The following is a 57671-nucleotide window of genomic DNA, read 5'->3' as shown; positions in this document are numbered from 1 at the left end:
GATGAGGCTTTGGAGTTATGTCAAAAGTATATTACTAAAGTAACAACACACGCTTATAGGCGGGAGAATGACCCAGCTCGAAAACGGGAAATGACGAAGGCATACATAAACGAATTTGTCGACGCACAGAAACCTTCGGTCGAGGGATATTATGATCTAGCAGAATTAAAAAATGCCCTAACGAATGAAATTACGCATTATGGACCTATCACCAAAGCCATGGAGGATCCCAGCATTGATGAAATTAGAGCCAATGGCCCTGATCAAATCTTTGTGGAGAGCGGCGGAAGAAGTCTGCAGTGGGATCAACAGTTCACAGACCGTGATCATATGGAACGAATTATATCTAAGCTCATAGGTGTCTCCAAGGTACGACTGATTCCTAAGATCCCAATGGTAAATGCCAGAACAATTGAAGGGTATCGAGTGAATGCCACACATGCGGAGATTTCACCGTATGATCAACCGGCTTTTGTAATTCGGAAGTTTAGTAAGAAAAGTATTGTTCCAAAAATGCTGATCGAGAATAAATCCTTCTCATCCAATATGTATAAGCTGTTGTCGTTGATCCCGAAATCAGATTTGTCTTGGATTACTGTGGGACCGACAGGAAGCGGAAAGACTACGTTAAATGAAATTCTTGTGAAGGAGATCAATCCTTTATCTAGGATAATTACCATCGAGAATCCTTCGGAGATGAGATTGGTCCAAAGAGAAGATAATAGCGAACACGGCAGAGTGATGAATGATGTTCTGCAATATGAATCGGTCCCTGATGATGATGACTCCAGCCCAGCAACGATGGAAAATTTGCTGATTAATGCAATGAGACAGTCGCCTCACTGGATTGGACCAGGGGAGCTTCGAACACCCGGTGAATTTGCCACAGCGCTCCGAGCCGCACAGACGGGACATTATTTCTTTTCCACACTTCATGCGGAGGGAGATAAGGAAGCAATCTTCAGATTTCTTACGGCTTATCTAATGGCCTCTAATGAGCCAGCGGAGCTTGCACTTCGGAATATTTGCAGTGCTGTGAAGTTCGTGATTTTTCAAGAGAAACTGGCAGATGGCACTCGTAAAGTGACTTCTATTTCAGAAATTTTGGGCTCGGATGGCTTGAATCCACTGATTAATCAAATTTACCGATTTGATTGTGATGACGTTATTGAAGAGATGATCGACGGTAAGAAGACGCTTAGAATTGTCGGCAGACATTTACGTGTAGGTAAGATCTCTGAGAAGGTACAACAGCTTATGCTAAAGGCTGGAATTAAGAGGAGCAGATTTGAGTTCTTTACCAAGGATCCTTTGGAGAGCGAAACAGAGGTGTACGAATTCGATGAATACAACTTTAATCATTAGTCTACTTCTAGGTACGGCTGCATTTGTACTATTTAACGCCATTTTTGAGGTCAAGTTTTTTCAAGGGGCTATAAGATATGTTCTCGACGTTATGGATACCCTCGCAGAGTACCTAGGCAAGTATAATACGAAGCGTTATGTCGACCGTATCAAGAAGGAACGAATCGTCAGGCAGAAGGAAAATATTTATGCGAAATACAATCGAATGGTAGAGGGCCTGATTTTGGATTTTAATATGCCATTTACCCTAGAGAGTTTTACCTCGATGTTGTGCATTTGTTTCGCAATTATAGCTTTGTTAGTAGTGCTGCTCATGAATAGTGTTACGCTTTCTGTTGTAATCACCATTTCAATCTTTGTATGCTTGTTCACCTTTTTTGTAATGCAGTCTAGAGCCATTCAGACGGAACGGCTGGAGAACATTATGGATGCCGAAGATGTAATTTGCCCACTGGCCCGTGAAGGTGTACTTGTTGCGATTAAAAAGGTGATGGAGAGCGAGGAATATATCAGTCCTAACCTTAGGCCATATTTCCAGCAGTTTATAGATAATTGCGATAACAACGGCTATTCCTTTAAGCAAGCCATTACGCTATTAAATAGACAGCTTGGCCCTAAATTCGATAATTTCACGAAAAAAGCGGTTGTCTTCGAATATAACGAGAGAAAAGGAATGGCAGACATTTTTCTCGATATTGTAGATGAAAATGCCGTGCTGCGCGAGATTAACTCCAAGAAGGAACGGATTTTCAGAAAGATGAATCGTGATTTTATGTTTAAGACAGGAATCATTGTGCTGTTTTTCTTATATGCATTGACAGTAAAGGATTTCAGACAATTTATGTTAGTAAGTAATGTGGGGAAATTGATTAACACTGTTCTGATTAGTGTCATTTGTTTAAGCTTTGCACGGAGCCAGGTGCTCCAAGGAAACGTCGGTACGGGTGGTGAGCGCAGATGATATTCCTGGTAAAGCTTATTGCTATGCTCTCTATCCTGTATTTGATCAAGATTCTGTTGTATCCCTTTTTCAAACCGGTGAGCCGAAAACAGAAAAAGCGTGCACGTCATTATATGAAGCAGCGTAAAAATGCGGCGTTCCAAGAGAGGTTCAGCCAATATAAACGTAGGATTGCCAAGAAATATATTAAAGGGCTTTTAGGCAGTGCGGAAAGACTCAGATTCAAGAAAATCATTGATCGGCTGGATCTTCAGAAGACCCCGGAGGAAATACGCACTGAACAATTGATGTACACGTTAGTTGCTATTGTGATCATGCTGCTGTTATGGAAGGTCAACATCCTGCTTGGCTGTGTCTCCGCCATTTTCATCATGCTGGGCTGGCTCTACCCTGTAGTGGAGCTGGAGAAGATTATTGATAAGAAGAACAAAAATATATCACTGGATTTCCCAGCCTTTTATAGTATGGTCTACTACCAATATACAAAGTCGGTCAATATTCATTTCTCGGATGTCCTAAAGGATTACATTCCAAGTGCCAATCCGGATATTGCGGAGGAGCTTGGTGTGATGCTCGACAATATTGATTACGGAGAGGAATTTGCTTTTAAGCAGCTGAAGAAACGAATTCCAATGCATTATGTGATCAAGTTCTGCGACATTATGGAGACTAGGCTTAAAGGGTACGATAATGTGTCTCAGATGGCGTATCTCAAGAATGAACTGGATGGCTTCAGAATCAGGGCATTGGAAGAAGAGCTGGAGACTAGGCAGCGAAGCAGTGCAAGAATCCAATTTCTACTTATTATAGTATTGGCTATTTATATCGTTATGTACTATCTATTTACCATTCTGAGTTCAATGAAGATGTTTCAATAAGTCAAATTTATTTATAGGGGGATACACGAATGAAAACAGATCTAAAGGGATTGCTAGTGGAGGAAAAAGGAGAAGTAGGCATCAAGCAAATCGCGATTACGGTCGGCGTTATCATTGTAATTGGCGTGGTAGTTACTTATTTGAAAGACGGCGCGCTAGTCGGATGGATAGATGATATCTGGACATTTTTATTTGAAGATTTGATTAAAAAGATGGTTAGCTAATTTGGGGTGAAAGCATAATGCAAGGGATAGCAAAGGCAGTACTACTTACCATCCTGACATCGGTTACGATTTTGCTGTTTGTGAATTTGGCTTTCTTTTTTCCATGGTATTTAACGCTAGTGACGGAGACCTATAGTGTCTCACAGATTGTAGCAGGAGATAACTACCTGAAGGAATCGTATTATGAGGATGCTATGGAGAGATTACAGGAGCGCCCTATTTACCGGGATAAGGCTGATGATATTTCCATTACAGTCACTAATGTGGATCAAGATGATGCAATTGGAAATGATGATGAAACCTCCTATTACGAATGGAATGAAATGAACAAACCGTATCGGCAAAGAGGTGAACCGCTTACAGTCGAGATTAAGGCTGTTTATCCCTTTTCTATTACTTTATGGGGAAAGAAGCTCGAGCGTGAAATCCCGGTCCAATTCTCTATGTCAACAACGGGGCTGAAGCATTATAAGGATCTGGACTACTATATGGATTGATAGGAATGACTTTGAATGAGAAATCTTGCAATAGGGATATTAGCGATCATTCTGGTTTCGATTGCTGTAGAGCCTTTGGTAGAGATGGGGATTGTATTTCGAGAAAAGGTAGTGTTGAGCACTGCGATCTCTAATGCTTGCCGTGCAGCCAAGGATCGGAGCTTGGAGTATGAACTGCTTCGTGGACTAGATGCAAAAATTAACGAGGAGAGGTTCAAGGAATACTTCTCTGATGCTTTCGAGAGTGCGCTCAATGTATCGGAGCAAAGCCGTGATGATAATACACTCACATTTACATCTAATGATGGAAGATACAATGATTTTACCGTAAGTTTAGATTTTTCTGATGAAGAAAATATGGAGACCGGACAACAGGTATCCGAAGTAGATGTAAAGGCGCAAGCGACCTATAAGTTTAAGACTAGATATTTAAAGCTCGCTGAAGAAGCAGAAAGAGATGTGGGTTATCAATTAATTAGTGAAAGAAATTATATTCTCTCCGTTAAGAATTGATGAAAGGAACTATCGGCATGGACTATATCATGGTGACTCTTCAAACGGATACTGCTCAACGAATTGATCTGAAAGTTCCAGGGTTTGTAGTGATAGAAGATTTGCTAGATATGCTAACAGATTCCCTGAATTTAAAGAAGAGCAATGACCTCAAGCTTCAAGCTGAGCCGCTAGGCAGAATATTAAATAATAATAAAACCTTGGATCAAGAAGGTGTAGCCCATGGCGCACTCCTCACACTTATCTGAGAAGGGGTGATGAAATGAATGGTAACCTGCAAAATGGCGGATTAATTGTGAAAGCTGGAGAAGCGATCTTTATTACGGATATTAAGAATTATTCAGGAACTTATTCCTTGGACAGAGAGAATGCTCAAGCGGAGCCGATTCATTACGAGGGTTTGTTCTGGTTCATGAATGAGGCTGGCCACTCTCTATATTACAGTGATCAGTTAAAGGGTGATGTGCTCTGCAAGCTAGATATTGTAAAGCAGCAGGTAGAGGTCTTGTTAGATAAGCCCTGTTATCAGCTTCGGCGATGTGAAGATTGGATCTACTATATTCACGAAGAGGACCATCGATTGTATCGCTGTGCTACTAATGGGAAACGCGATATGAAGTTGATCGATGAGTATGTAGAGAGCTTTCTCTTGTATGAAGGGCAAATCTACTATGCTACGTCAAGTGGGATTAAGCGGAGCACAAAATCCGGTGAGGATAGAGAAAGGATTAGTGAATTGACTACAAGTTCACTGGTCCGAATAGGAAATAAGCTATGTTTTCCAGATCCTAAGAATAGACATTGCTTGACGCTGCTTGATGTGGAGAGTCAAAAGGTAACTATTGTAGACAACATGGATGTCCTTAGTATGAGCACGGATGGCAGATATCTTTATTGTGCTAACCGGTTAAACGGTAACAGTATTTATCGAGTAGACCCATTGCATGGGGGCAGTATTCGGATATGTGGAGAGAACGCTGATTTCTTGCATGTTCTGGACAATGACCTTTATTTTTGCAGTGGTCGTGAATGGCATCGAATCTCTCTATTTGGTGGAGAGGCGGAGACAATAACCTTTACAGAAAGGTAGATCTAATGAGCTATGAATTCAGTCGTCAGCCCCGTTTCCTACCAGATATGCCCCGGGGAGAAATGGATGTTCCTAATCCACCCATGATCAATGAGAAACCAGAAATCTCTTGGTTCGGAATATTACTTCCACCAATCGTGATGTTGATTATTACCGTATTAATTGCGATGACTTCACAGTCCATTTACTTATTGATCTCGGTTGCAACTACAGTGATGACCTTAATCGGTTCTCTTACAGGAGCGACAACGCAGATTAGAAAATATAAACGGAAAAAGAAGGAGCGAGAAGAGAAGTATCTCCAATTTATAACCGATGTGCGCAGTGAATTATCCATTGCTCGCGAACAACAGATTAAGGCTATGAATGAAATGAGTCCGGAGCCAGCGGAATGTGTGCAGAGGATTATGCGGAGAGATAACAAGCTATGGGAAAAAACGCCTTCCCATAATGATTTTTTGGCTCTGCGGATCGGAGTGGGCAGTGCACCGCTGGAACTGCATATCAATTACACTAAGCAGGCTATCATCCTTGAAACGGACCCGCTTTTGATGGAGCCGCAGAGATTGGCTATGGAATTCGAAAAGGTCTCGAATGTTCCCATAACGGTTAATCTGGTAACCTCCGAAATATGCGGAATTGCCGGTGAAAGCGATAAGACAGCCGAACTTATAAAGCTGATGCTGCTTCAGCTTGTGACTCATCATGGTTATGACGATGTTAGAGTTATTGTTCTTGCCACGGAGGATGAGCTGGAGAAATGGGATTGGCTTAAATTTGTACCCCATCTATGGGATGACGGCTTCAATATCAGATTTCTCTTATGTGGTAAGGCCATTGCCCATCAGACCTTGTCCGAGATTTATGGCGCTTTGAAGGAGAGAGAGATGAAGTCTTTGGTTGGCGGGGTATTGCCGCATTATCTCTTTATTGTAGAAGATACTTCTTTGCTTGAGAATGAGCTGATCAGTAAATATTTGTACAACGGCAGTGCACAAATTGGGGTATCTACCCTTTTTATCGCCAAGAATTCTGCCTATTTGCCCATGAACTGTAAAATAGTTATTCATTTGAACGGAAAAAGCGGTGAAATGGCCAATCGATTAACCGGAGAGAAGATCGTGTTTACTCCGGACCAGACAGAAATAAAGGACTTGGACCTGGTGGCGAGAAAGCTTGCGCCGCTTCGTATCAAAAATTCAAGTGCTAATTTCTCGCTTCCATCCTCCATCACGCTGATGGAAATGCTGCAGAACGAAAAGGTATCTGAAGTAAATGTAATGCTGAACTGGACCCGTAACAAAACCTATATGGGTATGAGCGTTCCTATAGGAGTGAGGGCTGGTGGAGAAGCTTTACATCTGGATATGCATGAGACGGGGTTTGGACCCCATGGTCTTGTAGCTGGGACGACGGGTTCCGGGAAAAGTGAACTGCTGCAGAGCATTATCGTCTCTCAAGCCATTCATTATCACCCCCATGATATTGCCTTTGTGCTCATCGATTATAAAGGGGGAGGCATGGCAGATGTATTCAAGGGAATGCCTCATCTGGTCGGTACCATTACGAACTTGGATGGGAATCAAACGACGAGAGCCCTCCTATCTATTAAAAGTGAGCTCATGCGGCGTCAACGTGTTTTCTCGGAATATGGCGTGAATAATATTGATAAATACCAGAAATTATTTTATAGCAACAATATCAAAGGTGATATGCCGGCGATTCCCCATCTGATTATGATTGCGGATGAGTTCGCGGAGCTGAAGCAGGATCAACCTGATTTCATGAAAGAGTTGGTGAGCACAGCGCGTGTTGGCCGAAGTCTTGGTGTTCATTTAATTCTTGCCACCCAGAAGCCTGCTGGTGTAGTGGATGACCAGATATGGAGCAACTCGAAATTCAAAATATGTCTGAAGGTACAGGATGAAGCGGATAGTAAGGATGTTATTAAACGTCCAGATGCCGCCATGATTAAGGAGCCGGGACGAGCGTATATACAGGTCGGAAATGATGAGATCTTTGAGTTATTCCAGTCTGCTTATTCCGGTGCTGATTATGATCCCAAGGGTGAACAGCAGAGACAGGAGAACAAGCCCAAACGAATCTACAAAGTGGCCCTGAATGGTAGAAGCGAGCAGATCTTTCCGCTGGAGGAAGAGAAAATCGCCAAAAACGATTCTACTTCCCAACTGCATGCCATGGTTGAATACATTACGGAGACCGCCAAGCAATATGGGATTTCTCCAATAAAAGGACCTTGGTTGCCGCCGTTGCCTGAACTAGTCTACCTTGATTCATTACTGACGAATAGCTTTGCAAATAATAGCTGGCCTCAGCAGCAGAAGCTGCTCAGTGTGCCAGTAGGAATTATGGATGATCCAAGAAAACAGAAACAGGAAACGGTGGAGATTGATTTTGCATCTGAAGGGAATCTGTTTGTCTATGGAACGCCGGGTACAGGTAAAACTGTGTTCCTCAAAACATTATGTATATCGCTGGCTCTGATGTATCCACCGGATGACGTCAACATCTACATTATGGATTTTGGCGGTAGCTCTCTCAAAGCTATGGAGAAGCTTCCTCATGTCGGTGGGGTTATGACACTGGAGCAAGAAGAAAAGATTGACCAGTGTATGCGTTTTGTGTTCAGGGTCATGGAGGAACGAAGAACGTTATTTGAAGCTACCGGTAGTGAGGGATTCAGTGATTATCGTAAAAGTGGACGAAAACTGCCAGCATTGGTAATTATGGTCGACAACTACTTCGCATTATCAGAGACTTACGAAGACTTTGACGCACAAATGGTGCTGCTGGCCCGTGAAGGCTTTAAGTACGGTATCTATATGGTAGCTACAGCTACCAATAGTGCTCTGGTCAGATATAAATTTTCGGTCAACTTTAAGATGGCGGTTAGCTTCCAAATGACGGAGAAAAGTGAATATGAAGGCATTGTAGGAAGAACAGAAGGCTTGGAACCGGTAAAGGTTGCAGGCAGAGGATTAGTACGGGGCAAGCCGCCTTTAGAATTCCAGACTTCGCTTCCTGAATATGAACATACCGCCACGGAGCTCTTATTGGAGAGAATGGAAGCTTTGAATCTTAGCGGAGCAGCTCCAATTCCGATGATGCCTTCTACCATTGACCTGAGAGCACTCAATAAGGATACAGAGATACTAGCAATAGGCTTGGCCAACAATGATTTACAGCCCGTGTTTGTAGACCTTCTCGCAACACCAGTGCTGATGGTAACGGGAGAGGCTATGTCAGGCAAGAGCACTTTACTTGTATCGTGGATGAAGCTGCTGAGTGATAAACAGGATCTTGAGGTATATGCGCTGGATTCATCCGCTATGGGCATTTATGAACTGATGAAGCAGCCTTTCGTAACGGATATAGCGAACGTGGATGATCTGGATGATTTCATTGATGGGATCAAGGATAAATTGGAATCTAGACGCAACGAGCTTTTCTCTTGCAGGATGTCCGGCGGTGATGTTGGTGCGCTGATGAAACAGTGGAAGCAAATGATCTTTGTCATTGATCGCCTAAGTGAATTTACGAGTGGAGACATGTACATGCTGCATGAGCTGATTGAGCGGATTGTGAAGCAAGAACGCGGCATGAAGGTAGCTGTTCTAGCGGCAGACAATACAAGTGATCTTACCGCTAATTGGGATTCTTTGGGCAAGACCATAAGAGAAGAGCAGACCGGGATCTTGCTGGGTAGAATGAAAGAACAAAATCTGTACAATGTGTCTTTACCTTATGGAACCCAGGAGAAGAGTGGGGAGCAAGGCGATGGCTATCTCATTGTAAAGAACAAATACACGGGACTAAGATGCGCTGTGTTGAGCAAGGACAACTGAGTTGCTGCGGGGATGTGAGTTTAAGATGGAGGTGCAGAGATGTCAGTTAGTCCATCAGAAATTAGGGGAAAGGCTTCACAGATCCATAGACTAGCCAATGAAGTGAATAGTACTTCAAAAAAACTGCAAAGCGAGTACACACAATCGTCTAGTTACTGGACTGGCACAGCTTCTAAAGCGTTTCAAAGTGAATACGATGCGCTGGACCACGAGATAAAGGCCCTGCTTAGAACGCTAGATAGGCTCGGAAGTGGAGTTCAAAGAGTGGCTTCAGAAGTGAGCCGTGCCGAACAGGAAAGAGAAGAGAAGCGAAGACTGGCAGAGAAAGCAGCACAAGAGGTACTGAAACAAAAACAATTGGAAAACAAAAGCAAAGCCAAAAGTAATGACGAAAACAAAGATTAATGCTTTGAAAGGAGGTGAATAAAATGGCGGGAAACAATCTTACATTTAATCCGGATCAGGCTCTAGGAGTAGCTAAGTCCATTAAGACTAAAGCAAGTAATGCGGATACACTTATCAAACAATTGCAGACTGAAATTCATGCGGTTAGCGGTTGGTGGCAAGGGGAATCACAAACAGCGTTTGTACAACAATTCGACGGACTTATGCCTAGTTTTAAAGAGCTTGTTCTCTGTGTAGAGAATATCAGTAAGAACCTAACGCAAATCGCTAACATCAAGCAACAAGCCGAGCAAGAAATGGCAAGTAAACTGCGCGGAAAATAATGCAGGTATACATAACAAGGCAGATCTTAAACTGTCTGCCTTGTTAGTAGATTTTAATTGGAATGAAATGATTTTTCTTGGGGGGATCTGTAAGTGAAGCTGACTGAACAACAATACATAAAGCTGGTATCCGTTGTAGAAGTAGCAGATGGGCTTGAGCTAACGGATAGTCTAGCCTTTGCTGGTGCAGCAGCCTATGCCTATAAAAATGAGCATGACGATAGATTAATTATCTTTACATATAAAGGCGAAGATTGGCTCGCTGATCTGCAGTCTCTGCTAAGCGGCCAAAGCAGCATGCCGGAGGAAGCCTCAAAATTTGCAATGAAGAACAAAGGAAAGGGAGACTGCCTAGTTACTGGTTATTCCATCGGTGGAGCGTTAGCTCTTTATGCAGCATCGGTTAATGAGGGGATTGGTGGTGTAGTATTCGACGCACCGGGGATCGCAAACATTCTGTCCGCTAAGCAAAATGAAAAGCTTCAGGTTAAAAATATTGTGGCCTACAACAGTCTAGTATCCGCCTTAGGCAAACATAACGAAGAGATTGTATTTGCTAAATCGGGTCTAGAAGGAACAGAATTCATGATCCCTGATTCCCTTTGGCAGCGCTATACCTTTGATTCCAAGGGGAATGTGATTACAGGTGAAAAAGGGAATACCTATGCCTTGTTGTCCAAGATTAATACGCTAACAGAAGATCATACGCCTGTTTTTGATGCTGTGATGAGCGGATTTGGAGATACAGTCGGACTAACCGAACGTGCATCTGATCATTTGGGGTATGTGATATTTACCTTAATGGATCAGCTGGATGTAGGGAAAGTGCGGGGTGCAATGATAGAAATCGCCCACAAATATGATCGAATGTTGGATGCAAAGTTCAGTGAGTGGAGAACTGAAATGAATCATATTCCGGAATCCTTCTTATTTGATGATATTCGTGCGAAGTACGAACATTTATCCGAAGCAGCCATGCTAGAGGCGGCGAAAACGGCAGAGGAGCTAAATGAAATCACACAAGCTGTCTTATCCATCCTTCTGATTTGCAGTCCGGTGGGGGATCAGCTGATGGACCACGTAGAGGAATGGTTGGATAAGCTGACAAATGCCCTCATGGAGCGTATGGAAAAACTAACCAGCCAAATGACGGCGCACCTTGATAAGGTGGTTGAAACGTACATGAATCAAATGTTCAAATATCCAGAATTGAAGCTGGATTTTGAATTCTAAGTGAGTTAATAGGATGTCATCATAAAGGAGTGAAGCCGGCATGAAAATTTTTTTTACAAGGAAGGTGTGGACTCTGATGTTGATATTATCAATGTTCAGCTTTATGGGCTGTGCCTCTAAAGATGAGAAAGCGGAAACGAAAATCTTAAGTTCTTTGCAGGAAAAGTATGGTGAGGAATTTGTTCTTGATGGTATAGGCGGCAGCTGGGGAACGATGAACAACAATACTTTGAAGGCGATTGTTCGACCGAAGCATGACGCGACCCTAAAAGTTCCTGTTGAAATCACTAAGGATCTGAAAAAGGTATATGACAAATATCTAAATCAGGCAGTAGCCAAAAATGCAGAACAGCCGATTCAAGAACTAGCAAAAAGAATTTGGCCAGACAGTAAGCTGATCATAGCTAACGATACAGGGTTAACCTACCCTGAACATTCAGATACTGGAATGTCATACAAGGAGTTTTTGGATCATTATCCGATGAACACACAACTAGTTAAAGTTTATTTGAATGCAGATGATTATATGGACGCTAAGGGAAACATGAATTCGCAAGCTGAATCCGAACATTATCTCAGCTTTGCTAATCAGCTTGCGGATAATCAATACATTAATTCTCTAATTTCGATTATTTATCTCACACCAGAGGCTTACGAGAAATTTGAGGAAGCTAAAAAATCAAAAGATACCGTAGATAATTTTTATAGTGACGAAGAGAAAAAGTCAGGCGTTCTAAGTGTGGTGACCAGAGTTGGATACACCCTTGGAATGGATGGTGAAGTTGAAGAGTCCCCCGAGAAAATTCTGGGTTTTATTGAGACCTGGAAAGAAAAAAGAGTGAAGAGCTTGGAGCAGAGAGGAGGACTATAATGGCCGATACTCTTACAGAAGTAGAACTGAAGCAAATTTCGCAGCTCGTTTATTTAGATTTATTGGATTCGCAGGGAGTAGATACCAAGCTTTCTGATCAATACAAAAATAATGGCGATAAAATTGCACTCAGCGATGTAATCAAATACTATTCTTCACCCGAGGGTATGCAGAAATTAAAAGAACGTTATCCCAGTGATCTTAACGGAGAAAAAGAATACGAGCAATGGAGTCATCTGCTGCAGCAGATGAATACACCCAAATATCAGAATTGGGAAATCTCCAATGTGGTCTCCAATAATAAGCAAGAGGAATCAGGCTTTGTTGCTTTCACTGTCGATACCCAAACAGGGGAAAAAGTTGCAGCTTTTCGGGGTAGTGAACCCATAGATAACCCACTTTACCGCAATGACTGGAAAAATAACGGCACTACGGCATATTCCACCGAAGCTATTCAGCAAGCGGAAGCCAGAGAATACATGGAAAGCTTTAAGACCGACGGCAGTTATGATTTATATTTGACCGGGCATTCGCTCGGCGGCAACCTGGCCTTATATTCTTCCTTTATTTTGCCGGAGGATCTGCGTAAATATCTCGTTTCGGCTTCAACCTTCAATGCTCCGGGATTTAATGGAGATGTGCTAAATAAGTTCAAATCGAATATCGATGAAATGAATGAAAACGGACAAATCAAAGAGTTCAGAAATAAAAATGACATTGTTCCGGCCTTATTTAAAAATCCCTCATCGGGTATTTATATTGATACCAAATCAGAAGGGGAGGCCGGTCTGGCTCATCACTCTCTATTCTCACTGAAGATCGATGAGAACAATGAAACCTTTCAACGTTCTGAATCTCAGACCCGGGCCTTGGTCCCTAACCTCGTGCATAATATTACGGTTGGTTTGGAGGTCGTCCCTGATGTTCTGAAGGTGAGTATGGTTGAAGGGGTATTCAAAGTATTAGATGGAGAAGTGGATCTTTGGCCCTTAGCGTTAGCGGGAATAGCAGTAGTAGGGTTATTAATGGTAACTGTAGGGCCTGTTGCCGTTGTCACGGCAGCCGTAACTGCAGCATTAGCCGTGTTAGTCAGCACTATAAAAGCACTAGTTGCGCTCTATGTGATCGGTTTTGTCATGGACAGTGTGATTCCCTGGATAGAGCAAAAAGTAGAGGACATTAAGGAGAGAGTGGTTTCCTTCTATAATCAAAGTGTTGAATTTGTAACGAACATGGTTACAGAAGCTGTTCGAGTGACTAATTTGATTGGTGATAAAATTGTGGAATTTGCACAAAAAGTGAGACATGCAGTATCCGACTTTATGACCAAATTAAAAGATGGTTTCAATCGGTTTGTGGATAACACCATTCAATATGTAAAAGCTCAAAAGGAATATTGGATTAGTGTAAAAGACAAAGCCATGAAGAAAATGGGCGATATATTCCAAAGTGTAAAATCTAAAATCAAGAAAACCAAGGATGAATTTATCGCTGGCGTCCGCACGATTAAAGATTCAGCGATCAGCAAAATCAAATCAACCATAACAAAAACCATTATGAAGATTGCAGTTGCATCTGCTAGTGTTATTCAAGGCGCCAGGATCTTGGCGAATATGGATAAACTGGAGAGTCTGCAGAAAAGTCTGGGGCGTAAGGAAGAAAACATTGCTGAAGCTGTCGAGAGGATATTGTCCCTAGCTTCTGGAGTAAGTTCCAACGTGGGCGGAGCATACAGTGAATCTTATGTTCAAGCCCAATTAAGAGAAGTTCAGCGTTTAAGCAATGAAGTCCGAATACAGAAAAGTCGTGTAACAACAGCGATAAACAGCAAAACCGCAGGCCTAAGATACACCGTAACAAAATATCGGGAAATCGAATCCAAGATTGTTGCAGCAGCCCGTGCAAGTACTAACACTATGTACCTGAACTAAGAGATGACGTAGTGAGAGGGTGAAGCGATGAGAGCATTGCCGCTTAAATGGTTTGAGGCAAAGGACTGTAACAATGTTGTTAACTCTCAGGCTATGGGTGAGGTTTGAATTGGATTCCTAAAGTTAAAGGTTACTAAATGGAGAGGAGCAGTTAAATGAAAAAATTAATGAGTTCGCTGGTAGTTTTGCTAATGGTAACCCTGTTTTCTTCGAGTTTTATTAGTCTCGCAGCAAGTCTTCCATTGAGGGTAGTAGTAAATGGAGAAAAAGTTATTTTTCCAGATGCACAGCCTTTTATCGATGCTCAGCAAAGAGTCCAGCTTCCGGTTCGCTTTATAAGTGAAGCACTTGGAGCTAAGGTCTTATGGGACAGTAAGGCTAAAAAAGCCACAATCTCGCTTGAAGGCAAAACAATGGGTGTCTATATCGGGAAAAAAAGTTATGAGCTAAATGGAAAAACGAAACAAATGGATACGGCTGCACTATTTAAACAATCAAGAACGTTTGTCCCGCTGAGATTTGTATATGAAGGACTCGGCGTAAACGTGAAATGGGATGATGCCGTGAAGACGGTTTACATCACTACTCCGGGGAATGAGCCTCCTCCAAGCAGCAGCAAGCCTTCAACAGAGCCTAAAGAGGCGACTGTCCATGGATTTAAGATTCCGTATACAGAAATGGGACCGAATAGTGATCCAGCTTATGTATCAGCATCGAAAATGGTAGTTTATGAGACAGTGGACCCAGAACCCGACCAAATCATTATGCAATTTAGCATTAGTTTTACAAAGGTAGGCACAGATCCAGTTCAAGCTATGAATGAAGCAGAAGCTATTCTTCGCCAAAAAATTGAGGGCAATGTCGTTGATTCCATCATGAATTATGTCCGAACCAAAAAGCAAAGAAGTGATGCATTGCCGCTTAAGTGGTTTGAGGCAAAGGAGTTTAAGATTTTTGTTAATTCTCAGGCTATGGGCGAGATTGGAATTGGATTGCAAAAAAAGTAAAGTAAACGATAATCAGATCATTTATGGAATAGGTGACTAAATGAAAAAATCATTATGGTTTAGCTTTATCATTATAATCATTCAAACGCTTGTTACTTCTGTTGTCTCAGCAGAGGCGGGTGATAATATTCCAACAACAACAGCAGAAGTTATTAAACATATCAATGAGGATATGGAAAATTTATATGGTGAGGCTAATTATTATCCTATCCAATCGGGATTCGGTGCGTTAAGAACAGACTTGTTGCAAAAAAACATGGATTCAAAAACATTTAATTTTGATATGGTTTATGGACAAAGCCATGGACCGGTGTTGACCTATAAAAACAATATGTATGCCTATTCTGGATATACAGTTACTGGGGATTCCGTATCTACAGAAGGAGCCCCTTGGTATGCCGGGTGGAGTGGTACCCAAATTCAGAATTTCAACATGATTAAGGAACCATGGTTAAAAGCTGCTTTACTAGGAATTCAAAGAAATGATTTTGATAGATATACCAATACGAACAACGAATATCTACTGAAATCCAAAGGCACTTTTGAACAATCTATTATTACGGGATTAAATGAGAATTATGCAGGGAAATTGTATGAGAAATTTATGTACAACAATCAAAACAGCAATTTCAAAGACAAACCTGTGTATACAAGGGATGCAACCCCGTCTAAAGGTGGACAATGGATAGATTATGTTCACGTCCTACAGCCCCCTACATATCTTTCGTGGGGATCAGGCAGGATTTACATTCAAGGATCGGATGGAAATATTACTTACTTAGGTATTCCTATCGCTCCGTTTATTTTGCAGGCAAATGACCTATCCCCTCATTTCGAAACCATGCCGACCGGCGCAGTAGCGGGACAAGAGGTAACCGTCGGGATCAGACTGAGATCTAGCTTCGCTATCGAGAAAACGACAGATTACGCATGGAAGATCACGAGTAACGGAAAGGAAATCCCTGTAAGATACCACGGTCATGCGTCAACATTAGCAGGTGAAATTACGCTTGCGGCTAATACGGCGGACAAAATTCTTTACGCGACATTTACAATGCCTGAGGAAGATATATACATCCAGTTTAATCTGAATAGGCAGAAGTCACCTAAGGAAGTCATGTACGGAAATAATGAGCTTTACGGATGGATTAAGAAGGTCAACGCGATGCCAACAACCAAAGGCTCCTTTGATCTGGATTACAATGTGTTATCGAGAAAAGTGAAATTCGGGTTAGCAGATGGCGCAGCAATTAAGGCTGTTTTACAGCCGCCATATGCTGATTTCACTTGGAGTGGAAATGCTACCGGTGCTTTGGAAGTAACCAATAATTCGGATGCTATCTATCGCTATTTCCAAGTGAAGAACAATCCGGTGGTTGACGAGGCTGCCAGTACAATCATTAGACAACCCGACATTATAGCTAGTTTGCAGCGCCCTGATTTTGGCGATGATCCGGTTAACGGCAAATGGTATAGTAATCCGGCTCCGTACTCTCCTAATCAAAAGTCGGGCAATATCAGTTTCCAGGGTACCGTGAGCAGAAATTATACGCGTGATTATCAGGTTTGCAGCACCAGTAAGAACGCAGAAGGCCAAGATGTTGAATCTTGTCAAACGTATACGGAGAGTGGAACCACTTCGGCTCCATTTACACCTGGGCAAGATGTCAAAACCATTCGTACTTATATTTATAACGGTCTCGAACAAATCGCACCGAAGCTATACAAGAATTCAATAGACAAGAATAAGGCAGATTCTTTAATCAGAGAGCTCCTCTGGACAAGTGAGCCTTCCCCTTATAATGTAATCCGCTGGATGGCTCATGAAGATGAGAATAAGGTCCTGAAGGAATGGACGAAGGTAAGGGGGAAATTCGAGCGGATCTTTACACAGCAGGCCAGTGCAGACATTGGCTGGAAGGTTGAGAATAGCATGGCTAAAGCTTATAAGAAAGCCAGAGATACCGCTAAAAAAATGCTGAATAACAAATCTGATTACGATAATGCCGTGTTTGCAACCGATAAACAGCTGCAAGGATATGATTATCCGATTAAATCGGGATATTATTTTAACCCTGTTGGAACCTATTCCTTTACACTGGAGACGGTTACGTTTAAGGACACAGATAAAGACACGAAGGACCATAAGGAGCTTGTTGAGGACCTTACGAATTCTTTCCGCTATGAAACGGATCTTATGTATATCAATAACGATAAGGTTGCGGTTAATCTCCGGAATGAACCCCTGAGCAAAAGCGGCAATAACTTTGCAAGAAAGCCAGCAGCTTTATCTGTCGAGGATAACACGGGCGTTAATAACGCGAAATTACTTACGGTTGAGGATAGCTTTACTAAAGAGGTGGAAGAAATTCCATATTCCCAGAATAGAGAAGAGGATGAAGGCACCCATGAATTCTGGAAGAATATACTAGAGGGTTATTCACAATCTAGTACACTGGGAAGCTTCAGCAATTTCAAATACCGTGAATATGTGGGCTTGAATCAGCATATGTACAAGATCACAGAGAAGTCTACGGTGACCATTACGATCAACAAAGACAAACTTCCTGTCTATACTACAGCTGAAATGCCAGACGGCAAGTATTATGTCAAGGCTTGGCTGGCGGATGTGGAGCTGTCTAAGAGTAGCAATGCTTACAAATCTTTAGGCAAGCTGGTCGGCATTAAGCCGCTGGATCAGATTGAGGTTACGGTAAAAGGCTCCATGTTCGACGACTTGAATAACTAAATGACAGCACCCTCCATGCAAAGATGCATGGAGGGTGTTTTGTTAAAAGATAAGAAACGTATAAGTTTTACGCTATACATGATCCTTATATTTCTCGCTTAAACGCCTACCGTCATTGTTAGGACGCCAAAGGCGTTTATACTTGTTGTGATAGCGCTTCATTCGACGTATAATTAGGGCTGGTGATTGCTTTTTTTAATGGTATTATTCATTTGTGTATGGGTAGCGTATCAATTTCTAACTAGAGAAAGGGAGATAATTGCTGTGAAGCTATTGGGAGCGATTGAAGCAGGCGGAACAAAGTTTGTATGTGGGATTGGTTATGAGGACGGTACCATTGTTGACCGAGTTAGCTTTCCGACAACAACACCGGAAGAAACGATGGGACTAGTAATAGACTATTTTAAAGAGAAAAATGTAGAAGCATTCGGAATCGGATCTTTTGGACCGATTGATCCCGTACTGGACAGCCCTACTTATGGTTACATAACAACGACACCAAAACCCCACTGGGGACAATATAATCTGGTAGGCACAATGGCTGAACAATTTAACGTTCCGATCGGCTTTGACACGGATGTGAATGGTGCAGCGCTTGCGGAGAGTAAATGGGGAGCGGCTAAAGGTCTGGACAGCTGTCTTTACATAACGGTTGGGACAGGGATTGGAGCAGGAGCGGTTGTTGGCGGCCAGATGGTTCATGGATTGTCACATCCTGAGATGGGACATATTCTAGTTCGTAGACATCCAGAGGATACGTTTGAGGGTTACTGTCCTTATCATGGCGATTGTCTTGAAGGATTAGCCGCAGGTCCGGGGATCGGCAAACGCTGGGGACAACCGGCTGGAGAGCTACCAGTGGACCATCCGGCATGGGAGATGGAAGCTCACTATCTTGCCCATGCACTCATGAACTATGTGCTGATTCTGTCTCCTCAAAAAATCGTAATGGGCGGTGGTGTTATGAAGCAAAGCCACCTATTCCCGTTAATTCGCACTAAGCTGCAAGAGTTATTGAGCGGATATGTTCAACATCCATCGCTTAATGTCGACATCGATAATTATGTTGTCTCACCAGGTCTTGGAGACAATGCAGGGCTTGCTGGAGCGATTGGATTGGCTACATTAGCTCTAGCTAGAAGCTAGTATAAAAAGACATTGACTGTTCGGTAATATATGGTATTGTAGGATCTAACAGTATAGCATTTAATGAGGGAGCACCTCTTTCGCGTTTATCGTGAGAGTGGTGCTTTTTTGCGTTCGGGGTCTGATTGCGAAAGGATTTGTTCGCTCCGAAGGAAGCTCTTCCCGGAAGGTTATTGTGCTTGCTGTAAGTTGAGAAAGGTAGGGATGAATATGCAAATTGTATTTATGAACCGTTTATCCAGAATATCTGGAGTGGATCAAGAGGTGTACGCCCAGCTGTGGATTGGAGAGGAAGAGGGGATCTGGAGTCTGGGCTGGCGTGATTTTTCAGGAGGGGAGAATTACATTGAGAATTTATGGTATGAAGGTGGATCTTGGAATGAAATGCTCTGTGTATACAGGCATGAGCTAGCGGTGAAGATGGGAGATGGCTATCGACCCTTAATCGATGGGATATTCCACGAGGAGGATAGTCTTAGCGGACGTAATCAGGAGCAGCTGAAGCTTCAATATTACAGTGAACATTATGGGAATGAAGCCATTTATGAAGAGTTATGTGCTTGGCGCCGTGGTAAGGCTTCGAGTGAACGGAAGGCACCCTATATTCTCGCCAGCAATCGTCTATTGCGCTTGTTAAGTACATTTCTACCGCATACGCCAGAGGAACTGATGCAAATTCCTGGTGTAGGAGAAGGCAAGGTAGCACAGTTTGGGGCCGATTGGCTGGCTATAACTACTGCGGTGGCAAGGGAACATTCCTTCCCTCTAAATTGGGTATATGAAGTAATTGAAGAGGAGTCTTTCATATCTTGGCTTTATAAACAGAAAGAGGTCAAATATAAGAAGCAGCTAGAACGATTGCGCTTGCGGAGGATTATGTTACAGGGGATCGAGAATGGATTGGGCTTGGAACAGCTTAAGGTGAACAGTGGAGTGAACCGGCGTGAACTGATTGAAGCGGTAGAGGAGCTAGAAAGAGAGGGTTATTCCGTCGAGAAGATGATCCATGTAGAGCTTGGCAATATGCCGCAGCATGAGCAGGATGCGATATGGAATGCCTATGAGGAGCTTGGAGACCTTTTCCTAAAACCGGTGTTACATAAGGTGTATGGTGACGATTTTTCCGCTGCTGAAGGATTGGATATTTATTATGAGCGTCTGCGATTGATCCGCATCCGTTTCCGCCGGGAGCAAACGCATAAAGTGGGCATGGCGACCAGTTTTTAAATTCGCGCAAACCAAAAAGACGAAGGCTTCCTTATACCTTTCGGTTACAGGGCCTTCGTCTTGCTTATTCGTCCGGTTCGTTTCATAGCCATTCCTTCTTACGGAAAACATACAGCATCCCACAGCCTAACGTCAACATAACACCTATAACGCCATAATAGCCATATTTTGTATGAAGCTCAGGCATATGATCAAAGTTCATACCGTATATTCCGGTAATTACGGTCAGGGGCATGAATATTGTTGTGATCGCAGTAAACACTCTCATAATTTCATTCGCACGGTTGGCGATACTGGATTGGTATGCCTCTCGTAAGTTGCCCATGAGATCGCGATATGTCTCAAAGGTTTCAGATATTTTAACCGCATTTTCATAAATGTCGCTAAAATATTTCTGCAGCTGATCATCAATCAGACGGAGGTCTTTTTTATTTAGGGTATTGATTACTTCTTTTTGTGGCCCCAGCATTTTCTTCAACCATAGAATTTCACTTCGCAGACCGATAATTTCACTGAGATGTGACTTCTTGGTATGCATGAGAATATCTTCTTCCAGCTTCTCAATCCGAGCTTCAATTCGGTCGCCGACGGAGAAATAGTTATCCACGACAAGGTCAATTAGTAAGTAAAGGAACATATCCGGTTCACTTACTTCTTGCTCCCAGAGCATAGGCTTCAGGATTCGTAGTTCATTGATCTTTTGCTTCGTGACAGTGATGATGTAATGTCTTCCAAGGAATACATTGAGCGCCCGTAGGAAAATTTCTTCATCGTCAAAGCGGATGCTATTTACAACTATAAAGTAGTGACTTTCGTATATTTCGATCTTCGGACGCTGATCCTCTTCGCTAAGGCAATCCTCAACAGCAAGATCATGTAGGTTGAATAAGGGCTGAAGCAGCTCCAAATCCTCAACATCGGCGTCAATCCAATAGAACCCTTCCGTTGGGGGTGTTAGTGTTTCATCAATTTCATCAATAGGTGTAAAAACCCCTGCATTCACCAGCCGGATTTTCATCTGATTTCACTCCTCCTATCCCCAGGTCTTCACTAGGGACTGCTAAATTAAGCACAGAGAAAAAAATCAGCTTGGCCGGGCGTTACAATCAATACATAGGGCCAAATGACGTTTCGAGGGCATGAAGAAGAACTGCTCCCGCCGCCGGCAAGCTGATGATTATCCTGTGTGGTTGCTCATTCTGTACACATATTTGCGAGCTCGGGTCGCCTTCCATTCTTCTTCTCACCTCTTCTTTTCGTTCAGGTATGAAATACTTGTCTAGTATAACAACGGAGTATGCCTCTTTCAAGCAAATTTATTGTGATTTTGAGGCTTCTTCAGCATTGTATGGACTTGACGAAAAGGAGGTTCATGATTTAAAGTGAATTTTAAAGTAATTTAATTGAATACAGCTAAATCTTATCAAGAGCAGGTGGAGGGACTAGCCCTATGAAACCCGGCAACCGGCGTGTAAACGCACGGTGCTAATTCTTGCGGAATTTCTGCAGACGTCTAATCGTCTTCAGGAATATTCTGGCAGATGAGAGAGGCGCATATGACTGTAGATATGACCTTTCTCGATTTCCGAGGAAGGTCTTTTTATTGTTCAGCAAGCCGCAGTGCGGCAAAACAACTAAATTCAGCTAAGGAGTGGAAAGACAATGCCAATTAAAATTCCCGACAGTTTACCGGCGAAAGAAGTACTATCCGGAGAAAATATTTTTGTGATGGACGAAAGTCAGGCTTTCCATCAGGATATCCGTCCACTACGGATTGCTATTCTGAACCTCATGCCGACTAAAGAGACGACAGAGACTCAATTGCTGCGTTTAATTGGAAATTCGCCACTACAAGTTGATGTTACTTTATTGCATCCGCGTTCCCATATTTCCAAGAATACTTCTGCGGAACATTTGAAGAGCTTTTACAAAACCTTTGACGAGATCAGCCACCGCCGTTTGGATGGTTTAATCGTTACAGGTGCTCCTGTAGAACAAATGGAGTTCGAGGAAGTATCGTATTGGGAAGAGCTGAAAGAGATTTTTGAATGGAGCAAGGACAATGTGACTTCAACTATGCATATTTGTTGGGCGGCACAGGCAGGCTTATATCATCATTTTGGTGTTCGTAAAGTGGCATTGCCTGAGAAATGTTTTGGCGTCTTCCCTCATACGATTAATCAAAATAACATTAAACTGTTGCGCGGCTTTGACGAGGTGTTCCATGTACCACACTCTCGTCATACCGATGTCTCCCGTGAAGATATTGAGAATAATCCAGATCTGCAGATTCTGGCGGAATCCGAAGAAGCTGGTATGTATCTAGTGGCTACAAACGACGGAAAACAAATATTTGTGACCGGACATTCCGAATATGATCCTCTATCCTTGAAATGGGAATATGACCGTGATGTGTCTAGAGGGATGGAGATGGCTTTGCCGAAACATTACTTCCCTAAAGATGATCCAGAACGTACACCTCCAGCAGTATGGCGTGCGCATGCCAATTTATTATTCTCTAACTGGCTCAATTACTATGTATATCAAGAAACGCCTTATGATATCGACCCGATTGTTTATTAATAATAACGCTACAATATAAATTAGGAGGCATTAATCATGGATGACAAACTTAGGATTGAAAGTAGACTGGCTCAAATAGGTTCTCAAGAAGATCCAGCCACTGGAGCAATTAATTTTCCAATTTATAATGCAACGGCATTTCGTCATCCAAAACTCGGTCAGAGCACAGGGTTTGATTATAGCCGCACCAAGAGTCCGACCCGTTCAGTACTTGAGAATGCAGCTGCGGAACTGGAATCTGGAGATGCAGGATTTGCTTGTAGCTCAGGGATGGCAGCGATACAAACGGTGCTTACCTTGTTCGCTCAAGGCGACCATTTGATCGTTTCGCTGGATCTTTACGGCGGTACCTATCGTTTGTTGGAACGGATTATGTCCAAGTTTGGAATCACTGCTTCTTATGTAGACACGAATGATTTGGATGCACTGGAAGCTTCACGTCGTCCAAATACGAAAGCTGTATTTATTGAAACGCCAACGAATCCACTTATGATGATCACGGATATTGAAGCTGTATGCACTTGGGCACGTCACCATGGGTTACTTAGCATTGTAGATAATACCCTGCTGACTCCATTCTTCCAACGGCCTATAGAATTAGGTGCGGATATTGTAGTTCATAGCGCTACTAAGTATTTGGGTGGTCATAATGATGTACTGGCAGGCCTAATTGTATCCAAGGGTGTAGAATTATCAGCTGAAATAGCTATTCTACATAACTCTATTGGAGCTGTACTTGGACCAACAGACAGTTATCAGTTGATGAGAGGCTTGAAGACATTGGCGCTGCGTATGGAGCGTCATGAGAGCAATGCACTAGCGATTGCTCGATACTTATTAGAGCATCCAGCGGTTGCGGAAGTGTTCCATCCAGGATTGCCGGATCATCCAGGACATGAAATCCAGAATCGCCAATCTTCAGGCAATACCGGTATTTTTTCTTTCAAATTAAAAGATGCCAGATACGTGGAGCCGCTTCTTCGTCATATTCGTCTGATTGCATTCGCAGAGAGCCTTGGCGGCGTAGAGTCACTTATGACTTATCCGGCTGTACAAACGCATGCTGATATTCCAGTGGAGATTCGAAATGCTGTGGGGGTAGATGACCGATTGCTGCGTTTCTCCGTCGGTATTGAACATGCAGAGGATTTGATTGCTGATCTTGGCCACGCCCTGGAAGCTGCTAAGACAGAAATTGACCCCGAGTAACAGCAAGAGATGTTCACTCAAGTGTTAGTGGAAAAATAGAGTATAACTAGCAGTATCGCTAAGTGCGATGCTGCTTTTCTTCTGGATGGGAATTTGCGAAGAATGTAAAAGCATTTTTCAAGCTGTTCAGATTGTGATACGATGAGGAAATGAACTGTTCAATTGTATGAGAAAGGGTTGTCATCTTGAAAAAGAGACAACGTTTTTTCTTCCTGTAATTTTGTGATTCTATCATACCCCTAAGGGTTTAGAAGGAGGATGCGAACGATGAGTGCGATAGATCTTATTTTGGACAAAGCCCTACGGGGTGAACGTCTTCAATTGGAAGATACCATCCGACTGTTCGAGAGCAACGAAATTGAGAAAATGGGTGCAGCTGCAAACACCATAATGGAACGCTGGCATCCAGACCCGATGGCCACGTTTGTAATTGGTCGTAATATTAACTATACGAATGTATGTGATGTCTACTGTCGTTTCTGCGCATTTTATCGCAGACCGGGCTCTGATGAGGGATATGTACTGCCGGATGAGACGATTTACCAAAAAATTGCTGAGACTATCGCTGTAAATGGTACAGAAATACTGATGCAAGGCGGTACGAACCCAAATCTTCCTTTCAGCTATTATACCGATATACTTCGCGGAATTAAGCAACGTTTTCCTGAGATTACAATGCATTCCTTCTCTCCTGCTGAGATTATGAAGATGAAAGAAGTATCTGGATTATCGCTCGAAGAAGTTGTGCGTGAAATCCATGCTGCTGGCCTGGATTCATTACCAGGTGGGGGAGCGGAAATTCTCGATGATCGTACACGCCGCAAGATCAGCCGACTTAAAGGCTCATGGCGCGAGTGGATGGACGTAATGCAGACAGCGCATAAGATCGGTATGAATACGACAGCTACGATGGTCATTGGACTTGGTGAGAGTATGGAAGAACGGGCACTGCACTTACTTCGTGTGCGTGAGGCTCAGGACGAGTGTATTGCCAACAAATACGATTCAGAGGGTTTCTTGGCCTTTATCTCTTGGACATTCCAACCGGACAATACCAACCTGAAGCTGGATAGACAAACGCCTGACGAATACCTGAAGACGGTAGCCATTAGTCGCCTTGTTCTAGACAACATTAAGAACTTCCAATCCTCTTGGGTAACAATGGGACCAGAGGTCGGCAAGCTTTCCCTTCAATATGGCTGCAACGATTTCGGCAGTACAATGATTGAAGAAAACGTAGTATCTTCCGCGGGTGCGACCTACAAGGTCAACATCGAGTCAATTACTCAATTGATCCGCGAAGCAGGCAAAATCCCGGCACAGCGGAATACACGCTACGATATTCTGCGCGTGTTCGATGACCCGAATGCGAAAATTGCTAATGATTTCATCATGCAGAACTAATATATAAATCAATTTAACGCTTGTTGCTCGTTAATCCGTTTAGTGGATGATTGAGCAGCAAGCGTTTTTTTTGTAAGGTTAAGATTTAGATCGTTAGCCAGCCTCATTGCAGAACATGGCTGAATCTTCCCTAGTTATGTCTTCTACGCAATCGAAGCTTGGTGTTGGGTACGCCTTGAAAATGAAGGTTAGGGATCTGTGAACATAAATTCATTATATTATTACATTTCTGTATACACATTATTATCCAAAAGTGATATCATAATCATATCAAAAGAATATCTTATGGGGGTGCTTTTTATGAAGGAGAAAACGCTTCGTCCTATCAGCGGATTTTGGGTTATTGCATTGATTGCAGTTTGTTTGGGGGGTGGAATTTACGGTGCTGTTCAGGAGTATGTCGCAGTATCGGTCATTCTATTCGTTGTAGCGGTAGTGTTAAGTACAAGTATTACGGTTGTACAACCTAATAAGTCAGTTGTAGTTACCTTTTTTGGTAAATATATTGGGACTATCGCAACGAGTGGATTGTTTGCAGTCATTCCGTTCAGCGTTCGTAAGACGGTTTCCCTACGCGTTCGTAACTTTAACAGTGTGAAGCTTAAGGTCAATGATGTCGAAGGTAATCCGATTGAAATTGCTGCAGTAATCGTCTTCAAGGTGATTAACTCCGCTAAAGCCCTCTTTGATGTAGATAAATACATGGCTTTCGTAGAGATTCAGAGTGAAACGGCGCTGCGTCATGTAGCCAGCAAATACCCTTATGATAACTTCAATGAATCTGGGATGTCCCTGCGTGCCAATGCAGATGAAATTGCTAAAGAGTTAGCGACTGAGCTTCAAGAGCGCTTGTCCTTATCTGGCGTAGAAGTCATTGAAGCCCGGCTTACACATTTGGCTTATTCAACAGAAATCGCCAGCACCATGTTGCAGCGGCAGCAAGCTTCTGCCATTCTATCTGCTCGTCAAATTATTGTTGAAGGTGCAGTTGGCATGGTCGATATGGCAATTAAACAGCTTAAAGAGAGTGGTGTAGTGGAGCTTGACGAAGAACGTAAAGCGGCCATGATCAATAATCTGATGGTGGCGATCGTGTCGGAGCGCGGAGCGAGTCCGGTCATTAACGCCGGCTCGTTGTATTAAGGCGGTGCATCATGGCGGCCAAGAAAAGCTTTCCATTGCGGATCGATCCGGATCTGCATGAGGCGTTGGAACGTTGGGCGGGAGAGGAATTTCGCAGTGTAAACGGACATATCGAATACTTGCTGCGTGAGTCTTTGAAACGTGCAGGCCGCTTACCTGAAAGGAAACGCCGAGAAGAGTAGCCTGTTAAGGACAGTTCTAGCGCAGTTGCCTGGATGTAGAACTGTCTGTGTAGGTGACTGTTTCTGCGGTTTACAAAATTTTGCCCCCTCTACAGACTTGACTGTCAGAGAGGACAGATTTATAATTACTCCATAATTCACGTTAACAGCTTTGACAAAGATATGAATGGATTGTTCTGGACCGTATCAGAGAGAGGGAACATGGGCTGTAATTTCCTCCGGTATCCTACTATCGATTTACCCCTTTGTAGCTGCGGTTATGAATTCCCTGAAATGGGATAGTAAGAACCGCCGGTTCATGGTCGTTATTCCATGCTTACGAAGGATTCTGACTCGATTCTGCTTTAAGAGCGGATTGAGAGAATCGAATTTGGGTGGAACCACGGGTGCAATCGCTCGTCCCTTTGCGGGACGGGCGTTTTTTGTATGCGTGGATATTTCCGTTTCGAAAAATTTAAAATTGTTGTTTGGCTTAAGGAAATGAAGGAGGAAATTAAAATGGTAAGTATTAAACTTCCGGACGGCTCTGTTCGGGAATACGCAGAAGGTAGTAATATTGATGATGTAGCGGCTTCTATTAGTAGTGGACTTCGCAAGAATGCGGTGGCAGGGAAATTGAATGGTATTGTCGTGGATCTGTCCACTCCGCTTGAGGAAGGCGCTTTGATAGAAATCGTAACTTTGGATTCACCAGAAGGCTTGGAAGTTATGCGTCACAGTACTGCCCACTTGATGGCACAAGCTGTAAGACGTTTGTATGGAACAAAGGAAGTTAAGCTTGGTGTAGGTCCAGTTATCGAAGATGGCTTCTACTACGATATGGATTTGGAACATCCGCTTAATCCTGAGGATCTGCTAAAGATTGAAAAAGAAATGGATCGCATTATCTCTGAGAACCTTCCAATTGTACGTAAGGAAGTTAGCCGTAAGGAAGCGCTCCAAATATTCGGTGAGCTAGGTGATCCTTACAAACTTGAACTAATCGAAGCATTGCCTGAAGATAGTGTAATTTCGATCTATGAACAAGGCGAATTCTTCGACTTGTGCCGTGGACCACACTTACCGTCAACTTCTAAGATCAAAGTCTTTAAATTGATGAATGTAGCTGGTGCTTACTGGCGCGGCGATAGCAAGAATAAAATGCTTCAGCGCGTATACGGGACAGCTTGGATCAAAAAAGCACAGCTCGATGAGCATCTTCGTCTGCTTGAAGAAGCGAAGAAACGCGACCACCGTAAGCTGGGTAAAGAGCTTGAAATCTTTACATTTAATCAATTGGTAGGTCAAGGCTTGCCGATCTGGCTGCCTAAGGGTGCTAAACTGCGCAGTATTCTGGAACGTTACATTGTGGATTTGGAAGCAAGTCTAGGATACCAGCATGTATATACTCCGGTTCTCGGTAATGTTGAACTATATAAAACTTCTGGACACTGGGAGCACTATCAAGAGGACATGTTCCCTAAAATGACTATTGATAATGAAGAGTTTGTTCTTCGTCCAATGAACTGCCCGCATCACATGATGATTTATAAGAGCTCGATGCACAGCTACCGCGATCTGCCGATCCGTATTGCTGAGCTTGGTATCCAGCACCGTTATGAAATGTCAGGCGCATTGACTGGCTTACACCGTGTACGTTCGATGACTCTTAATGACTCCCATATTTTCTGCCGTCTGGACCAAATTAAAGGCGAGTTTATTCGTGTAATCGAGTTGATTAAACAGGTTTACAGTGACTTTGGTATTAATGACTACCGTTTCCGGTTGTCGTATCGTGATCCTAAGGATACTGAGAAATATTACGCGAATGACGAAATGTGGGAAACTGCACAGCGAATGCTGCGTGAAGTTGTAGAAGAAGCTGGTCTTCCATTCTACGAAGCAGAAGGCGAAGCTGCCTTCTACGGTCCAAAGCTGGATGTTCAGATTAAGACTGTATTAGGCAAAGAAGAAACGCTCTCCACTGTACAGATCGACTTCTTGCTGCCTGAACGCTTTGAACTTGAATATATCGGCGACGATGGTCAGAAACACCGTCCAGTCGTTCTGCACCGTGGTATTTTAGGGACTATGGAGCGCTTTGTTGCTTTCTTGTTAGAGAACTTTGCGGGATCACTGCCGCTTTGGTTGTCTCCACAGCAAGTTAAAGTTATTCCAGTATCCACTGCCTTCGACGATTATGCTAAGGAAGTTACGGACAAGCTGCGCCGTCGTGGGATCTCTGCTGAGCCAGATCTGCGCAATGAGAAGCTGGGTTATAAGATCCGTGAAGCACAGCTGGAGAAGCTGCCATACATGTTCGTAGTCGGCGAGAATGAAATGAATGCTCAGACAGTTTCCATCCGCAAACGTGGGGAAGGCGATATTGGAGCTAAGCCGCTTCAAGAAGTCATTGAGCTGCTGTCTCAGGAAATTGCAGACCGTGTAATCTCCTAATGACTTGAAATCATTCACACTAAAAGCACGTTAATAATGACCTCTGTCATATGCCCATGAGGATCTGGAAATGGATCCTCATGTATAAAATTTTGTGAATCGGGAAACCTTCGCTAATAAGGGGGAGGTTTATCACATGAACAAAATGGGTATATTTCAGAGGTTTTGGTGTCTTTTCGTCACAATAGTCCTACTGCTGACTGCTGCGGGTATTATTCCTGAATCCAAGCATCAAGCGGTTGTGGCCAATGGGACAGAAGACACGTTACAGCACACAGATATTAGCAAATTACCAACGAGCGAGTTGCAGCATACTCAGGCAAATGTTGTTTCTATGAGAACCAAAGAACAGCAAGCTATTCTCACCACTGGCCGTGCTACTTTGTTCTCAAATGAGCCGCATTCCAGTATACCAATCGTTCCTGCGACAACAAAAAATAAACCAGAAGCTACAAAGTCACCACAGAGCACTAAAGCTCCGATTACCAAAGGGAGTGGGGGCAAAGGCTCTTCAAAATCGCCGAATTCTGTTCCTGTAGCTGCACCAGCTCCTGATCAGATCATCACTTCAATGAAGGTGATGGCGACGGGTTATACTGCGGGTTATGAATCTACGGGTAAAACGTCTAAACATCCCGAATACGGAATCACCTATTCAGGTGTGAAAGTACGTAGAGATAAGAATACAGTCTCGACCATTGCTGCTGACCCTAAGGTAATCCCGTTAGGGAGTATACTTTATATACCAGGTTATGGATACGGCATCGTTGCTGATACAGGATCTGCCATTAAAGGGCGGAAGATTGATTTGTATTTTGCTACTACGAAGCAGGTATATAAGGAATGGGGCAAAAAATCAGTTGTAGTTCAGCTCATTAAGCGAGGAAACGGTACATGTACAGAAGTGATGCTGAAGAAGCTTACTCAGGCGATTGAGACCTATAATGCTGTACCGCAATCCCTGCTGGAAGAATCCATTTAAGATATAGCGGTTAAACTTCAATGAATTTGGTGGATTGAACTTAACTTCACTTGGTCATGCATAATAGTGACATCACCTTGCCATAATACGGACTGGGGCAGAGCATTAGCCTCATCCGAGATGTTCTCTTAGTAAGCATTATCTATGCTGCATAAGGGATAAGGGAGGTGAATTCCGTGGCTAATAATAAAAAATCTAAAGTTCAAGAAAATTACAAAACACCGAATGAAAAATACAATGCTGAGTTTGCTGTTGAAAATGACGGCGCTACTAAGCAAAGTGGAAATACTTCTAAACCAGCTCAGAAACCGCAACAATAATGCGCTTCTGAAGCAGAAGACTGTTGAATAAAGAGACTGTCCCAGATCAGTTTATAACTGAGGGACGGTCTTTTTTCATATTTATAGTACTATATAGAATAATATCCCAATCGTCTCCGTCTAGAGACTGAGTGGAAGTTCCTTCTCTCGCCGCTGTTTATGAGTGCTTCCTTCCTGTAGACTAAGGCTATAAGATTGAAGAAGAGAGCGTTCCACTAATTTAAAGGGGAAATGGAATATGAAAAGAAGGTTCACAAGTCAGATTTTTGGCGGCTTGATCCTGATAGGGATTGGAGCCATGTTTCTACTTAGACAATTGGGTTACACCGATTTTAGCTTAGGTTATTTGATCTCAAATTATTGGCCTGTTATTTTGATCCTCATGGGGATGAAGCAACTTCTGGGTACGGGCGACGAACATCAAAAAGGTGGATCTTCACCTATCGGCGGTTTATTCTTTCTGGCGATCGGAGTGTTCTTCCTCGGACGAAATTTGGACTGGTTCGATATCTCAGCCGGGGATTTTTTCAAAATGTTTATTCCAATCATGTTGATTGGCGGCGGTCTTTATGTAATTTTCAAACCACGAGGTTCAGGTTCTGTACCACCGGTGCCGCCTGCTCCACCATCACCACCTGATTACTTTCCTCCAGGAAAAAGCTCACTGGATGTAGAACCGCCAAAGCCGCTGGATTCCACATTAGATGAACAATTCGAGCAGAAATTCGGCAAACCTTCTGGTCAGCGAGACTGGAATATCAATCTTCAAAAAGATGAAGAAGACGACGAGGACGAAACGGGAGCTTATAAATCCACCGCAGAATCACGTTGGCAGGAGAAACAGGAGCGCCATGAGCGCAGACGTCAGGAACGTCATGAGCGTCACGCTAGAAGACATGGGGAATGGCATGAGGAGTTCCATGAGGTAAAGGGTAGCAAGGAGTCGACCAATCGCTCTGCTTTTATCGGGGATGTCCACATGGGGCGCGAGCATTTCCAACTGAAGAACACGAATGTCTCGCAGTTTATAGGTGATACTGTCTTGGATCTGACGAACGCACAAATTGCTTATGGCGAGACGAAGATTAATATTTCCGCTTTTATCGGCGATATCAAGGTGTACATTCCGAATGATATGGATCTTGGGATCTCAGTGAACAGCAGTTCTTTTATCGGTGATATGGAAGTACTGGATCAATCACGTAGTGGATTTATGAGCAGTGTGCAATGCAAAACACCTTATTATAAAGAAGCGGGCAAAAAAGTCCGCATTAACGTAAGTGCTTTTATAGGTGACATTAAAGTTAAAACGGTGGGTTAGATGGGAACAATCTTCAGTAATACCAAATGGTTGTTGTTGTTTTACTTTTTGCTCACTGGAGCCGTTAGCGCCGGGTTGATGTATGCAGGCACTTGCCTTGGGTATATCGAAGTAATGGATTATCGCATGTGGCTATATTTATGTCTTGGAATCGTGTTGTTCACTGTTGTAATCGGCTATATGGCAGGTCAGCGCATTCAGCGGCGGATTGATCATCTGGATCTAAATATGCTGCAGGTGGCAAAAGGGAATCTGTCCGTACGTATGCCAGAGAGTGATGACCAGTCTTTTGCGAGAGTATACCATGAATTTAATGTCATGATGGATACGGTTGAGAACAAGATGCAGCTTCTTCAGCGTTTGGGTGAACAAGAGGTTATTGAGAAGGAACAGGCAGCGGAGACTGCGGTGTTGGAGGAAAGAAGGCGTATGGCCCGGGATTTGCACGATACGGTGAGCCAACAGCTTTTTGCCATCCATATGTCGGCTTCTTCGCTGCCTAAAGTGCTGAAGGTCAATGAAGCTCAAGGTCAATTAGTAATGGATCAGTTAATTGCCATGTCACAGATGGCACAAAAGCAGATGAGAGCGCTCATTGCACAGTTGCGACCGGTGGAGCTGGAAGGCAGGAATCTTTTCGAAGCACTGGAAAAATGGTTCCCTGATTATTGCCGCCAGAACGGCTTAAAAGGAATGAAGGAGCTTGAACTGCAAGGAGAATTGTCTGAGGCCATTGAACATCAGCTGTTCCTGATTATTCAGGAGGCAATGGCGAATATTGTGAAGCATGCTGAGGCTAGACTGGTGAGTCTATCGCTGCGTGAAGGGGCTAGACAGGTTGTTCTGAGTATTAGTGACGACGGTCAAGGCTTTGAACATATACAGCAAAAACAGGGTTCCTACGGTCTTACCACCATGCGCGAACGTGCGGAGAAACTGGGTGGACAAGTGGAGATCATTAGCCGTAAGGGTGCGGGAACGACCATACGCGTACATATCCCTAAGTTTGTACAAGGGAATGCTGAGTCAGAGAGAACAAGAGCATTAGGAACAGATACAGAGGACGAGGAGGAATAGAGCATGAGTGTCATAAGAGTGTTGCTCGTAGATGATCACGATATGGTACGGATGGGTCTTAAAACATATCTGATGCTGGAGCCGACGTTTGAGGTTATAGGTGAAGCAGCGAATGGACAAGAAGCGCTGGAGATGCTGCGTGCTGGTGGACATGAAGGTTTGCCTGATCTCGTACTAATGGATCTGATGATGCCTGTGATGAATGGTGTGGAGACTACTCGTGCAGTGCTGTCAGAATTTCCCGGTCTCAAAATCGTTATCTTGACCAGCTTCCTAGAGGATGATCTTGTCGTGGATGCTATCGAAGCTGGAGCAGTCAGCTATGTGCTCAAAACCGTGTCAGCAGAGGAGCTGATCTATGCACTGCAAGGCGCATTCCGTGGTATGCCAGTCATGACTGGTGATGTATCGCAAGCATTGACGCGTGGCATACGCCAGCGTACCGTACAAGGCGATTCCTCCGGTTTGACGGAGCGTGAGAAAGAAGTCCTGCTGCTCATTGCTGAGGGGAAGACCAATAAGGACATCGGCGAGGAACTACATATCAGCATCAAGACAGTGAAGACGCATGTCAGCAACCTGCTGATGAAATGCGAGCTGGATGATCGAACCCAGTTGGCAATTTATGCTCATCGGAAGGGTTGGGCTCAGGGGTAAGGATTGGTGTTTAAGATGATTTGGAGTAGTTTATGGGACTTAAAAGTAAGTTATAGGGAAAACTTCCCTTTAGACTTGAGTTTTACGCTTGTATACAGGATTATAGGGAAATCCTCCGTATAAATTTCTTGTTTTTCTCATAAATAACTATAATGCTGAGAATTATAGGGAGGTATTCCCTTTAAATCTTGATTTCTTGTGATTTTTGGTTAATTATAGGGAGTTTTTCCCTATAACTATTGATCGTTATTTGTTCTTTGTTCATGGACTTCGTTCATGGACGTCGTTCTAGGGTTTTGTTCTAGGTTGTATGTTGGAAGTTCGGGCCGCGTTGTTTTCCGCGCCCGAGCTTCTTTTTTACTTCCCTGCTTAGGGAATGGGTATCAGAGCGGAAAGTTTACGTCCGCCTTTGAAATCATGTTCCACCCGCAGGGTCAATTCATAGGAACATGATTTCAAGAGCGGTGTAGCCTGAAACCCAGTCCCGCCCAACAGCGGTGTGTCTTCTGATACCTAATCCCGTCTATTCGCCTATATCTTTTATCTCCGCTTAAATTGTTTTTAATGTGACCTTAAGGTTTAAAGTACAAAATAAGAAACAAGAAAACAAATTAATCCTTGTCGGGCGACAGGATGCAGGAGGTAAATAAACATGGACGATAACAAAAACAACTTTAATCGTGACAATGGACCAGCACCAGATCGGGATTGGGACAATAATAACCATAATAGCAATAATAATCAGTCATCCGAATCCGGATCATCATACTACTATTCTTATGGACCATTTAAATCATTGAACAAAGATGAAAGTAACGTTGACGGAAGTGCTCAGCATTACAACCGGATGGAGCCGGAGCGGGTCGAGATTACACCTCCACAGCCTGTAAAACAACTTCCATATAACAGTTCATATCGCAGTACAGGCTTCGATGGTAATGGTGGTGGAAGAGGTGGAAACGGCGGAGGCGGTTCTGAAGGTGGCGGTGGCTGGCAGTTTAATAAAAAACCAAAAAGCTCAATGAAAACAATATTTGTTTCCTTCTTAGCGGGTATGGTCGTTCTCTCAGGTTCTATGTTCATGGCAGATCGAGGCAACTGGTTCACAGGAGATGCAGCTTCAACCATTGCGAGCTCAGAATCGAATGGAACGGCGAAGACGACGAATGAGAGTGCTAGTACTACACCTAATACTACAACTACATCATTGGTGAAAGGATCTCGTGATGTGACTGGCGTAGTGGATGCGGTTGGACCAGCAGTCGTCAAAATTGAAACGCTAGTGAAGTCCGGTTCACGTAATGGAAGTTCATCCAGTCCGAATTTGAGTGATCCGTTTTCTCAATTCTTTTTCGGAGATCAATATGGCAGCAATGGTTCTTCACAAAATGAGCAGGACTCGAAGTCAGGTTCAAACTCCTCATCGCAGCTTATCCCTTATGGAATTGGAACAGGCTTCATTTATGAGAAATCCGGATATATTTTGACGAATCAGCATGTCATTGAAAATGCCGATGTCATCCAAGTTACAGTGGATGGGGTGACGAAACCATACGAAGCGAAATTGCTAGGTTCCAGCAAAGATCTGGATTTGGCCGTTCTGAAGATTGAAGGAGACAGTGATTTCCCTACAGTTGCCCTGGGAGATTCGGATAGTCTGAAAGTAGGTTCAGAAGTGGTTGCTATCGGTAACCCACAAGGCTTCGACCATACAGTAACCTCTGGTGTTCTTAGTGCAAAAGGACGCAGCATCGATATTAATGAAGAAGATGGTAGTGGAACACGCAACTACAAGAACTTGCTGCAAACTGACGCTTCTATTAACCCAGGTAACTCTGGTGGTCCGCTGCTTAATATGAATGGACAGGTAATTGGTATGAACGTAGCCGTTAGTACGGATTCCCAAGGGATTGGTTTTGCTATCGCTGTGAACACGATAAAAGAAGTCGTAGATAAACTGGAAGCGAACCAAGCGATTCCAAAAGAACCCGTTCCATTTATTGGTGCAACACTTATGACGATTACGGATGAAGTTGCTAAGCAAATGGGCACAGATATTAAAGAAGGATCTGTCGTTGCAGATATTATCTTTAAATCACCAGCGTATGCCGCTGATTTGCGCCCTTACGATATCATTACAGGTGCAAATGGAACGCAATATGCAACAAACCAAGATCTGATCGCTTTCATTCAAACGTTAAAAGTCGGTGACAAAGTAACGCTGAATGTGGTGCGTGATGGTAAAAAGCTGGATCTTTCCGTTACAATCGGCAACAAAAATGATTTTGATACAACGACTACTGGGCAAAGTCAGCAACGATAACACCGGACGGTGAATCACGCGGAAGGGGCAACCCTTCCGTTTTTGTCTAATCATGGTATGACTGCTACAATATAAATAAACAGAAACAATGGGGGCTGCTTGATGCGACCGAATATTCTAATCATTGATGATGATGAAAAAATTATTTCCATGCTTCGCCGAGGACTAGCTTTTGAAGGTTACGATGTAAAGACTGCGGTGAATGGAGCGGATGGTTTACGAGCAATCCTAAGCAGCGATCCGGATGTGGTGATTTTGGATGTTATGATGCCTCAGGTGGATGGATTTGAAGTCTGTCGTCGTTTGCGTGAAGGAGGCAGTAATGTGCCTGTTCTAATGCTTACGGCCAAGGATGAAATTGAGCATCGTGTGAAAGGGCTTGATCTGGGTGCGGACGATTATCTAGTTAAACCATTTGCGCTGGAAGAATTACTTGCACGTGTACGAGCATTACTACGACGTAAGAGTGAACAAAATGGCGGCAGTGAGCAAGCGGTTACTTATGAGGATATTACCTTAGATGTAGATTCACGGGAGGTTACACGCGCCGGTAAAAGACTGGAACTGACAGCGAAGGAATTTGAGCTGCTGCATCTCTTTATGCAGAATCCGAAACGGGTGCTTTCGCGGGATCTGATTATGGATAAAATATGGGGTTATGATTATAGCGGTGAATCAAATGTACTTGAGGTATACATAGCTATGCTACGTCAAAAGACGGAGGAGCATGGCGGTAAACGCCTCATTCAAACGATCCGGGGTGCCGGTTACATTCTAAGAGGTGACAACTAACATGTCTATAAGATTGCGGCTGACTGCTTGGTATTCAGGGATTTTGGCCGTTATGCTGCTGGCCTTATCAGCCGCAATTTACGGTTTTGTCTATTTTAATACGTATGGGGACTTGAAGGATCGACTAAGAGTGCAAGCTGAACAGACGAAACCCTTGTTTAGTATTGATCGCTACAATGGTGAGTTGAAGCTTGGAGGAGTCAGACGTCCTGAAAATTCCAATATGTATACACAGATTTATACTTATGGTAGCAAAAGCTTATCACAGTCGACAAACATGATTAATTTTGGCCTACAGTTTGATTATCCTGCTCAAGATAAGGTTGTACAGGGATATCGTAATGTTGTTGTAGACGGCAATCAGTTTTTGATCTACGAAATGCCTATTTCTTTAGAAATAGAGAATTTTAATAATAATCCAGTTGCTGTATTACAAGTCGCTGCTTATGTGGGTGAGCAGAGTAAGCTCTTGGAGCGTTTGAAAAATATATTGCTCGTCGGTTCTTTTGCTACCTTGATCGCGGCATTTACCTTTGGTTTATTCCTGGCCCGTAAAGCGATGAGTCCCATTGGAAAAGTAATTGAAGCTGCGAATGGGATTCAGACGGGAAATGACCTAAGCTCCCGTATTGAATATGATGGACCTCCAGACGAAATAGGAAGACTTATTGAGACCGTTAACAGTATGCTTGGGCGTATGGAAGGATTCTACACAGAGCTTGAGGATTCGTATGCGGCTCAGCGTCGTTTCGTATCGGATGCTTCACATGAGCTGCGGACTCCGCTCACAACCATTCGCGGGAATATCGATCTGCTGCAAAAAGTATGGGAGATGGAGCCGGGTGAAGGGAAGATGAGCGAGGCTGAAATTCGCCAGCTCTCCATGGAATCGGTGAAGGATATCGCGGACGAGTCTAAGCGGATGAGCCGACTGGTAGCGGATATGCTCTCTCTTGCGCGTGCTGATACAGGGCGAACCTTCGAGATAGAACCCGTGGCATTGGAACCAATGATGACTGAGATTGCTCGTCGGGCGTCTTTCCTGCCTCGGCAAGCGGAGTGGGTTACTGGAGATATGTCTGCTTTAAATGGGAAATATGTTGTTGGGAATAAAGATTATTTACAACAAATGTTGTTTATTTTCATCGACAATGCTTTTAAATACACACCTTCTGGCGAGGTGAGTTTAGATACGATTTTCTATCAGAACCAGGTTGGTATTCGGATCACCGATACGGGTATAGGTATGGATAAAGATGAGGTTCCATATATTTTCGACCGTTTCTATCGTGCAGATGAATCACGTGGAATTACAGAAGGGATTGGGCTTGGTTTATCCATTGCGAAGTGGATTATTGACGAACATGGTGGGTCTGTGGAAGTTGTTACTCGTCAGGGTGAGGGAACTACTTTTGTGATCTGGCTTCCGCTTCTCTTTGCTCCGCCGCTGGAATAGGGTATAATTTAAAGTGTGTCCTATTACAGAAGTCAACGAAAGCAGAAAGTTGGTGAAGTCATGGAAGTCATTAAAATTTCTCCCCGGGGATACTGTTACGGAGTCGTCGATGCAATGGTAATGGCAAGGCAGGCTGCGCAAAATCTCGATCTTCCCCGGCCGATTTATATACTGGGCATGATTGTTCATAATAGTCATGTCACAAATTCGTTCGAAGACGATGGCATTATTACCTTAGACGGTCATAATCGTCTGGATATTCTAGATCAAGTAGACAGTGGGACTGTTATATTCACTGCTCACGGGGTTTCACCTGAGGTGCGTAAGATGGCAAGGGATAAAGGATTGACTACGGTTGATGCGACCTGTCCTGATGTCACCAAGACCCATGATCTTATTCAGGAAAAAGTAGATGATGGCTATGAGGTCATTTATATCGGCAAGAAAGGCCATCCGGAACCGGAAGGTGCTGTTGGTATTGCTCCTGAGCATGTGCATCTGATTGAAAAAGAAGATGAGATCGCCACATTATCCATCCCTTCTTCACAGATTGTTATTACGAATCAGACTACTATGAGCCAGTGGGATATTAAACATATCATGAAAAAGCTCCTAGAGACCTTCCCGGGTGCCGAAGTGCATAATGAGATATGTATGGCTACTCAGGTGCGTCAAGAGGCTGTAGCGGAGCAGGCGGGCCAGTGTGATCTATTGATTGTCGTTGGTGATCCGCGAAGCAACAATTCTAATCGTCTGGCACAGGTGTCGGAAGAAATTGCTGGAGTTCCTGCTCATCGGATTTCTGATGTGTCTGAACTGAACACAGACTGGCTGAAGGGTGTAAATATTGTGGGTGTTACTTCTGGCGCATCTACACCTACCCCAATTACCAAAGAAGTTATTCATTATTTGGAACAGTATGATTCCGAGAATCCTGAGACATGGGAGATCAAACGTACTGTAAATATGGCGAAGCTACTTCCTCCGGTTAAGAAAAAGAGTGCAAGTACATCATAATCGCTGTAAGCGAACTTATATATTTGAATTGTAACAAGAGCGCGTAACCTCGTCTATCGAGGTTACGCGCTTTTTTTTATATGAAGCAAGCGGTTTCATCTTATTAATCAGGAAACAGGATTGACGGTAAACGATTTTTAGAGTAAAATCGCTTTATCGGTTAAAAGCATAAAAGCTTAAAAGCTTAAAAGCGAACACGCGTCGTAGTGTGAGTGTATTTAGCGGAATTATTATAAATTTTAAGTGTAGAGAGGAAGTTATTAAAATGATCGTCATTACATCCAATCAAACGCCAGAAGAGCAGGTTAAAGATATTATTGCAGTTATCGAAAGAGAGGGCTTGCAGGTACATCTCTCCAAGGGTGCAGATCACACCGTTATCGGTTTAGTAGGAAGTGTCACACCTAAGCTTGCAGAGCATTTGCGGCAAATGAAGGGTGTGGAGAACGTCGTGAAAATCTCCAAGTCCTACAAGCTAGCTAGCCGTGATTTCCACCCAGAGGATACCATTATCGATATCAAGGGTGTAAAGATCGGTGGCGAGAATCTGGTAATCATGGGCGGGCCTTGTGCTGTGGAGTCACCAGAGCAGATTGATGAGATCGCTCGTCTAGTTAAAGCATCAGGTGCTCAGGTACTGCGTGGAGGCGCGTTTAAGCCCCGTACAGGTCCTTACAGCTTCCAAGGAGTAGGTGTAGAAGGTTTGACGATGATGGCTGAAGCAGGAAAGCGTCATGGCTTGTTAACCATTACAGAGGTTATGACACCAGAGTATGTGGATATTTGTGCAGAACATGCGGATATCCTCCAGGTAGGTACACGGAACATGCAGAACTTTGATTTACTGCGCAAGCTGAGTACTTGCGGAAGACCGGTCCTTTTGAAACGTGGCTTCAGTGCAACTTATGATGAGTTGCTCAATGCAGCGGAGTACATTTTGGCCGGCGGAAATAAGGATGTAATGCTCTGTGAGCGTGGTATTCGTACATTTGAGACTTATACACGTAATACACTGGATCTATCGGCTATTCCGGTTCTACAAAGCTTAAGCCACCTTCCGGTAATCTCTGACCCCAGTCATGGTACTGGACGTCGTGAATTAGTTGAACCTATGGCCAAAGCATCGGTTGCTGCTGGTGCGAATGGTCTAATCATCGAAATGCACACAGATCCGGACAATTCCATGACAGGTGACGGTGTTCAATCGTTATTCCCTGAACAGTTCGATAATCTGCTTAAGGATCTAGAAAGGCTTGCTCCAATTGTTGGACGTAAGTTTTCAACTTCGCCAGAAACAGTTTCGGCGCTATAATATGTAAGCATATCGCTACCTTGGAAGCCCTCTAAACCCGCGCTATAACGGGATAGTTGGGCTTTTTTTCTATTGGATAAGTTAGAAATGTTATGAATATTAACGAAAATAATGGATTTCACGAAAGCGTTAGAATATCTTACATTGCTGAAAGAAATACCTGACATAAGCATTGACGATGTTAGGTATGAGATTTATAATGACGACAGCAAATAAAAATGAAACAAGAACATTTGCATACTGTGAGGGGCTTAATGTTCGGAACTTGGGGGAGGAAAAATTCATGTCGGTTGAAAAAGTGTTGCAAACAATTAAAGAAAACAATATCGAGTGGGTAGATTTTCGATTCGTAGATTTAGGTGGCCGTGCTCACCACATTTCTCTGCCTGCTTCTGAAGTGGAAGATGAAACTTTTGTAAATGGGGTAGCATTCGACGGTTCTTCCATCAAAGGATTCCGTGGTATTGAAGAATCAGACATGGTTATGATGCCTGATCCGAACAGTGTGTTCATTGATCCGTTTACAGCTCATCCAACGCTGAACGTAATGTGCGACATTTTCACTCCTGATGGTGAACGCTATGAGCGCGATCCTCGCGGTATTGCTGTGAAAGCTGAAGAATTCCTGCAGAAGAGCGGAGTTGGAACATCGGCATTCTTCGCACCTGAGTCTGAATTTTTTATCTTTGATGATGTTCGTTACGAGAGCGGTATGAACAGTTCCTCATTCTTCGTAGATTCTGAAGAAGCGGCTTGGAATACGGGTCGTAAAGAAGAGGGCGGCAACCTGGCATTTAAAGTTGGCGTTAAAGGTGGATATGTACCTGTAGCACCTGTGGATTCCCAACAGGATATCCGCAGTGAAATGTGCCGTCTGCTTGCTGAAGTGGGACTACGCATTGAGCGTCATCACCACGAAGTAGCCACTGCAGGTCAAGCGGAAATTAACTTCCGTTTTGATACCTTGAAGAAAACTGCTGATAATCTCATGACTTATAAATATATTGTACAAAACACTGCACGTCAGTACGGAAAAGTAGCGACTTTCATGCCAAAACCACTGTTCGGTGATAATGGTAGCGGAATGCACGTACACCAATCCATCTTTGATGGAGACACTCCTTTGTTCTACGAAAAAGGCGCCTATGCTAACTTGAGTGAAATGGCTCTTCATTATATTGGTGGTATTTTGTACCATGCACCAGCTCTGATCGCTTTGACTAACCCAAGCACCAACTCCTTTAAACGTTTGGTTCCTGGTTACGAAGCACCGGTTAACTTGGTATACTCCAAAGGAAATCGTTCTGCAGCAGTTCGTATCCCGGTAGCAGCTGTGACACCAAAAGGCTGTCGTATCGAGTTCCGTACACCGGATTCCACGGCTAACCCTTACTTGGCATTCTCCGCCATGCTGATGGCAGGTCTGGATGGAATCAAGAACAAGATCAACCCACAAGAACTGGGTTACGGTCCTCTGGATAAGAACATCTATGAATTGTCCGATGCAGACAAAGAAAAGATCCGCAGCGTTCCAGGCAGCCTGGGCGAAGCGCTTGATTCTTTGGAAGCTGATTACGAGTTCCTTACTGAAGGCGACGTATTTACTAAGGACTTCATTGATAATTATATTGCTCTGAAACGTTCCGAGGCTCAAGAGGTTGCGATTCGTGTTCATCCACATGAATATTCTCTGTACTTCGACCTGTAAGATTGCTTAGATAAATAAAGCTTAAACGAATAAAGGTGTTCCGAAGCCATGGGAAGGGCTTAGGGACACCTTTTGTGTTGTTTAGGATATCTTTGGCCATTGATATGGCTACGGATATCCTCTTTTTTTGCTTCAGGGCTATACTAAACCCCGCTCAGGAGCGCCACAGGATTCTCTTATGATGAGCTCAGGCTCGACGCTGAAAGAGCTCGTGCCTGATTGATTGTTTATTAGATCATACAGCATTAACGCGGCTAGACGGCCGATTTTATCTTTATTTTGTTTAATCGTAGTTAAGAGTGGTGTTGTGTAATTGCAGGCTTCGATATCGTCACAGCCAATAATCGCGACGGTTCCAGGAACAGTAATAGCAGATTCCTTTAGGGCACGCATAGCTCCAATAGCTAACTGATCAGAAGCCGCGAATATCGCTCTGGGCAAGTTTCCATTTGAAATCATTCTACGCATGGTCTCATAACCGCTGGCTTCAAAGAAGTTGCTGCCGTTTAAGAACCAGCTTTCGTTGATCGGTAGTCCTAAATCTTCAAGTGCTTTGCGGAAACCACTTTCACGTATATTGGAGATTTCTGACTCAGAGGAGCTGCCGATATAACCAAGTTCTCGATAGCCTAATAAGTAAAAGTGTTCGACTACCTTGGTAGACAACTTAAAATTATCAGACATGATATAACCCGAATTGTCGCCTGACAGCTTTAAATCTACGCCGATGCATGGGATAGAACTATTATCCAATTCGCTGATGGAGGTTTCTAGCTCTTGTCCGGTAATAAGTAGGCAGCCATCTACATTAAAATGCAGACAACGGGCAAGATAATCATTAGTATCGCCACTTTGAAATTTTTCGTTAGAGAAAAAGATCAGGTCGTAACCTAATAGTCCCATTTGTTTTTTGAAGGAATTTAGGACTTCGATGAAAAAAGGGTGGGTAAAGTCAACGTTCAGCATTCCTGCAAAAATAACACCAATTAGATTCGATGATTTTGTAGCTAATGTTTTTGCTGAATTGGAGGGAGTATATCCGGTTTCCTTTATGATTTGTTGTACCCTAGTCTTGGTGTCTTCCGAAATATCGCTGTAGTTATTTATGATTTTAGATACTGTCGAAACAGAAACTCCAGCTATTTTCGCTATGTCTTTAATGTTATAGGCCAACTTTGGTCCTCCTTATAATGCGAAATACTCTATAATCTATGATAAAAGTATAGTTGAGTTAAGCTTTTTATGGATTTTCAAATATGAATTGCGAAACGTTTTCGTAAATGATTTTATAATTATATAGGTAGATAGTCAATGGGATCTTTGGTGTTCAAATAGAAATATCCTTGATTTAAAGGGCTTTTTGAGAATTTTAGTTCAAGAATTGTTCAAAGATAAAGAATAAAAAAAGTCTTTACAAAGATAAATAACGATGTAATAATAAAAACAACGAAACCGCTTTCTGTATTATAATCACTAAAGTTTCGTAATTTCAGGAATTAAGATGGTGTTTCGTTAAAAGGTCATACAAATCATCTGGGGGGTAACAAAAATGGTAAAGAAGCTTTCTGCGGTATTGTTGAGCTCAGCGCTAGTGCTCTCATTAGCAGCATGTGGAAGCGGCAACAACACAAATGATGAGGCTACTTCGGGCAACGGAACAAGCAAGCCCGCAAATGGTGAGAAAAAGGTTATTAAAATCTTGCACTGGAAACAAGAAAACATTAACAAGGTCATTACAGACATTAATAAGAAGTTTGAAGAAAAATATCCGGAATACAAGATTGAGTACACGACGACAGGTCCGGATGATGAATTTAAACAAGCACAAAGAGCAAGAATTACAGCTGGTGACGTAGACGTCCTTGCCGATTTGTCCGGTATGAGATTGTCTCCGAAAGATTGGACACCAGGTGCGAAAGTGCCAGACTGGCAACAATGGATTGATTCCGGTTTGATTGCTGATCTGAGCAACGAAGCTTTCGTTAAAAACTATAATGCGAATGATATTGCCAAAGCGGGTACTTACAACGATAAAGTGTATGCGATCCCAACCGGTAAAGTAGCGATGTCAGGTTTCTTCTATAATAAAGAAATTTTTGAACAGAACGGTTTGACTGTTCCAACAACATGGACAGAGTTCATCAGTGTTTTAGATACTTTGAAATCCAAGAGCATTGTACCAATCGTAGTGGCTGGTAAAGATGTATGGCCTTTGAAACTGCCAGTGTTCGGTTTGCAAGCTAAGATTCTAGGTGGCGGCGACCAACAAAAATGGATTGAAGGCGTTTGGAAAGGCACTTCGGCGTTCAACGATGCTGAGGCTGTAGAAGTATTGGATAAAATGAAGACCCTTCAAGATAACTACATCATCGATGGTTTCTTGGGTATTGACTATGCAACAGCACCTTCGTACTTCGCAACAGGTAAAGCAGCTATGATTGCTGACGGTACTTGGGATGCACCTACAATCGCTGCGGCAAATCCTGATGTGAAATTTGGATATTTCCCAATCCCAGCTACTGAAGATGCTGCTAAGAACTCATCTCTTGTCGGTAAGTACGATGTAACTTGGTATGCAGCAGAAAAAGGTCCGAACAAAGAAGGCGCTTTGAAATGGCTGGAATTCTTCTCTGAACCAGAAAATTACACGGAATATGTTAAGGCTGCCGGATTTGTACCCACACAAGATAACATCGCAACTGGCAGTGACTTCATTGATAACGAACTTGCCCAATACATGGCAGAAGACTTTGAACTTGCTTATGAAATCATTATGATTAACCGCGACAATGTAGGCGAGCACATTGCTGCTGAAGGTGTTCACACTGAATACCTGGCACCAGGCGGCGAATTCAAAACTGCTAAAGAACTTGCAGATGTACAACAAAAAGAATGGGAAGCAGCAGCTCCTAAATAAGCTGTTATTCCAATAAACAGACATCAACAACATACTGTGCACCATCATGTACTACAACATCGGGGTCTGTTCGTACAGACCCCGATCATTTTATTGAATTAGGATTGGGTAGGTGAGAGAAATGTATCCGTTCGGAAAAGGTATAAAAAGATATTTACCGCTTCTGCTGCTTATGATTCCATTATCGTTGTACGTTATTTTTTATTTTGGACCCTCTATGATGACGGTCATTTATTCATTTACAGATATTACTAACGTTCCAGGAAGCAAATTGAATTTCGTAGGCCTTGACAATTATTACAGTGTTTTTAACTCCGGAAATTCAGGCGAACGATGGGATTCCATTATACGAACAGTTTATTTCATGGTCATTGTTACAATCGTACAAAACGGTGTCGGTCTCCTTATGGCCGTAGTTATTAATCAGAAGCTGAAAGGCGATTATTTTTATCGCGCAGTTTTCTTTTTGCCGGTTGTGCTCGGTGTATCGGTAGTTGCACTGGTATGGGGCTTGATGTTCGATCCGCTAAGTGGTCCCGTAAATCAACTGTATGATTCATTGTTCGGATATAAAGATATGTTCTTTGGAAGCTTCACCCATGCGTTTGGTTATATTATATTTACGCAAATTTGGATGTACATGGGTTACTCCATGCTGATTTTCCTTGCAGGACTTCAATCCGTACCGAAAGATCTGTATGAAGCTGGATATATTGATGGAACCACGAAGTGGCAATCTTTTAAAAACATTACGTTCCCGCTTATTGCACCATCGTTCACCATTAATATTATTTTGTCCATTATCGGTGCGATGTCGACCTTTGATATTATTCTCGCAACTACGGACGGTCGCTTTAACACAAGAACGATGGCTTATGACGTGTATAAAGAGACGTTCCGTGGTTCTCTCCAGATGGGACTTCCATCCGCGCTTTCTGTGGTACAGTTCCTTATGATTCTGGTCTTCGTTGTATTTGCAGTTAAACAAATGCGTAAGAGAGAGGTGGAGTATTAATGAAAGATTCCAAAACCGCCAAAACTCTCTCCTATATTCTGATTGCAGTATTGCTTGTTTTGTATATCATGCCACTATTGTTTGTAATAAACATTTCATTCAAGTCTTTTTCGGACTATTTGCTAGACCCGATCGGACTTGTGAAAAGTATTCAATGGGATAATTACAAGGAAGCTTGGTTAAAAGGTAATTTCTCTAATTATTTCATTAACAGTTTGCTGTACACTGTTGTAGCAACAGTGCTAACACTTATCGTTTCGTTATTCGGAGCTTTCCCGGTGGCGAGAAATTATGTGAAGTGGAGCGGTTTTATTTATTTGTTCTTCTTGATGTCACAGTTCTTGCCTAACCCTATGGTTGCACAGTTCAAATTGATGCTTACCATGAAACAAGAGCTTGGATTTGTGGGCTATGATACGAAGCTGGGTTATATTCTCCTGAAAACAGGAGGGACAGGGATCGTCTTCATGATGTTCGTAGGTTATATTAAAGGGATCAGCCGTGAGATGGATGAAGCTGCCGGTATGGATGGTGCTGGGTATATGCGGTATTTATTCCAGATCATTATGCCACTGATGAAACCTGTTATCGCAACAGGTGTTATCCTGACGGCGATTACGATTTGGAATGACTTTGTAGGTCCAATCATGTATTTGCCAAGTCCGGAACATTATCCAATTACCTTCGGGCTTAAAGAATTCCGCGGTCAATACGGAAACAACTGGCCTATGTTGGCGTGCGGTATCATGATCGTATCTGCACCCCTTATCGTCCTGTACACCTTCATTCAAAAGTATATCGTTGACGGTGCATTGGCAGGTGCGGTTAAAGCTTAAGTAGATGTGTAAATGAGAGGATGGGGACAATGGACCGCAAAAAAATTCAAGGCTTTGAATTCACCGGAAAGGATGGGGAGTTCAAGCTTCAGCAACCGGATCATAGTAGTTTCTTATACTTCCCTCTAGTAAATGAGGGGGGAATGATGTCGACTGTAACCCCGAAGCTTCATGGTCAGGCGACGACTGGTCATAATACATTTTTAACACCGCCCTTATCTGTTGAAGATTTGCATAATTCACGCGCCTCACGTAATTTCTGGGTTTATGTCGAAGGCAAAGGTGCTTGGTCTGCAGCTGGAAACTCTGCTAAGCAAAATGCAGCGTTCTACACCTCATCTGCTGATGATGCAGTACTTGAGGCTGGATTCCTATGGCATCGTGTGACTCGCAGCAACTCTGAGATGGGTGTCAAAGCTGAGATTACCAGCTTCGTACCTAGCGGTAATGATAAGGTAGAACTTATGAAAGTTACGTTGACGAATACGGGAACAGAGGAGCTTACTCTTACACCAACGGCTGTAGTTCCCTTGTATGCCCGTTCCGCAGATGATCTGCGCGATCACAGACATGTAACCTCCCTGCTGAACCGGATTTACACCTCAGCTTATGGTGTTGAGGTTCAACCTGCACTATCTTTCGATGAGCGTGGTCATCGCATTAATCACACTTCTTACGGTGTATTTGGTGCAGAAGGTGATGGCAGTCAGCCTGATGGTTTCTTCCCGATTCAAGAAGAATTTATCGGTGAAGGTGGAAGTCTTGACTGGCCAGAAGCTGTTATTCTGAATGCTACGCCAGAGATTGGTAAAGGTGGCGGCGTGGATAGAGAGGGTTATGAAGCCGTTGGTGGTCTTCGTTTTGCTTCAATTACCTTGTCTTCTGGTGCAAGCCATTCTTATGTCGTAGTTATGGCAATTGATAATGATAGAATTAACGTTGAAGCGTTGATGAGTAAATATGGTACATCTGAAGCTTTTGATCATCTGCTAGAGGAAACTAAAGCGTTCTGGGCAGACAAAGTGAATATGGTTGAATTTCATACCGGCGACTCGGATGCAGATCAATGGATGAAATGGGTAACCATCCAACCGGTCCTTAGGAGACTGTATGGTAACTCCTTCTTACCGTATCATGATTATGGAAGAGGCGGACGTGGCTGGCGAGATCTTTGGCAAGACTGTCTGGCACTGCTCATTATGGAGCCTGCCGAAGTTCGTAGCCTACTCTTCAACAATTACGCTGGTGTGAGAATTGATGGCAGTAACGCAACCATTATCGGTCAACAGCCAGGTGAATTTATCGCTGACCGTAACAATATCCCTCGTGTATGGATGGATCATGGGGCATGGCCGTTTTTAACAACGATGCTCTATCTGGATCAGAGTGGTGATCTTGATTTCTTGTTGCAAGAACAGACTTATTTCCGGGATACTTTTATGAGTCGTTGTAAGGAACGTGATACTTCATGGAATACCTCTGTAGGCAGTGATCTTAGAACAGCCTCTGGGGAAATCTACAAAGGTACAATTCTGGAACATATTTTGCTGCAAAATCTAGTTCCATTCTTTAATGTAGGGGAACATAATAATATCCTGCTCGAGGGAGCGGACTGGAATGATGGCCTCGATATGGGTGCGGATCGCGGAGAGAGTGTAGCATTTACATCTTTCTATGCTAGCAATCTATTGGATATTTCTCGGGTGCTGCGTAATCTTAAGACTTCCAAAGGTCAGGAAACTGTTGAATTAGCGGAAGAAATGCAGCTACTGCTGGATACTCTTAATGAGTCTGTGGATTATGGTTCTGTATCAGGTAAGCAAGAGAGATTGGATCGATATTATGCTGCCGCACCAAATAAGGTGAGTGGAGTTCGTGTATCTCTCGATATTGATAAAGTAGCTGATGATCTGGAGCAAAAAGCGGAATGGTTATTTAACCATTTGCGTAGCAACGAGTGGGTACAGAGTGAGAATGGTGATGGCTGGTTTAATGGTTATTATAATAACGATGGTGAACAGGTAGAGGGTGAATTTTCTGAAGGCGTTCGTATGACGCTAACGGGTCAAGTGTTCCCGCTTATGGGTCATGCAGCGGCTCCGGAGCAAATTCCACACATTATAGCAGCTGTAGATCGTAATCTATTTGATGATAAGATTGGATACAGGCTTAATTCCCGTTTCGGTGGGATTCAGCAAAATCTGGGTCGTGCTTTTGGTTTTGCTTTTGGCCATAAAGAAAATGGGGCCATGTTCAGTCACATGACCATCATGTATGGAAATGCGCTTTACAAACGTGGTTATGTAAAAGAAGGTCATAAGGTCCTTGAATCTCTTTACAGCTTGAGTACGGATTTCGAAAAAGCGCGTATCTACCCAGGTATTCCTGAATATATTAACGAGCAAGGCAGAGGGATGTACACGTATCTAACAGGCTCTGCAAGCTGGCTCTTGCTAACCATGGTCACTGAAGTATTCGGTGTGAAGGGCAAGCTGGGCGATCTATTGCTAGAACCTAAATTAGTAAAAGAACAATTTGATTCTGAGGGCAAAGCATCCATTAAGACAATCTTTGCAGATCGTGAATTTGAAGTGGTCTATAAAGCCACAGGAAGCTTTAACTTCGGAGAGTACCAAACACACTCCGTTACGTTGAATGGCAGTGAGGTGACGCTGCAGCGCGGCTCAGGAAGTGCGATTATTCCACGTGAAGAGCTACTTGCTCTGCAGAAAGAGAAGCTTCACGTGATTGAAGTGACTCTGGCGTAATCATAACAAGATTTTATTAAAGACGTCTGCACCGTTATGAATAGCGGCTGCAGACGTTTTTTTGAAAGTTATAAAAACTAAGGTTCTTCATAAATGATATAATGGGACTAATTTACTTATTTGTTGAATGATTGAAAGGGGTTTGTGAGGGATGGGGTACAGGCTTTCAAATGGAGTATTATCTGTGGATATCGCTGATATTGGTGAAGATTATAAAGGGACTCGTTTTGACTGGACGGGGTTCATCACACAAGTTACGTTAGAAAAGGGTAACCATACGTTTTGTGTGCCAGAGAGCTTGAAAGAAGGCGAAGGTACTGGTGGAAGTGGACTATGCAACGAGTTTGGCATTTCCCGGGCAATTGGGTATGATGAAACGCCGATCGGAGGCTGGTTTCCAAAGCCCGGAGTCGGATTGTTACAAAAGCTGGATTCGCAGGGCTATAGCTTTCATAGCAAGTATCCACTAACTCCCTTTGCTATTGATATGGAGGTTAGGGTTGATTCGGTTACATATACTGTCCAGCCGATGGAAAGTAACGGATACGCAATGCTTTTGACCAAAACGATCTCTATAAAGAACGATCAATTGAAAATTGCATATGAGTTGCATAACAAAGGGGATAAGCCAATCCAAACAGAGGAGTACATCCACAATTTCGTAGGAATTGATGGCTTGAACATAGGTTCGGATTTTGAATTGCGTCTCTCGAATGGGCTCAAAATAGAAGAACCGGAATCTCAATATACGAATAATTTACTAGAGGTATCTGGTAATACACTTACTTGGTCAGAAGAGCCAGACCGATCCTTTTACTGCAAGCTGAGTGGCTGGGGAGGCCCGGAGGCTGAGTTCAATTGGGAGTTGGTCCATAAGCCTAGTGGAACAGGAGTGCGCGAGAGCGGAGATTTCCCAGTAGCACGAATGGCGCTATGGGGAGAACGCCATGTGGTCTCACCTGAAGTTTTTGTGAACATTAGTCTTTTACCGCATGAAAGCAAGTCCTGGAGCCGAACTTATCATTTTTTCACATCCTAATAAGCAGCAATCAAAGCTTTTATGTGAATAATTATACTTGCTGGTGTGTGAGATTATTGCTATCATAAGCGATATCCATATTGATAGGAGAGAAAGGGTGGGGAGTAGTTTTGAATAAGAGAGCATACAATTTTAATGCCGGACCGGCAGCGTTGCCGCTTACGGTACTGGAACGCGCACAAGCGGAGTTTGTTGATTTCCGAGAAAGTGGAATGTCTATCATGGAGATGTCGCACCGTGGAGCAATCTACGAATCCGTGCATAATGAAGCGCAGGAACGTCTGCTTTCGCTCCTCGGCAATCCGAAGGGCTATAAGGTATTGTTCGTACAAGGTGGAGCAAGCACACAGTTTGCAATGATCCCTATGAACCTGATTTCCGCAGGCCAAGTAGGTAGCTATGTTATGACGGGTAGCTGGGCAGATAAGGCTTATAAAGAAGCTAAATTGGTAGGGGGCGCTCATGTTGCTGCTTCTTCCGAAGACAAGAAATTCTTAGCTATACCTGAATTGAGTTCGATTAAAGCTGCGGAAAATGCTGCCTACCTTCACGTTACTTCCAATGAGACCATTGAAGGAACGCAATATGCAGAATATCCGGATGCTGGCTCGATTCCGCTCATCGCAGATATGTCCAGTGATATCCTTTGCCGGCCAATCGATGTCAACCAATTCGGAATGATCTACGCTGGAGCACAAAAGAACCTTGGTCCTTCCGGTGTGACTGTAGTTATTGCTAAAGAGGAATTGCTCGCAGAATCACCTTCTAACATCCCAACTATCATGCGTTACAGCACTCATTACAAAAATAACTCTCTTTACAATACACCTCCATCTTTCTCTGTATATATGGTTAACGAAGTATTAAAATGGATTGAGGAGCAAGGTGGTCTTGCTGGTATCCATTCCAAGAACCTTGAAAAAGCGGGTCTATTATATGATCACATCGATGGAAGTGACGGCTTCTACAGTGGGGTTGCTGAGAAGAGCAGTCGCTCCATTATGAACGTTACCTTCCGGATGCAATCGGAAGAACTCGAAAAACGGTTTGTTAAAGCTGCTGAACTGGAAGGTTTTGTCGGCTTAAAGGGACATCGTAGTGTGGGTGGCTTGCGCGCTTCCATTTACAATGCAGTTCCTTACGAAAGTGTTAAAGCACTTTCTGATTTCATGAACCATTTCCGGCAAACTCAAGGTTAATGAACTCTATCGTAAACCTTCCGCCTATGGGTGGAAGGTTTTCAGTTTGTTTGGAGAAGCTATGGTTATGCACTAGAGTAAAACATCTGGCTATTAAAGCCTTTAGAGAGGAAGGAACCCTATAATGGCACTCCATATCGTATTAGTTGAGCCGGAAATACCGGCCAATACTGGAAACATTGCGCGTACCTGCGCAGCAACAGGCACTCATCTTCACCTGGTTCGCCCGCTCGGATTCCGTACAGACGATGCTACATTGAAAAGAGCAGGATTGGATTACTGGCACGCTGTTAACATTGAATACCACGACTCTTTTGCTGAGGTACTTGAGAAGTACAGTGAGGGACGTTTCTTTTATGCCACGACGAAAGCAGAAAAGAGATATAGCGACTTTGATTTTCAAGATGGAGATTTCTTTGTTTTTGGTAAAGAAACGAAGGGGCTTTCTGCTGAAATTCTGGAAGCGGGTAAAGAAACAAAAATGCGCATGCCGATGAGTGATGCAGTGAGATCGCTGAATTTATCGAATTCTGCGGCTATTATTGTATATGAAGCCCTTCGACAGCTGGATTTTCCTAATCTTGTTTAGAAAAAAGACATTTTTTTGTTTTTTTTCAGCAGGATTCGACATTTTAATAACGAAATATAATGAATGAGCCGAAATATATAGTAGCTACAAATTATTAGTTGAACAGGAGAGGTGTACGTTAGATATGAAACCTGCTGGTGTAGTTCGCAAAGTGGATCAGCTGGGTAGAATTGTTCTGCCTAAGTCCCTGCGTAAAAGGTATCAGATGAATGAAGGCGACCCGGTTGAAATTTTGGTACAGGGTGACCATATCATCTTGGAGCGTTACCGTCCAAAATGTGTTTTCTGCGGTTCAATGGAAGGTGTGAGTGAATATAAAGATCGTTATATTTGCGCTGCATGCCTCTCAGAAATGACGCAATTGCCAAGACACGCCTAGGAAGTACATATTTACACATTTAGAATTCTGACAGCCTATAGTTTTCTAAACAAAGAAACTGTCCCATTCGTAGACTTCTTCTACTTATGTGGCAGTTTTTTTGTTTCAGGCTTATAAAAAAATGCCTCAGAGCCAAGTGGCTACTGAGACATTTCTTGCTTATAGACCTTTTGTTTTGTCGTCGTTGTAAGATGAGGTAAGAATGCCGACCATAAATAACACAAATACGATAGTTACGATCCAAAAGGTTAATGAGAACGACATACTGGCACCTCCATTAGCAAATGTATTCGTTATCAAGATTATACCCTGCAAATTAATAAAAATAAACGCAAATGTGATATGTTACATAGACATTTTACTATAATCATTCAAAAAACAGGAAATTTGTCGGTACAGCTCTAAGATTTCCGTCTGAGGGCTTGTTGACTACTCTTCCGTTGAAGATGAGCGATGACGATCCTCCGCCATCCAGATTATAAGCATCCATGACGCCCATGTTATATAGCTTGTTCTGAATTTCCTCTAGCCGGGCACCAGAGCTGCCAAGCTCATTATAACCATCCGCTACAAGGATGAGAAGCTGATCATCCTTGTAATTACCGATTACTGTACGTGGCGCCCGATTGGGGGACGTTTTCCACTTTTCCGGGATCGGTACTTTGACGTTGTTCTTAAGTAGAACAGGCACAAAGGTTGCACCAAATACGGGTTCGAGTTGATCTAACTGTGCACGACTGTAAAATTTTCCTCCGATTAACTGTCCGGACTTGTTCAGACCTACGAAGCTGAGATCCTTGAATGTCGGCTCGAAACCATTGAGGTACTTTCCATCAACCACAGTAGTACTTAAGGGATAGCGTTTTCCGGCTTTATCCGCAAAGCCTCCAGCATTAATACCTGCAATAGCGCCATGACTTTGTACAGCGTGCATTGTGGTTTCTGCGCCACCAGTAGCTTCTTTAGCAAGACTCATCTGCATCGCGGTTGGATCCTTCAATTTGATCTTCAAAGCATAGGCCTTATAGTTACCTGGATTCAGCTTATACAGCTCGATTCTAATCCGGTCGCTGCTAAGGACCTCAGAAGGTATTCCAAGCTTGGCAGATATCCGGCGGTTATAGATAAGCTCAGGACGGCTCGCTTGATTCTTCGCTGTCTCGACCAACTTATTCATAGCAGTAGTGGTTCCTTTATATAGCTTAGCGCTAGCGCTGACTGCATCTATGGTGTAGGATGCAGTGCCTTCGGCTAGGGTTAAATCCTTTTTTAGGACAGCTGTTTCATTCAGAGGCCCTGAGATAGGTGCGAATTGTCCTACATCAAGATCCAGCTCGAGCGGTGGTCGATACCACCACATACATATCAGTAAACCTAAAAAAGGTGCGGTTAGAAGCATAAAGAAACGGTTCACTCTTTTGACTGGTGTCATCATTTAATCAGATCCATTTCTTTCTTCAAAGCTTCTAACTGTTTGCTAACCTCGCTCAATTGCGTATATAGCTTGTTACTATTGTCTGTTTTGGCACTTGCATTATCTTTAGTGAAGGTTAATAGTTCGTTAAAACTTTGCACTGTATTCTGCAATTCCTTCACTTCTTCAGTGAGAACGGCAATTTTCGACTCATAGTCGGTCTTAAGAACGGTAAGCTGCTGCTGGCTCTGATTGCTAAGTTCGCTCAGCACTTGCTGCTTTAAATGGTTTGTGTAGCTGTATACAGCATATACACCCATTCCAATCATCACGATCCAGAACAGTAAAAACCATTTTACGGAAGAGCCGCTTCTCACAGCAGCACGGCGCGAGTGTACCGGGGACGTTTCCGCTAGCGGTTGCATTTGATCACCTCGGGTTGGTCTTTTTTTCAAGTCCCCATTCTATCAGACTTTGACTAGTTTCGCAAAAATGTAAGAGAGTGTGAAAACTAGAAAAAGTAATTGCATCCTATTAAACTACTGCGATACAATTTCTATAGATTGGAATTTCTGATAGACGTACTCAAGGTAACCAGCGAGAGAATAAACGAACAAGTCATCATACTTCCTTGCTTGCGTTTAAACCGGAAACGCTGCGGCGCTTTCCTTTCTGGATGATTATATAAAGCAGGAGGTCTGGGCATTAATGATGAAGGTTTGGCAGGTGGTTATTGTGGGGTGTCATCCTACAAGTATGCTGGGGACAAAATTGATTTTGGAAGAGGGAGGAGAGCTTAAAGTTCTAGGAATGTATTCAACTTGGGACGAAGGCGCTTCCATCGTAAGGGAAAAGAATCCCGAGCTAGTGCTGGCAGATTATCATATGCCTGAAGGTAATATTGAGAGTGTGCTGTTAAATATGAAAAAAAGCTCACCAAACTCACATTTTGTCGTGATGACGGATGAAGACGGCAGGGATCTGCTACAGCCCCTCATAGAGCTGGGAGCCAGCGGGATATTCTCGAAAGGAGCTTCTCCTCATCAGCTTTTACAGCTGATCCTGGGTTTGCGAGTGGGTTTTCTTTCAATGCCGCTAGAATGGATAGAAAAAGGATCCTGGCCGATTTCGACGTCTAAAGGACTGGATGATGTTCTTCAATTGACGCAGACAGAGATGTTTATTATGGAGCGAATCGTTCAGGGGATTACTTATGATAAAATAGCGCTTGAAATTGCAGTAAGTCGCCGTTCGATTGACAATTACCTGCGCAAAATTTATGTGAAGCTTGATGTTTCGACGCGAGCGCAAGCCATTGAGAAATTTGCTCTATTTTCAAGACAAAACAGGCAAATCTACGCATAACCCAAGCTATACGACATAATGAAGGTAAAGGCGGAATATTCTTGAAATAGAAGAAAGCATATCACGTTAAATGGATAATGGTTCTCGAAGGAGGATAACTTAGCCATTTCTACTTGGTACTAGGGAAGGGGGATTTCGCATGCTTTACCAATTTTCTGCTCGCGCGCACACACTGCTATCGTCACCGCTTCTAAGTATTCGCACCCAAACACGGAGAAGCTCCATGATATCGCTTGCTGAAGAATTACCAGCGGAAGAACTGTTCCCATTATCGCTGCTTGCCGAAGCAGCCTCTACGGTGATATCTGCAGATGCAGGAGCACTTCAATATGGTGATCCTGCAGGGTATGGTCCACTTCGGGAGTGGCTTGCCGGGGATTGGCTCAGAGAAAAAGGGGTAACTGTTACCGAGGGGGGAGTTCTGCTAACAACGGGGAGCCAGCAAGCGATTGATTTGTTATCGCGGGTGTATATTGACCCGGGAGATCGTGTATTAGTAGAAAATCCGACATCTCCAGGATTCTTGCAAACTCTTCGGATGCAGGGTGCCATCATTATTCCCGTAGAGGGTGACTTGGATGGGCTTCATCCAGATCATTTGCGGAGGCAAATTGAACTGCATAAGCCTAAGATGCTGTTCGCAACACCAAGCTTTACGAATCCAAGTGGTATCCTATGGAGCTTAGAGAGACGGCGTGAGGTGCTGGGTCTTTGTATCGCTTATAACATCCTGATTGTAGAAGATGATTCTTATGGTGATTTACATTTCCAGAAGTATGGTGAACATTGGGCCACAAGATATCCATCCTTGTATGCGCTGGAAAATATAAGTGATGGCGGACACGTATTATATATCGGTTCGTTCAGTAAGACCGTTGCGCCCGCGCTGCGGACGGGCTGGGCTGCAGGCAGCCGGGAAGTGATCGGGATGATGGCTGCTGCCAAGCAGATGGCAGACTGGCAATCGAGCGCATTAAATCAGCGGCTCTTGCATCATTTGTTGGATGTGACCGCTTTTGACCTTCGTGAGCATATTGCGCAGCTGAACCGAGAATATAATACCCGACTGAAGTTAATGGTTGAACTGCTAAAACGTCCAGCTTGGAAGGGAAGCTCCTACGACCTGCCGTCAGGAGGTATGTTTCTATGGGTATCTCCACCGGAGGGAATGGATGTTATGGCACTGCTAAAATGTGCGCTAGGTAAGGGAGTGGCATTTTTGCCAGGACCGTTATGTAGTGTCGATGGCAGCGGAAATCACATTCGTCTTAACTTCAGCCATCCCGGCCGGGATGAGCTGTTACTCGGCATGAATCTGATGAGCGAGGCGGTTAAGGAGTTCACGGCTCGGAGTTAGGTGGGTGCTGATTAAGGAATCTGATGGATCGGACGTATAAAAGTAACGAACAGGTTGATGAGCGGTCATATGCGGCAGATAGAAGTGTGGGCAGATGAACTGGCAGATCAATGTATGACACACCCTGGAAGTCATACAGGACAGAGTGGTGCATTAGGCAAGGAGTAGAGTGCGGGGGAGGTCATTATAGGTGATTTCTCCCTATAACTGGCTGATTTATATTCTGGAATGGAGATTATAGGGAATCTCTCCCTATAAATTTCGGAAAAAGCCCTTTTTATGGAGCAATCTATGCATTTATAGGGAGGAAATCCCTATATCTCGGTTTTTAGCGCGTATATTGAGGAATTATAGGGATGATTTCCCCTTAATCCAACTTCTCACCTTGAGATTAATGCTTCGAAGGTAAGTTCTGTTTCTATGGCTTAACGGATTGGAACACAAAAAGCATCCCGTCGATGGGATGCTTTTTGATGTTACCTAGACATTGTTACGTGTGCATTAGAATAATAAGTTTAAAGTCCGAGTAAATGATTAGAACCTGATTAAAAGACGAAAATCGAAGTGAAAGATCAAAATCGAAGT

At 43.3% G+C, this 57671-nt stretch carries 49 protein-coding genes and 1 riboswitch (1 of these 50 running past the window's edge); of the genes, 45 read left to right on the top strand and 4 right to left on the bottom strand.

Going from position 1 to position 57671, the window contains the following annotated elements:
- From CA598_RS10765 to CA598_RS10680, 18 genes are all read left to right on the top strand, one after another.
- Window positions 1-1365: the 3' portion of an ATPase, T2SS/T4P/T4SS family gene (locus tag CA598_RS10765; protein WP_094870542.1), read on the top strand. The gene continues 108 nt to the left of window position 1, outside the view; the window shows 1365 of its 1473 coding nt (coding positions 109-1473); its start codon lies off the left edge, out of view; its stop codon occupies window positions 1363-1365.
- Window positions 1343-2326, top strand: a complete 984-nt coding sequence (locus tag CA598_RS10760; protein WP_094876490.1) for a 6TM ABC transporter family protein — start codon at window positions 1343-1345, stop codon at window positions 2324-2326. Before CA598_RS10765 ends, CA598_RS10760 begins: the two co-directional genes overlap by 23 nt.
- Window positions 2323-3204 carry a hypothetical protein gene (locus CA598_RS10755; protein ID WP_094870540.1) on the top strand — a complete coding sequence of 294 codons (882 nt, stop codon included), beginning with the start codon at window positions 2323-2325 and terminating at the stop codon, window positions 3202-3204. The genes CA598_RS10760 and CA598_RS10755 overlap by 4 nt, the downstream gene beginning before the upstream one ends.
- A gap of 29 nt (window positions 3205-3233) precedes the next feature.
- Entirely contained in the window at window positions 3234-3428 is a 195-nt protein-coding gene (locus tag CA598_RS10750) for a hypothetical protein (protein ID WP_094870539.1), read from the top strand.
- Between the two features lie 17 nt (window positions 3429-3445).
- A complete protein-coding gene (locus CA598_RS10745) occupies window positions 3446-3925 on the top strand; it encodes a hypothetical protein (RefSeq protein ID WP_094870538.1) in 480 nt (159 codons plus the stop codon).
- Between the two features lie 15 nt (window positions 3926-3940).
- Entirely contained in the window at window positions 3941-4438 is a 498-nt protein-coding gene (locus tag CA598_RS10740) for a hypothetical protein (protein ID WP_094870537.1), read from the top strand.
- 17 nt (window positions 4439-4455) lie between these two features.
- The gene (locus tag CA598_RS10735; protein ID WP_179283640.1) at window positions 4456-4686 is read left to right on the top strand and encodes an EsaB/YukD family protein; all 231 of its coding nucleotides are present in this window, start codon (window positions 4456-4458) and stop codon (window positions 4684-4686) included.
- Between the two features lie 14 nt (window positions 4687-4700).
- Window positions 4701-5528: a DUF5050 domain-containing protein gene (locus tag CA598_RS10730; RefSeq protein ID WP_094876488.1), complete on the top strand. Its 828-nt coding sequence runs from the start codon at window positions 4701-4703 to the stop codon at window positions 5526-5528.
- Window positions 5468-9394, top strand: a complete 3927-nt coding sequence (gene essC / locus CA598_RS10725) for a type VII secretion protein EssC (protein WP_094876487.1) — start codon at window positions 5468-5470, stop codon at window positions 9392-9394. Before CA598_RS10730 ends, essC begins: the two co-directional genes overlap by 61 nt.
- A gap of 39 nt (window positions 9395-9433) precedes the next feature.
- On the top strand, window positions 9434-9799 hold the full coding sequence (locus CA598_RS10720; protein ID WP_094876486.1) for a WXG100 family type VII secretion target: 366 nt from the start codon (window positions 9434-9436) through the stop codon (window positions 9797-9799).
- A 23-nt stretch (window positions 9800-9822) separates the two neighbouring features.
- Entirely contained in the window at window positions 9823-10122 is a 300-nt protein-coding gene (locus CA598_RS10715; protein WP_042125627.1) for a WXG100 family type VII secretion target, read from the top strand.
- A 93-nt stretch (window positions 10123-10215) separates the two neighbouring features.
- On the top strand, window positions 10216-11355 hold the full coding sequence (locus CA598_RS10710) for an Mbeg1-like protein (RefSeq protein ID WP_094876485.1): 1140 nt from the start codon (window positions 10216-10218) through the stop codon (window positions 11353-11355).
- Between the two features lie 76 nt (window positions 11356-11431).
- Window positions 11432-12226, top strand: coding sequence for a hypothetical protein (locus CA598_RS10705; RefSeq protein WP_143812142.1), 795 nt, complete (start codon window positions 11432-11434; stop codon window positions 12224-12226).
- Window positions 12226-14157, top strand: a complete 1932-nt coding sequence (locus CA598_RS10700) for an Mbeg1-like protein (RefSeq protein WP_094876484.1) — start codon at window positions 12226-12228, stop codon at window positions 14155-14157. Before CA598_RS10705 ends, CA598_RS10700 begins: the two co-directional genes overlap by 1 nt.
- Before the next feature lie 155 nt (window positions 14158-14312).
- Window positions 14313-15164: a copper amine oxidase N-terminal domain-containing protein gene (locus CA598_RS10695; RefSeq protein ID WP_094870529.1), complete on the top strand. Its 852-nt coding sequence runs from the start codon at window positions 14313-14315 to the stop codon at window positions 15162-15164.
- Between the two features lie 40 nt (window positions 15165-15204).
- Entirely contained in the window at window positions 15205-17913 is a 2709-nt protein-coding gene (locus CA598_RS10690; RefSeq protein ID WP_094876483.1) for a hypothetical protein, read from the top strand.
- Window positions 17914-18177: 264 nt separating this feature from the next.
- The gene (locus CA598_RS10685; RefSeq protein ID WP_256989830.1) at window positions 18178-19059 is read left to right on the top strand and encodes an ROK family protein; all 882 of its coding nucleotides are present in this window, start codon (window positions 18178-18180) and stop codon (window positions 19057-19059) included.
- 210 nt (window positions 19060-19269) lie between these two features.
- Window positions 19270-20286, top strand: coding sequence for an HRDC domain-containing protein (locus CA598_RS10680; protein ID WP_094876481.1), 1017 nt, complete (start codon window positions 19270-19272; stop codon window positions 20284-20286).
- A gap of 82 nt (window positions 20287-20368) precedes the next feature.
- Here CA598_RS10680 and corA read toward each other — a convergent pair whose 3' ends face one another.
- Window positions 20369-21304: a magnesium/cobalt transporter CorA gene (corA, locus tag CA598_RS10675; protein ID WP_042125638.1), complete on the bottom strand. Its 936-nt coding sequence runs from the start codon at window positions 21302-21304 to the stop codon at window positions 20369-20371.
- Window positions 21305-21703: 399 nt separating this feature from the next.
- A riboswitch (SAM riboswitch) is annotated at window positions 21704-21834 on the top strand.
- 114 nt (window positions 21835-21948) lie between these two features.
- Between corA and metA the strand changes: the two genes are divergently transcribed.
- From metA to glnA, 17 genes are all read left to right on the top strand, one after another.
- Window positions 21949-22869: a homoserine O-acetyltransferase MetA gene (gene metA / locus CA598_RS10670; RefSeq protein ID WP_042186211.1), complete on the top strand. Its 921-nt coding sequence runs from the start codon at window positions 21949-21951 to the stop codon at window positions 22867-22869.
- A 36-nt stretch (window positions 22870-22905) separates the two neighbouring features.
- Window positions 22906-24078: an aminotransferase class I/II-fold pyridoxal phosphate-dependent enzyme gene (locus CA598_RS10665; protein WP_094870525.1), complete on the top strand. Its 1173-nt coding sequence runs from the start codon at window positions 22906-22908 to the stop codon at window positions 24076-24078.
- A 267-nt stretch (window positions 24079-24345) separates the two neighbouring features.
- Entirely contained in the window at window positions 24346-25482 is a 1137-nt protein-coding gene (gene mqnC / locus CA598_RS10660) for a cyclic dehypoxanthinyl futalosine synthase (protein WP_094876480.1), read from the top strand.
- A gap of 300 nt (window positions 25483-25782) precedes the next feature.
- Window positions 25783-26625 (top strand): SPFH domain-containing protein, encoded by an 843-nt coding sequence (locus tag CA598_RS10655; RefSeq protein WP_094870523.1) that lies wholly within the window; start codon window positions 25783-25785, stop codon window positions 26623-26625.
- A gap of 11 nt (window positions 26626-26636) precedes the next feature.
- Window positions 26637-26807 carry a type II toxin-antitoxin system antitoxin gene (locus CA598_RS10650; protein WP_042125648.1) on the top strand — a complete coding sequence of 57 codons (171 nt, stop codon included), beginning with the start codon at window positions 26637-26639 and terminating at the stop codon, window positions 26805-26807.
- Between the two features lie 498 nt (window positions 26808-27305).
- Window positions 27306-29243 (top strand): threonine--tRNA ligase, encoded by a 1938-nt coding sequence (thrS, locus tag CA598_RS10645; protein WP_094876498.1) that lies wholly within the window; start codon window positions 27306-27308, stop codon window positions 29241-29243.
- Between the two features lie 136 nt (window positions 29244-29379).
- A complete protein-coding gene (locus CA598_RS10640; RefSeq protein WP_256990454.1) occupies window positions 29380-30225 on the top strand; it encodes a 3D domain-containing protein in 846 nt (281 codons plus the stop codon).
- A 176-nt stretch (window positions 30226-30401) separates the two neighbouring features.
- On the top strand, window positions 30402-30545 hold the full coding sequence (locus CA598_RS32255; RefSeq protein ID WP_156113077.1) for a hypothetical protein: 144 nt from the start codon (window positions 30402-30404) through the stop codon (window positions 30543-30545).
- Between the two features lie 238 nt (window positions 30546-30783).
- Window positions 30784-31866, top strand: a complete 1083-nt coding sequence (liaF, locus tag CA598_RS10635) for a cell wall-active antibiotics response protein LiaF (RefSeq protein WP_094870522.1) — start codon at window positions 30784-30786, stop codon at window positions 31864-31866.
- The gene (locus CA598_RS10630; RefSeq protein WP_094876479.1) at window positions 31867-32943 is read left to right on the top strand and encodes a HAMP domain-containing sensor histidine kinase; all 1077 of its coding nucleotides are present in this window, start codon (window positions 31867-31869) and stop codon (window positions 32941-32943) included.
- A 3-nt stretch (window positions 32944-32946) separates the two neighbouring features.
- Complete coding sequence (locus CA598_RS10625) at window positions 32947-33600, top strand: response regulator (protein WP_042186223.1); 654 nt, start codon at window positions 32947-32949, stop codon at window positions 33598-33600.
- A gap of 652 nt (window positions 33601-34252) precedes the next feature.
- The gene (locus CA598_RS10620; RefSeq protein ID WP_094870520.1) at window positions 34253-35923 is read left to right on the top strand and encodes a S1C family serine protease; all 1671 of its coding nucleotides are present in this window, start codon (window positions 34253-34255) and stop codon (window positions 35921-35923) included.
- Window positions 35924-36025: 102 nt separating this feature from the next.
- Window positions 36026-36715, top strand: a complete 690-nt coding sequence (locus CA598_RS10615) for a response regulator transcription factor (RefSeq protein WP_094870519.1) — start codon at window positions 36026-36028, stop codon at window positions 36713-36715.
- Between the two features lies 1 nt (window position 36716).
- A complete protein-coding gene (locus CA598_RS10610) occupies window positions 36717-38171 on the top strand; it encodes a sensor histidine kinase (RefSeq protein WP_094876478.1) in 1455 nt (484 codons plus the stop codon).
- 60 nt (window positions 38172-38231) lie between these two features.
- Complete coding sequence (locus tag CA598_RS10605; protein ID WP_094876477.1) at window positions 38232-39188, top strand: 4-hydroxy-3-methylbut-2-enyl diphosphate reductase; 957 nt, start codon at window positions 38232-38234, stop codon at window positions 39186-39188.
- A gap of 265 nt (window positions 39189-39453) precedes the next feature.
- Window positions 39454-40500 carry a 3-deoxy-7-phosphoheptulonate synthase gene (gene aroF, locus CA598_RS10600; RefSeq protein ID WP_094876476.1) on the top strand — a complete coding sequence of 349 codons (1047 nt, stop codon included), beginning with the start codon at window positions 39454-39456 and terminating at the stop codon, window positions 40498-40500.
- A gap of 283 nt (window positions 40501-40783) precedes the next feature.
- Entirely contained in the window at window positions 40784-42208 is a 1425-nt protein-coding gene (gene glnA / locus CA598_RS10595; RefSeq protein WP_060624822.1) for a type I glutamate--ammonia ligase, read from the top strand.
- Window positions 42209-42346: 138 nt separating this feature from the next.
- Here the strand turns inward: glnA and CA598_RS10590 are convergent, their stop codons facing one another.
- Entirely contained in the window at window positions 42347-43381 is a 1035-nt protein-coding gene (locus CA598_RS10590; RefSeq protein WP_094876475.1) for a LacI family DNA-binding transcriptional regulator, read from the bottom strand.
- A 376-nt stretch (window positions 43382-43757) separates the two neighbouring features.
- On the opposite strand from CA598_RS10590, the gene CA598_RS10585 reads away from it, so the two are divergent.
- The 8 genes from CA598_RS10585 to CA598_RS10550 all read left to right on the top strand — a co-directional run bounded on the left by CA598_RS10585 (window position 43758) and on the right by CA598_RS10550 (window position 52950).
- Window positions 43758-45125 (top strand): ABC transporter substrate-binding protein, encoded by a 1368-nt coding sequence (locus tag CA598_RS10585; RefSeq protein ID WP_094876474.1) that lies wholly within the window; start codon window positions 43758-43760, stop codon window positions 45123-45125.
- Between the two features lie 121 nt (window positions 45126-45246).
- Window positions 45247-46140: a carbohydrate ABC transporter permease gene (locus CA598_RS10580; RefSeq protein WP_042186236.1), complete on the top strand. Its 894-nt coding sequence runs from the start codon at window positions 45247-45249 to the stop codon at window positions 46138-46140.
- Window positions 46140-46976: a carbohydrate ABC transporter permease gene (locus CA598_RS10575; protein ID WP_094870513.1), complete on the top strand. Its 837-nt coding sequence runs from the start codon at window positions 46140-46142 to the stop codon at window positions 46974-46976. The genes CA598_RS10580 and CA598_RS10575 overlap by 1 nt, the downstream gene beginning before the upstream one ends.
- A 29-nt stretch (window positions 46977-47005) precedes the next feature.
- On the top strand, window positions 47006-49744 hold the full coding sequence (locus CA598_RS10570) for a GH36-type glycosyl hydrolase domain-containing protein (RefSeq protein WP_094876473.1): 2739 nt from the start codon (window positions 47006-47008) through the stop codon (window positions 49742-49744).
- A gap of 151 nt (window positions 49745-49895) precedes the next feature.
- Window positions 49896-50783: a hypothetical protein gene (locus CA598_RS10565; protein ID WP_094870511.1), complete on the top strand. Its 888-nt coding sequence runs from the start codon at window positions 49896-49898 to the stop codon at window positions 50781-50783.
- A gap of 110 nt (window positions 50784-50893) precedes the next feature.
- On the top strand, window positions 50894-51982 hold the full coding sequence (gene serC / locus CA598_RS10560) for a 3-phosphoserine/phosphohydroxythreonine transaminase (protein ID WP_094876472.1): 1089 nt from the start codon (window positions 50894-50896) through the stop codon (window positions 51980-51982).
- A gap of 124 nt (window positions 51983-52106) precedes the next feature.
- The gene (gene trmL, locus CA598_RS10555) at window positions 52107-52571 is read left to right on the top strand and encodes a tRNA (uridine(34)/cytosine(34)/5-carboxymethylaminomethyluridine(34)-2'-O)-methyltransferase TrmL (protein ID WP_042125678.1); all 465 of its coding nucleotides are present in this window, start codon (window positions 52107-52109) and stop codon (window positions 52569-52571) included.
- Between the two features lie 124 nt (window positions 52572-52695).
- Entirely contained in the window at window positions 52696-52950 is a 255-nt protein-coding gene (locus tag CA598_RS10550; protein WP_039871533.1) for an AbrB/MazE/SpoVT family DNA-binding domain-containing protein, read from the top strand.
- 367 nt (window positions 52951-53317) lie between these two features.
- Here CA598_RS10550 and CA598_RS10545 read toward each other — a convergent pair whose 3' ends face one another.
- A complete protein-coding gene (locus CA598_RS10545; RefSeq protein WP_094870509.1) occupies window positions 53318-54385 on the bottom strand; it encodes a phosphodiester glycosidase family protein in 1068 nt (355 codons plus the stop codon).
- A complete protein-coding gene (locus CA598_RS10540) occupies window positions 54382-54789 on the bottom strand; it encodes a hypothetical protein (protein WP_094870508.1) in 408 nt (135 codons plus the stop codon). The genes CA598_RS10545 and CA598_RS10540 overlap by 4 nt, the downstream gene beginning before the upstream one ends.
- Window positions 54790-55072: 283 nt before the next feature.
- Between CA598_RS10540 and CA598_RS10535 the strand changes: the two genes are divergently transcribed.
- The gene (locus CA598_RS10535) at window positions 55073-55729 is read left to right on the top strand and encodes a DNA-binding response regulator (protein ID WP_042186245.1); all 657 of its coding nucleotides are present in this window, start codon (window positions 55073-55075) and stop codon (window positions 55727-55729) included.
- A 139-nt stretch (window positions 55730-55868) separates the two neighbouring features.
- On the top strand, window positions 55869-57086 hold the full coding sequence (locus CA598_RS10530; RefSeq protein WP_094876471.1) for an aminotransferase-like domain-containing protein: 1218 nt from the start codon (window positions 55869-55871) through the stop codon (window positions 57084-57086).
- Window positions 57087-57671: the final 585 nt, after the last annotated feature.

The sequence above is a fragment of the Paenibacillus sp. VTT E-133291 genome, from assembly GCF_002264395.1.
GTDB lineage: Bacteria > Bacillota > Bacilli > Paenibacillales > Paenibacillaceae > Paenibacillus_AQ > Paenibacillus_AQ nitricinens.
The sequence above is the reverse complement of the archived record's forward strand: the minus strand, read 5'-3'. Positions and strand labels throughout refer to the sequence as shown.

Bases quoted from the DNA above. Each gene is read 5' to 3' on its own strand.
- CA598_RS10760 (WP_094876490.1), top strand. From the start codon at position 1,343: ATGAATACAACTTTAATCATTAGTCTACTTCTAGGTACGGCTGCATTT.
- CA598_RS10755 (WP_094870540.1), top strand. From the start codon at position 2,323: ATGATATTCCTGGTAAAGCTTATTGCTATGCTCTCTATCCTGTATTTG.
- CA598_RS10750 (WP_094870539.1), top strand. From the start codon at position 3,234: ATGAAAACAGATCTAAAGGGATTGCTAGTGGAGGAAAAAGGAGAAGTA.
- CA598_RS10745 (WP_094870538.1), top strand. From the start codon at position 3,446: ATGCAAGGGATAGCAAAGGCAGTACTACTTACCATCCTGACATCGGTT.
- CA598_RS10740 (WP_094870537.1), top strand. From the start codon at position 3,941: ATGAGAAATCTTGCAATAGGGATATTAGCGATCATTCTGGTTTCGATT.
- CA598_RS10735 (WP_179283640.1), top strand. From the start codon at position 4,456: ATGGACTATATCATGGTGACTCTTCAAACGGATACTGCTCAACGAATT.
- CA598_RS10730 (WP_094876488.1), top strand. From the start codon at position 4,701: ATGAATGGTAACCTGCAAAATGGCGGATTAATTGTGAAAGCTGGAGAA.
- essC (WP_094876487.1), top strand. From the start codon at position 5,468: ATGGCATCGAATCTCTCTATTTGGTGGAGAGGCGGAGACAATAACCTT.
- CA598_RS10720 (WP_094876486.1), top strand. From the start codon at position 9,434: ATGTCAGTTAGTCCATCAGAAATTAGGGGAAAGGCTTCACAGATCCAT.
- CA598_RS10715 (WP_042125627.1), top strand. From the start codon at position 9,823: ATGGCGGGAAACAATCTTACATTTAATCCGGATCAGGCTCTAGGAGTA.
- CA598_RS10705 (WP_143812142.1), top strand. From the start codon at position 11,432: ATGTTGATATTATCAATGTTCAGCTTTATGGGCTGTGCCTCTAAAGAT.
- CA598_RS10700 (WP_094876484.1), top strand. From the start codon at position 12,226: ATGGCCGATACTCTTACAGAAGTAGAACTGAAGCAAATTTCGCAGCTC.
- CA598_RS10695 (WP_094870529.1), top strand. From the start codon at position 14,313: ATGAAAAAATTAATGAGTTCGCTGGTAGTTTTGCTAATGGTAACCCTG.
- CA598_RS10690 (WP_094876483.1), top strand. From the start codon at position 15,205: ATGAAAAAATCATTATGGTTTAGCTTTATCATTATAATCATTCAAACG.
- CA598_RS10680 (WP_094876481.1), top strand. From the start codon at position 19,270: ATGCAAATTGTATTTATGAACCGTTTATCCAGAATATCTGGAGTGGAT.
- corA (WP_042125638.1), bottom strand. From the start codon at position 21,304: ATGAAAATCCGGCTGGTGAATGCAGGGGTTTTTACACCTATTGATGAA.
- metA (WP_042186211.1), top strand. From the start codon at position 21,949: ATGCCAATTAAAATTCCCGACAGTTTACCGGCGAAAGAAGTACTATCC.
- CA598_RS10665 (WP_094870525.1), top strand. From the start codon at position 22,906: ATGGATGACAAACTTAGGATTGAAAGTAGACTGGCTCAAATAGGTTCT.
- mqnC (WP_094876480.1), top strand. From the start codon at position 24,346: ATGAGTGCGATAGATCTTATTTTGGACAAAGCCCTACGGGGTGAACGT.
- CA598_RS10655 (WP_094870523.1), top strand. From the start codon at position 25,783: ATGAAGGAGAAAACGCTTCGTCCTATCAGCGGATTTTGGGTTATTGCA.
- CA598_RS10650 (WP_042125648.1), top strand. From the start codon at position 26,637: ATGGCGGCCAAGAAAAGCTTTCCATTGCGGATCGATCCGGATCTGCAT.
- thrS (WP_094876498.1), top strand. From the start codon at position 27,306: ATGGTAAGTATTAAACTTCCGGACGGCTCTGTTCGGGAATACGCAGAA.
- CA598_RS10640 (WP_256990454.1), top strand. From the start codon at position 29,380: ATGAACAAAATGGGTATATTTCAGAGGTTTTGGTGTCTTTTCGTCACA.
- liaF (WP_094870522.1), top strand. From the start codon at position 30,784: ATGAAAAGAAGGTTCACAAGTCAGATTTTTGGCGGCTTGATCCTGATA.
- CA598_RS10630 (WP_094876479.1), top strand. From the start codon at position 31,867: ATGGGAACAATCTTCAGTAATACCAAATGGTTGTTGTTGTTTTACTTT.
- CA598_RS10625 (WP_042186223.1), top strand. From the start codon at position 32,947: ATGAGTGTCATAAGAGTGTTGCTCGTAGATGATCACGATATGGTACGG.
- CA598_RS10620 (WP_094870520.1), top strand. From the start codon at position 34,253: ATGGACGATAACAAAAACAACTTTAATCGTGACAATGGACCAGCACCA.
- CA598_RS10615 (WP_094870519.1), top strand. From the start codon at position 36,026: ATGCGACCGAATATTCTAATCATTGATGATGATGAAAAAATTATTTCC.
- CA598_RS10610 (WP_094876478.1), top strand. From the start codon at position 36,717: ATGTCTATAAGATTGCGGCTGACTGCTTGGTATTCAGGGATTTTGGCC.
- CA598_RS10605 (WP_094876477.1), top strand. From the start codon at position 38,232: ATGGAAGTCATTAAAATTTCTCCCCGGGGATACTGTTACGGAGTCGTC.
- aroF (WP_094876476.1), top strand. From the start codon at position 39,454: ATGATCGTCATTACATCCAATCAAACGCCAGAAGAGCAGGTTAAAGAT.
- glnA (WP_060624822.1), top strand. From the start codon at position 40,784: ATGTCGGTTGAAAAAGTGTTGCAAACAATTAAAGAAAACAATATCGAG.
- CA598_RS10585 (WP_094876474.1), top strand. From the start codon at position 43,758: ATGGTAAAGAAGCTTTCTGCGGTATTGTTGAGCTCAGCGCTAGTGCTC.
- CA598_RS10580 (WP_042186236.1), top strand. From the start codon at position 45,247: ATGTATCCGTTCGGAAAAGGTATAAAAAGATATTTACCGCTTCTGCTG.
- CA598_RS10575 (WP_094870513.1), top strand. From the start codon at position 46,140: ATGAAAGATTCCAAAACCGCCAAAACTCTCTCCTATATTCTGATTGCA.
- CA598_RS10570 (WP_094876473.1), top strand. From the start codon at position 47,006: ATGGACCGCAAAAAAATTCAAGGCTTTGAATTCACCGGAAAGGATGGG.
- CA598_RS10565 (WP_094870511.1), top strand. From the start codon at position 49,896: ATGGGGTACAGGCTTTCAAATGGAGTATTATCTGTGGATATCGCTGAT.
- trmL (WP_042125678.1), top strand. From the start codon at position 52,107: ATGGCACTCCATATCGTATTAGTTGAGCCGGAAATACCGGCCAATACT.
- CA598_RS10550 (WP_039871533.1), top strand. From the start codon at position 52,696: ATGAAACCTGCTGGTGTAGTTCGCAAAGTGGATCAGCTGGGTAGAATT.
- CA598_RS10545 (WP_094870509.1), bottom strand. From the start codon at position 54,385: ATGATGACACCAGTCAAAAGAGTGAACCGTTTCTTTATGCTTCTAACC.
- CA598_RS10540 (WP_094870508.1), bottom strand. From the start codon at position 54,789: ATGCAACCGCTAGCGGAAACGTCCCCGGTACACTCGCGCCGTGCTGCT.
- CA598_RS10535 (WP_042186245.1), top strand. From the start codon at position 55,073: ATGATGAAGGTTTGGCAGGTGGTTATTGTGGGGTGTCATCCTACAAGT.
- CA598_RS10530 (WP_094876471.1), top strand. From the start codon at position 55,869: ATGCTTTACCAATTTTCTGCTCGCGCGCACACACTGCTATCGTCACCG.